Origin of the sequence: Corallococcus interemptor (genome assembly GCF_003668875.1) — a bacterium.
GTDB classification, from domain to species: domain Bacteria; phylum Myxococcota; class Myxococcia; order Myxococcales; family Myxococcaceae; genus Corallococcus; species Corallococcus interemptor.
The window spans coordinates 1-57,671 of the sequence record NZ_RAWM01000023.1 but is presented as its reverse complement, the minus strand read 5'-3'; the positions used below and the strand labels follow the sequence as shown (position 1 = coordinate 57,671).

The following is a 57,671-nucleotide window of genomic DNA, read 5'->3' as shown; positions in this document are numbered from 1 at the left end:
GCGACACGCAGGCGCCGGTCCTCATCACCCAGTCCTGGCTCCAGCGCACGCTGCCCTCCGGCACCACCGCGCGCACGCTGTTCGTGGACCAGCCGCTGGACGGCGCGCTGTCCTCCGCGCCCGCCGCGACGGTGGCGGCCGGGGACCTGGCGTGCCTCGTCTACACCTCCGGCTCCACCGGCCAGCCCAAGGGCGTGATGCTGGAGCACGGCGGCCTGGCGAACCTCGTCCGCTCGTTCGTGGAGTCCTACGCGCCCACGGCCACGGACCGGATGCTGCCGCTCACGTCGGTGGCCTCGGCCAGCTTCGTGGGCGAAATCCTCCCGCTCCTGTGCACGGGCGGCGCGCTGGTGCTGCCCACCGAGGATGAGATCCTCGACCAGGAGAAGCTGTTCCAGCTGATCACCCGCCACACCGTCACCATCGTGAGCACCGTGCCCGCGGTCATCGCCGGGCTCAACGCGCGCCTGGAGCAGCTGCCGCCGCTCAAGCTGGTGCTCTCCGGTGGAGAGGCGCTGGTGGCCAGCGACGTGGAGAAGCTGCTGGCCACCGTGCCGGTGGTGAACGGCTACGGCCTCACGGAGACCACCGTGTGCTCCACCTACCACCGCATGGAGGTGGAGGACCTGCAGGGCCACGCGTGGGTGCCCATTGGCCGGCCCGTCATCAACACGGACGTGTACGTGCTGGACGCGGAGAAGAACCTGCTGCCCGTGGGCGTCGCCGGTGAGCTGTACGTCGGCGGCCTGGGCGTGGCGCGCGGGTACTGGAAGCGGCCGGAGCTGACCACGGAGCGCTTCGTCGCGAACCCGTTCGCCTCCGACAAGGGCGAGCGCCTGTACCGCACGGGCGACCGCGCGCGCTGGCTGCCGGACGGCGTGCTCACGTTCCTGTCCCGCGCGGATGATCAGGTGAAGATCCGCGGCTTCCGCATCGAGCTGGGTGAGGTGGAGGCCGCCGTGCGCCGCCACCCGGCCGTGAAGGACGCGTTCCTGATGGCGCGCGAGGACTCGCCCGGCGACAAGCGCCTGGTGGCCTACGTGGTGCTGGGCGAGCCCGCGCCCACGCACTCGGACCTGAACACCTTCCTCGCGGAAGGACTGCCGCCGTACATGCTGCCGTCCGCGTACGTGCCGCTGTCCGCGCTGCCCCTGTCGCCCAACGGCAAGGTGGACGCGAAGGCGCTGCCCGCGCCGGAAGGGGCGCGCCTCGCCTCCGGCGTCGCCTACGCCCAGCCGCAGAGCGCGGTGGAGCGCAGCGTGGCGGCCATCTGGGCGGCGGTGCTCAAGGTGGAGCGCGTGGGCCTCAACGACAACTTCTTCGAGCTGGGTGGCAACTCGCTGCTCATCGCGCAGGCCCACCGGCGCCTGAAGGAAGAGCTGGGCGCGGACCTCGCGCTGGTGGACATGTTCAAGTTCACCACGGTGAGCGCGCTGGCCCAGCACCTCGCGAACAAGGGCGAGGACTCGGGCGCGGCCTCCCAGAAGATCAAGGACGAGGCGGAGCGCCGCCGCGCCGCCCAGGCGAAGCGTCAGCAGGCGCGCGGCCGCAAGTAACGAACGACTTTCAGGCACACCCCCCAGATTTCGAAGGACGGCTCCATGAGCACTGACACCCCCGAAGTGGATGGCATCGCGGTCATCGGCCTGGGTGGCCGGCTTCCCGGCGCGAAGACCATCGCCGAGTTCTGGAAGAACCTCACCGGCGGCGTGGAGAGCATCACGTTCTTCACCGACGAGGAGCTCATCGCGGAGGGCGCCGACCCCGCGATGGTCCGCGCACCCAACTACGTGAAGGCCCGCGGCACGCTGGGCGACACGGATCAGTTCGACGCGGCCTTCTTCGGGATGAACCCCCGCGAGGCCGCGCTGATGGATCCGCAGCACCGCGTCTTCCTGGAGTGCGCGTGGGAGGCCATGGAGAGCGCCGGCTACAGCCCGGAGCGCCAGCCCGGCCGCGTGGGCGTGTTCGGCGGCATGAGCATGAACACGTACCTGCTCTCCAACCTGTACTCGCACCTGGCGCACGTCGCGTCGGTGGAGAGCCTCCAGGCGTCCATCGGCAACGACAAGGACAGCCTCACGACGGAAGTGGCGTACCGGATGGACCTGAAGGGCCCGGCCGTCACGGTCCAGTCCTCGTCCTCCACGTCGCTCACATGCATCCACTACGCCTGCCAGAGCCTGCTGTCGTTCGAGTGCGACATGGCGCTGGCCGGCGGCGTGTCCATCCACTTCCCGGAGAAGGCGGGCTACCTGTACCACGAGGGTGGCACCACGGCGCCGGACGGCCACTGCCACACCTTCGACGCGGAGGCCGCGGGCTTCGTCGCCGGCCACGGCGCGGCGGTGGTCGCGCTCAAGCGCCTGTCGGACGCGCTCAAGGACGGCGACACCGTCTACGCGGTGGTGCGCGGCTCGGCGGTGAACAACGACGGCTCGCAGAAGGTCAGCTACATGGCCCCGGCCGTCGCGGGCCAGGCGGAGGTCATCGCGCTGGCGCAGGCCGTCGCGGGCGTGGATCCGGACTCCATCGGCTACGTGGAGGCGCACGGCACGGCGACCAAGGTCGGCGACCCCATCGAGGTCGCGGCGCTCACGCAGGCCTTCCGCCAGGGCACGGACAAGAAGAACTTCTGCGCGCTGGGCTCGGTGAAGAGCAACATCGGCCACCTGGACTCGGCGGCGGGCGCGGTGGGCTTCATCAAGGCGGCCCTCACGCTGCACCACAAGGTCATTCCGCCCAGCCTCAACTTCAAGACGCCCAACCCGGCGTGCGACTTCCCCAACAGCCCGTTCTACGTGAACACGGAGCTGCGTGACTTCCCCCGCGGTGAGACGCCGCGCCGCGCGGGCGTCACGTCGCTGGGCATGGGCGGCACCAACGCGCACGCCATCCTGGAGGAGGCGCCGGAGCTGCCCGCCACCGACAAGGCCCGCCTGCCCGCGCAGGTGGTGCTGCTGTCGGCGCGCACGGAGAACTCGCTGGAGGTCGCCACGGACCGGCTGGCCGCGCACCTGCGCGAGAACCCGGACGTGGACCTGGCGGACGTGGCGTACACGCTCCAGCTGGGCCGCAAGCGCTTCGGCAAGCGCCGCGCGGTGGTGGCGCGCACCACGGCGGAGCTGGCCTCCGCGCTGGCGGAGCGCACGCCGGGCCGCGTCTTCTCCGGCAGCGCGGAGAACAGCGGCCGTCCGGTGATGTTCATGTTCTCCGGACAGGGCTCGCAGTACGTGGACATGGGCCGCGAGCTGTATGAGACGGAGAGCGCCTTCCGCGCCCAGGTGGACACCTGCGCGGAGAAGCTCAAGCCGCACCTGGGCCTGGACCTGCGCACGGTGCTCTACCCGGCCGCGGAGTCGCGCGAGCTGGCGTCGGAGCGCCTGAAGCAGACGGGCCTCACCCAGCCCGCGCTGTTCGTCATCGAGTACGCGCTGGCGAAGCTCTGGGAGTCGTGGGGCGTGACGCCGCACGCGATGGTGGGCCACAGCATCGGTGAGTACGTGGCCGCGTGCCTCGCGGGCGTGTTCAGCCTGGATGACGCGCTGGCCCTGGTGGCCGCGCGCGGCCGGCTGATGCAGTCCCTGCCCGCGGGCTCCATGCTCGCGGTGTCCCTGCCGGAAGAGCACGTCACGCCCATGCTCCCCGAGGGCCTGTCCGTGGCGGCGGTGAACAGCCCGGCCACGTGCGTCGTCGCCGGCCCCACGCCGCTCATCGACGCGTTCGTGGAGACGCTGAAGCTCCAGGGCCTGGCGTCCTCGCGACTGCACACGTCGCACGCGTTCCACTCGGCGATGATGGACCCCATCCTGGACGCCTTCCGCGAGGCGGTGCGCAAGGTGGCCCGGAAGGCGCCGGCGAAGCCCTACCTGTCCAACGTCACCGGCACCTGGGTGACCGCCGAGCAGGCCACGAGCCCTGACTACTGGGCCAAGCACCTGCGCGGCGCGGTGCGCTTCGCGGACGGCGTGGGCGAGCTGCTGAAGGAGTCCGACGCCATCCTGCTGGAGGTCGGCCCGGGCAACACGCTCGTGACGCTGGCGCGGCAGCACCCGGACAAGGGCGCGAAGCACGCGCTGATCAACTCGCTGCGCCACCCCAAGGAGCAGGTCGCGGACCTGGACCACGTGCTGGGCACGCTGGGCCGGCTGTGGCTGGAGGGCGTGGAGGCGGACTGGGACGCGTTCCGGGGTGGTGAGAAGCGCCGCCGCATCGCGCTGCCCACGTCCCCCTTCGAGCGTCAGAAGCACTGGGTGGACCCGCGCAAGGAGACCGCCGCCGACGGCGAGCGCTCCGAGTGGGCCTCCGCGGATCAGAAGCAGCCCGTGGCCCGCTGGTTCTACCTGCCGTCGTGGCAGCGCGCGCTGCCGTCGCCGCAGGGCACCTGGAGTGAGAAGAAGGCCACCTGGTGGCTGCTGCTCCCGGATGACTCCAACGAGGGCCTGGGCGCGCGGCTCGCGCTCAAGCTGGGCGAGGCCGGCCAGGACGTGGTGCGCATCACCCCGGCCGCCGTCACCGCGAAGCACGACGAGCACCACTGGTCGCTCGCGCTGGGTGGCGAGGCCACGGTGCTGGAGGCGCTGACCGCGCAGGGCCGCGCTCCGGACCACGTGCTGCACCTGGGCACGCTGGGCCTGGGCGACGTGCACGGCGAGGCGGACTTCGAGTCCGCGCTGGGCAAGGGCTTCCTGGGGCTGTTGTCCCTGGCGCAGGCCCTGGGCCGTCAGCCCGGCACGCGTCCCGTGTCGCTGGTCGCGGTGACGAACCGCATGCAGGCGCTGGGCGACGAGGCTCCGAACCCGGAGCTGTCCACCGTGCTGGGCCCGGTGCGCGTGATTCCGCAGGAGTACGGCCACCTGTCCGCGAAGGCCGTGGACGTGCGCCTGCCGCACTCCGGCAGCTGGCAGGAGACGGCGCTGGTGGAGGCCCTGCTGTCCGAGGCCGCCACGCCCTCCAAGCTGGAGAACGTCATCGCGTACCGCGGCGGCGCCCGGTGGGTGCAGCACTTCGAGCACGTGCCGGCGGACGCGCCTCGCAGCGCACAACTGCCGCTGCGCGATGGGGGCGTGTACCTGCTCATCGGCGGGTTCGGCACGCTGGGCTTCTCCCACGCGAAGTCGCTGGCGAAGCGCGCGAAGGCGAAGCTCGTGCTCGCGGGCCGCACGGCGCTGCCGGAGCGCTCGCAGTGGGACGCGCACCTGTCCGCGCATGGCGAGGACGACGCCGTCTCCCGCCGCATCCGTCAGGTGCGCGAGCTGGAGGCGCTGGGCGCCCAGGTGCACACCGTCGCCGTGGACGCGGGCAACAAGGTCCAGGTGAAGGAGGCGGTGGACGCGGCGCTGACGCACTTCGGCGCGCTGCACGGCGTGGTGTTCGCGGCGGGTGACGTGGGCCAGGCGCTCTTCCGCGCCATCCCGGACACTCGCCCCGAGGACGTGCGCGACACGTTCCATGGCCGCGTGCGCGGGCTGTACGCGCTGGAGGAGGCGGTGCGCGGACGCGCGCTGGACTTCTGCGTGCTGTCGTCGTCGCTGGCGGCGGTGCTGGGCGGACTGGGCCTGGCGTCGTACTCGGCGGCCACGTCCTTCATGGACGCGTTCGCCACCAAGCAGGCGCAGACGTCGCCGGTGCCGTGGATGAGCGTGGGCTGGGACGCGTGGCAGTACGAGTCCCGCGCGGGCGGCGCGCAGAGCCCGTTCGGCGCGCTGGCCATCACGGCCTCCGAGGGCGAGGACGCCTTCGAGCAGCTCTTCCAGCTGGGCGCCGTGTCCCACGTGGCCGTGTCCACGAGCAACCTGCGCGCCCGCGCTCGCAAGTGGGCGCAGCCGGCCGCGGCTCAGGAGCAGGAACAGGCGAAGAAGCAGGACGTGGGCTCGGCCCTGGGCACCACGCCCCGGCCCACGCTCCAGAACGCCTATGTGCCGCCGCGCGACGCGCTGGAGGAGCAGATCGCCCAGCTGTGGCAGACGACGCTGGGCATCGACCAGGTCGGCGTGCACGACAACTTCTTCGAGCTGGGTGGCAACTCGCTCGTCGGCGTGAAGCTGATTGCCCGCGTGCGCGAGCAGTTCGGCGTCGCGCTGCCGGCCGTCACCCTCTACGAAGGCCCCACCGTGGGGGCGCTGGCCAGGCTGCTCAAGGCCGCCAGCGGCAGCGAGGACACGGAAGCCGCGCCCGAGGAGACCGAGGCGCTCAGCCGCGGGGAGCGCCGCCGTGCGCGCCGCGCGAATCGCCGGGGCGAAGGCGCCACCGACGAGGAGTAGCCGTCCCCTCCCCCACCTTTCGAAGCCCGAGCACACCCCATGTCCGCTGAATCGAACATCGACGCGCAGGCCATCGCCATCGTCGGCATGGCCGGACGTTTCCCCGGCGCTCCCGACCTGGACTCCTTCTGGAAGAACCTGCGCGACGGCGTGGAGTCCATCCAGCCCGTACCCGACGCGGAGCTGGAGAAGCTGGGCGTGGACCCCGTCCTGCGCAAGGACCCGCGCCACGTGAAGGCCAGCGCCGCGCTGGCCGGCATGGAGCTGTTCGACGCGGGCTTCTTCGGCTTCACGCCCCGCGAGGCGGAGCTGATGGATCCGCAGCACCGCGTCTTCCTGGAGTGCGCGTGGGAGGCGCTGGAGAAGGCGGGCCACACGCCCGAGGGCTTCGACGGCTCCATCGGCGTGTTCGCGGGCGCGGCCACGAACACGTACCTGGTGTTCCACCTGGTCCCCAACTTCGACCAGCTGAGCGGCATGGACCAGGTGCAGGTGGACGTGAACAACGGCGGCGACTTCCTGGCCACCCGCGTCGCGTACAAGCTCAACCTGCGCGGCCCCAGCTACTCCATCACCAGCGCGTGCTCCACGTCGCTCGTGGCCACGCACGCGGCCTGCCAGAGCCTCTTGAATGAAGAGTGCGACCTGGCCCTTGCCGGCGGCGTGTCCGTGCACGTGAAGCACCCGGAGGGCTACCCCTTCGTGCCCGGCGGCATCGTGTCCCCGGACGGCCACTGCCGCGCGTTCGACGCGAAGGCGGAGGGCACGGTGTTCGGCAGCGGCGTGGGCGTGGTGGTGCTCAAGCGGCTGGCGGACGCCATTGAAGACGGCGACCACATCCACGCCATCATCAAGGGCAGCGCCATCAACAACGACGGCGCGCTGAAGGTGGGCTTCACCGCCCCCAGCGTGGAGGGCCAGGCCACCGTCATCACCGAGGCCCTGGGCGCCGCGGGCGTGGCCCCGGAGACCATCGGCTACCTGGAGGCGCACGGCACCGGCACGAAGATGGGCGACCCCATCGAGGTGCGCGCGCTCAACAAGGCGTTCAAGTTCCGCTCGGCGGCGGCGAAGGCGAACCCTCCGAAGATTCCGGTGGGCTCGCTCAAGAGCAACATCGGCCACCTGGCCAACGCGGCCGGCGTGTCCAGCCTCATCAAGGCGGTGATGACGCTGGAGAACCGCCAGATTCCGCCCAGCCTCCACGTCACGGAGGTCAACCCGGAGATTCCGTTCTCGGGCGGTCCGTTCTTCGTCAACTCGAAGCTCACGGACTGGCAGGCGAACCCCAAGCACCCGCGCCGCGCGGGCGTGAGTTCCTTCGGCGTGGGCGGCACCAACGCGCACGTCGTGCTGGAGGAGGCTCCGGCCCTTCCGCCCTCCGGCGCGTCCCGGCCCGCGCAGCTGCTGGTGCTGTCCGCGAAGAGCGACGCGGCGCTGGACGCGGCGACGAAGAACCTGGCCGCGCACCTGAAGGCACACCCCGCGCAGGCGCTGGCGGACGTGGCCTTCACGCTCCAGGCGGGCCGTCAGGCCATGGCGAAGCGGCGCGTGCTGGTGTGCCGCGACCGCGACGACGCGCTCGCGGCGCTGGACGTGGAGGGCAGCCCGCGCCAGTGGACGCACACGCCGGACGTGCACGAGCGGCCGGTGGCCTTCCTGTTCCCCGGCCAGGGCTCGCAGTACGTGGGCATGGCGCGCGACCTGTATGCGTCCGAGCCCACCTTCAAGCGGCACCTGGACGCGTGCGCGGACAAGCTGACGTCGCACCTGGGCCTGGACCTGCGCACGGTGCTGTTCCCGGAGGCCTCCAAGGCGGAGGCCGCGACGCAGGCGCTGACGCGCACGGAGCTGACGCAGCCCGCGCTCTTCGCCGTGGAGTACGCGCTGGCGAAGCTGTGGATGGCCTGGGGCGTGAAGCCCTCCGCGATGCTGGGGCACAGCATCGGTGAGTACGTGGCCGCGTGCCTCGCGGGCGTGTTCACCCTGGACGACGCGCTGGCGCTGGTGGCCGCGCGCGGCAAGCTGATGCAGGGGCTGCCGTCGGGTTCCATGCTGTCCGCGAAGCTGGAGGAGTCCGCGCTCAAGCCGCTGCTCCCCGCGAACCTCAGCGTGGCGGCGGTGAACGCGCCGGGCTTCACCGTCGTGGCGGGCCCCACCGACGCGGTGGACGCGCTCCAGGCGAAGCTGGAGGCGCAGGGCGTGGAGGTGTCGCGGCTGCACACGTCGCACGCGTTCCACTCCGCGATGATGGACCCCATCCTCGCGGCCTTCACCGCGCGCGTGCGCCAGGTGAAGCTCAGCGCGCCTGGCCTGCCCTTCCTGTCCAACGTGACGGGCACCTGGATTGAGGCCGCGCAGGCGACGGATCCGGACTACTGGGCCACGCACCTGCGCCAGGCCGTGCGCTTCTCCGCGGGCCTCCAGGAGCTGTCCCGCAAGTGGCCGCAGGCGGCGCTCCTGGAAGTGGGCCCCGGTACGGTGCTCACCACGCTGGCGAAGCAGCAGCCGGGCGCGGAAGCGCGCGTGCTCATCGCCTCCACGCGGCATCCTCGCGAGCAGGCTCCGGACCTCCAGGTGCTGCTGGGCGCGCTGGGCCGGCTGTGGCTCAACGGCGTGACGGTGGACTGGAAGGGCTTCGCGTCCAACGAGCAGCGCCGCCGCGTGCCGCTGCCCACCTACCCCTTCCAGCGCGAGCGCTACTGGATTGACGCGAAGCCGCTGGGCGGCGGTGCCCGCGCGGACGCGCCCGCGTCGCTGACGAAGCGCCCGGACGTGGCGGACTGGTTCTACGCGCCGTCGTGGAAGCTGTCCCCGCTGCCCAAGGCGAAGGACGCGGCGGGCGCGGGCTGGCTGGTGCTCGCGGATGACACCGGCGTGGCGGAGGCCCTGGCGCCGAAGCTGGGGGGGGACATCTTCCGCGTCGTCCCCGGCGCGCGCTTCGAGCAGCGCCCGGATGGCTCGTTCACGGTGGATCCGGCGCGCCGCGAGGACTACTGCGCGGTGCTGGAGGCGCTGAAGAAGCAGGGCCGCGCGTTCTCCAACGTCGTGCACCTGTGGAGCCTGTCGAAGGAGCCCGCGTCACTGGACGTCGGCTTCCACAGCCAGCTGTTCCTCGCCCGTGCCCTGAGCGAGACGGGCCACCTGGAGCCGCTCACCTGGTCCGTGGTGACCAGCCGCTCCGCCCGCGTGGAGCAGGCGGATGCGCAGCTGCCGGAGCAGGCCCTGCTGGTGGGCCCCTCGCGCGTGCTGCCGCAGGAGTACCCGAACCTCTCCTGCCGCTTCGTGGACGTGGTGCCCGGCGACGCGGGCGCGGTCGTGGACCGGCTGGCCACGGAGCTGGGTGCCGAACCGCGTGACGCGGTGGTGGCCCTGCGTGGCCGTCAGCGCTGGGTGCAGACCTTCGAGCCCGTGCGCCTGGAGGCGGCCGGCGCCGAGGTCCTGCGCGACGGTGGTGCGTACCTCATCACCGACGGCCTCACCGGCATCGGCCACGCGCTGGCGTCCGAGCTGGCCACGGTGCACCACGCGAAGCTGACCCTGGTGGAGACGCCGGACTTCCCCAGCCGCGGCCAGTGGACGGCGTGGGTGGAGAAGCACGGCGTCGAGGACGCGGTGTCCCGCCGCATCCAGCGCGCGCTGGCCCTGGAGCGCACGGGCGTGGAGATGCTGGTGCTGCCCGCGGCCCTCACCGACGTGGAGTCCATGCGCGGCGTGGTGGACGCGGCGGTGGCGCGCTTCGGCCGCATCGACGGCGTCATCCACGCGGCGGGCGGCATGCAGGGCGCCACGCTGGGCACCATCGCGGAGACAGGCCCGGACGAGTGCGCCTGGCACTTCCGCCCGCAGGTGCACGGCGTGCGCGTGCTGGAGCAGGTGCTGCCGAAGGAAGGCCCCGCGTTCTGCCTCCTCGTGTCGTCGCTGTCGTCCGTGCTGGGCGGCCTGGGCCAGGTGGCGCAGGCCTCCGCCAGCGCCTTCATGGACGCCTTCGCGGAAAGCCGCACGGAGGGCTTCGCCTACCCGTGGCTGAGCGTGGACTGGGACGCGTGGCAGTTCGCGGACGCGCAGGCCATGGCGGAGCTGTCCCCCACGCTGGCCCAGTTCGCCATCCAGCCCGCCGAAGGCCTGGAGGCGCTGCGCCGCGCGCTGTCGCACGGCGAGGGCGGCCGGCTGGCCGTCTCCACCGGTGACCTGGCCGCGCGCCGCCGTCAGGGGCCTCGGGCCACGAAGGCGGAGAAGGGCAAGAAGGACGCAGCGAAGGGCAACAAGCACGCCCGTCCCTCCATCCTCACGCCCTACGCCGCGCCTCGCACGGAGCTGGAGAAGACCGTCGCGGGCATCTGGGAGCAGGTGCTGGGCATCGACGGCATCGGCATCAACGACAACTTCTTCGAGCTGGGCGGCCACTCGCTGCTGGCCACGCAGCTGCGCAACCACATCCACGCGGTGCTGAAGGTGGACCTGTCACTGCGCGGCCTCTTCGAGACGCCCACCGTCGCGGGCGTCGCCGGGCGCGTGGAGCAGGAGCTGGGCAAGCGCGCGGCCTCCACGGAGAAGCCCATCGCGGAGCGCCTGCGCACCGCGTTCCCCACCGAGCGCCCCGCGCTGCTCACCGAGTACCTGCGCCACCACATCTCCGAGGGCCTGCGCATCCCGCAGGACAAGCTGCCCGCGGACGGCAGCCTCAAGGGGTACGACCTGCACGCGCTGGGCGCGGAGCTGGAGTACGACCTGCGGCAGGACTTCAAGTTCCAGCTCTACCCGCACGAGGTGCAGGCGCACCCGTCCATCCCGGAGCTGTCGAAGTACCTGCTGGTGGAGATGGACCGCCTGCAGGACCCGCAGCGCTTCGCGGAGAACAAGCCGCTGTCCGCGTACCCGCTGAAGCCCTACCGCGCCGAGGTGTCCGGCGTGCAGCGCACCAACACGGCGAAGAAGAACCCGCCCATGGTGTTCGTGCACTCCAGCCCTCGCGCCGGCTCCACGCTGTTCCGCGTGATGCTCGCGGGACACCCGCGGCTGTTCTGCCCGCCGGAAGTGAACCTGCTCTTCTTCGAGAGCATGCGCGAGTGGCGCCAGAACATCGGCTTCGGCTCTGAGATGGAGTGGACCACGGGCGGCCTGCAGTGGGCGCTCATGGAGCTGGAGAAGCTGGACTCGCCCGCCGGCGCCGCGCTGGTGGACCGGCTGGTCGCGGATGACGTGTCCGCGCAGGACGTCTACCGCCGCCTCCAGGAGAAGTCCGCGCCCCGGCTGCTCGTGGACAAGACGCCCACGTACGCCATGGACGTGGAGACGCTGGAGCGCGCGGAGCGGATGTTCGAGGGCAACAAGTACATCTACCTCTACCGCCACCCGCTCCCGGTGATGGAGTCCATCCTCCGGATGCGCTTCGACCGCCTCTTCGCCGCCGGCCTCTTCGGCGACGCGGACGTGGACCCCTACGTGGTGGCGGAGACGGTGTGGGCCCTGTCCAACCGGAACCTGCTCAACTTCTTCGACGGCATCGGCCGTGAGCGCTGCCACTGGGTGCGCTACGAGGACCTGGTCGCGGACCCCACGAAGGTGATGACCGGCGTGGCCCACTTCCTGGGGCTCGAGTTCGACGAGCGCATGGTCCAGCCGTACGACGGCAAGAAGGACCGCATGATGGGCGGCCTGGGCGACCCGAACATCCTCCAGCACCAGGGCATCGAGAAGAAGATGGGCGAGTCCTGGAAGCGCATCAAGTGGCCCCGCCCCTTCGATGCCTCCACCCACGCGGTGATTGAGCGCCTGGGCTACTCCGTGGAGGGCGCCACGCCCACGCAGCCCCTGGTGCCCGCGCAGCCGGTGGCCACGCCCGCCGCGAAGCAGAAGGTCACGGCGGCCGAGGCGGAGAAGCTGCTGGAGAACATGGACCAGCTGTCGGACGAACAGGTGGCGGAGCTGCTCGCGATTCTGGAAGACGCGGGCGGCGGTGACGGTGGTGACAGCAGCAGCAGCGAGGACGCGGCCTGACCATGACGCCCGAAGAGAAGCGAGCACGCCTGGCGCAGCTGCTGAAGGACAAGTCGCGACCTGCCTCGAAGCAGGCGCCCCTGTCCTTCGCGCAGGAGCGGATGTGGTTCCTGGACAAGTGGAGCCCCGGCAGCGCGGCGTTCCACATGCCCACCGCGGTGCGCCTGACGGGCACCGTGGACACGGACGCACTCCAGCGCGCCCTGGCCCTGCTGGTGGAGCGGCACGACACGCTGCGCACCACCTTCCAGGAGCGCGAGGGCGGCGCCGCGCAGATCATCGCCGCCACGGGCGAGGTGCCGCTGGAGGTGATGGACCTCCAGGGGCTGCCGGTGACGGAGCGTGAGGCGGAGGCCCAGCGGCGCGTGGTGACGCTGGCGCAGCAGCCCTTCAGCCTGGAGCAGGGGCCGCTGTTGCGCGCCGTGCTGATGCTCCTGGGCAACGGCGAGCAGGTGCTGCTGATGGATCAGCACCACATCGTCTCCGACGGCTGGTCCATGGGCGTGCTCGTGCACGAGCTGGCCGTGCTGTATCGCGCCTGTCTGGAGGGGCAGCCCTCGCCGCTCAAGCCCCTGCCCCTGCAGTATTCCGACTGGGCGGCGTGGCAGAAGGAATGGCTCCAGGGCGCGGAATTGGAGCGCCAGCTCACCTACTGGAAGAACCGCCTCAACCCGAACGCGCTCCTGGAGCTGCCGCAGGACAAGCCGCGTCCGGCGCTGATGAGCTCCAAGGGCGAGCGGCAGGTGATGCACCTGTCCCCCGCCCTCACCCAGGCGCTCAAGGCGCTGGGCCAGCGCGAGGGCCGCACGCTCTTCGTCACGCTGCTGTCCGCCTTCAACGTCCTGCTGTCCCGCTACACCGGGCAGGACGACATCGTGGTGGGCACGCCCATCGCGGGCCGTCCTCGCGCGGAGGTCGAAGGGCTCATCGGCCTGTTCGTGAACATGCTGGCCTTGCGCTCGGACCTGTCCGGCAAGCCCACGTTCAACGAGCTGCTGCGCCGGGTGCACGAGTCCACGCTGGACGCGTACGCGCACCAGGACATCCCGTTCGAGCGGCTGGTGGACGCGCTCAAGCCGGAGCGGCACCTCAGCCACTCGCCCATCTTCCAGGTGATGTTCGTCCTGCAGAACGCGCCCATGCCGGCCCTGGAGGCCCCGGGCGTGGTGATGGAGGCGAAGCCGGTGGACACCGGCACGACGAAGTACGACCTGTCGCTCTTGCTGGTGGACCTGCCGCAGGGCCTGCGCGTCACCGCCGAGTACAGCACCGACCTCTTCGAGCGCTCCACGGCGGAGCGGCTCTTGGGCCACTACCTGACGCTGCTCGAAGGCATTGTCGCGCAGCCGGACGTGCCCATCTCCCGCCTGCCGCTGTTGCCCGATGCCGAGCGCCAGCGCGTGATGCACGGCTGGAACGACACGGCCGTAGCGCACCCGAAGGGCGCGACGCTGACCTCGCTCCTCGATGCGCAGGTGGCGAGCACGCCGGACGCCGTCGCCCTGGAGTTCGAGGGCAGCCGCCTCACCTACCGCGAGCTGGATGCCCGCGCGAACCAGCTGGCGCACGCGCTGCGCAAGCACGGCGTGGGCCCGGAAGTGCGCGTGGGCCTGTGCGTGGAGCGCTCGCTGGAGATGGTGGTGGGCATCCTGGGCACGCTGAAGGCGGGCGGCGCGTACGTTCCGCTGGACCCGGGCTACCCTCAGGAGCGCCTGGGCTGGATGCTGGAGGACGCGCGTCCCCCGGTGCTCCTGGTGCAGGACCGGCTGCTGGCGCGGCTGCCCGCGTCGGACGCGAAGGTGGTGAAGCTGGACACGGGCTGGGAGGAGATTGCCCGCGAGCCCACCACCGCGCCCGCGCCCACCGCCACGGCGGACTCGCTGGCGTACATCATCTTCACGTCCGGCAGCACGGGCCGCCCCAAGGGCGCGATGAATGCCCATGGCCCGGTGGTGAACCGCCTGTTGTGGATGCAGTCCGCGTACGGGCTCACGTCCCAGGACGTGGTGCTCCAGAAGACGCCGTTCAGCTTCGACGTGTCCGTCTGGGAGTTCTTCTGGCCGCTGATGACCGGCGCGAAGCTGGTGGTCGCGAAGCCCGGCGGGCACCAGGACCCGGCCTACCTCAAGGCGCTGATTTCCTCCGCGTCCGTGACGACGCTGCACTTCGTGCCCTCCATGCTCCAGGCCTTCCTGGACGAGCCGGGCGTGGCGGAGTGCACGTCGCTGAAGCGCGTGGTGTGCAGCGGTGAAGCGCTGCCGCTGGAGCTGAAGGAGCTGTGCCTGCGCACGCTGCCCGGCGCGGGGCTGCACAACCTCTACGGCCCCACCGAGGCCGCGGTGGACGTGACGTTCCACGCGTGCAAGGCGAACGACGGCCGCCGCTCCGTGCCCATTGGCCGGCCGGTGGACAACACGCAGATCCGCATCCTGGACGCGGAGCTGCAACCGGTGCCCCAGGGCGCGGCGGGCGAGCTGTACATCGGCGGCGTGCAGGTGGGGCGCGGCTACCTGGCGCGGCCCTCTCTCACCGCCGAGCGCTTCATCCCGGATCCGTACGCGACGGTGCCGGGCGCGCGCATGTACCGCACGGGCGACGTGGCGCGGTGGCTGCCGGACGGCGAGATCGAGTACCTGGGCCGCGCGGACTTCCAGGTGAAGATCCGCGGCCTGCGCATCGAGCTGGGCGAGATTGAGTCCTCGCTGGAGAAGCACCCCACGGTGCGCCAGGCGGTGGTGCTCGCGCGCGAGGACCGGCCGGGCCAGAAGCGGCTGGTGGCCTACGTCACCGGCAAGGACGCGAAGCCGGAGGGCGCGGCGCTGCGCACGTACCTGCTGGAGCGCCTGCCCGAGTACATGGTCCCGTCCAACATCGTGGTGCTGGAGCGCATGCCGCTCAGCCCCAACGGCAAGGCGGACCGGAAGGCACTGCCCGCGCCGGAGGCCGGTGGCGTGGATCCGTCCCGGCCCTTCGTGGCGCCGGGGACGGCCATCGAGCAGCAGATCGCCCAGGCGTGGAAGGACCTGCTCCACGTGGAGCGGGTGGGCCTGGACGACCCCTTCTTCGAACTGGGTGGCAACTCGCTGCTCGCGCTCCAGTTGCACCGCCGGTTGACGGCGGAGCTCGGCGTGACGCTGGCGCTCACGGACCTCTTCCAGTACCCCACCGTGCGGGCACTGGCGGCGCGGCTGTCGCGCCGGGAGGAGACGCCCTCGGAGGACGCGGCGCAGGCGGGCCGCTCCCGTGCCGAGGCGCGACGCACGGTCAACCGCCGCGCGGTGGCCTCGCGCGGGCGGGTGGATACGGATGGAGACGCGGATGAGTGACGCAGTGGGTGGTGGCGAGGAGCGCATCGCGATTGTCGGCCTGTCGGGCCGCTTCCCGGGTGCGCAGACGCTGGAGGGCTTCTGGGAGATGCTCCGCCGTGGTGGCGACGCGCGCCGTGTGCCCACGGACGCGGAGCTGGATGACGCGGGCGTTCCCCAGGCCCTGCGCGCCCACCCGCAGTGGGTGCGCTCCAGCTACGTGCTGGAGGGCGCGACGGAGTTCGACGCGGGCCTCTTCGGTTACAGCCCGCGCGAGGCGGAGCTGATGGACCCCCAGCAGCGCATCTTCATGGAGTGCGCGTGGGAGTCGCTGGACAACGCCGGCTATGACCCGGGCCGCTTCAAGGGCGCGGTGGCCGTCTACGCGAGCGTGAGCCTGAGCTCGTACCTGCTGCGCGCGCTGATGCGGCAGCCGGACCTGATGGACGCGGCCGGTTCGTTCGGCGTGATGCTGGCCAACGACAAGGACTACGTGGCCACGCGCGTGTCCCACCGGCTGGGCCTGCGCGGCCCCGCGGCGACGGTGCAGACGGCGTGCTCCAGCTCGCTGGTGGCGCTCCACCTGGCGTGCCAGAGCCTGCTGTCCGGTGAGAGCGACATGGCGCTCGCGGGCGGCTCGTCCGTGTCCTTCCCGCAGACGGCGGGCTACCTCTACCAGGAGGGGATGATCTTCTCGCCGGACGGCTACTGCCGCGCGTTCGACGCGAAGGCCAACGGCACCGTGCGCGGCGCGGGCGCGGCGGTGGTGGTGCTCAAGCGTCTGTCCGACGCGCTGAAGGACGGCGACACCATCCACGGCGTGCTGCTGGGCACGGCGGTGAACAACGACGGCGCGGGCAAGGTGGGCTTCACCGCGCCCAGCGTGGAAGGCCAGGCCGCGGTCATCGCGGAGGCACTGGCCATCGCCGGCGTCACGCCGGACGACATCCAGTACGTGGAGGCCCACGCGACGGGCACCCCGCTGGGCGACCCGATTGAAGTGGCCGCGCTCAACCAGGCCTTCGGCGGCAAGGAGACGGGCCAGAAGCGCGTGGCGCTGGGCTCGCTCAAGGCGGCCATCGGCCACCTGGACGCGGCGGCCGGCATCGCGGGCGTGGTGAAGACGGTGCTCGCCATGGAGCACGGCGAGATTCCCGCGAGCCCCCACTTCGAGAAGCCCAACCCGGTCATCGACTTCGACGCGGGCCCCTTCTTCGTGCCCTCGCAGCCCCGGCCGTGGACGTCCGCGAACGGGCCGCGCCGCGCGGGCGTGAGCGCCTTCGGCATTGGCGGCACCAACACGCACGTCATCCTGGAGGAGGCCCCGAAGGCGGCCGCCCCCGCGCCGTCCAAGCGCCCGTGGCACGTGCTGCCCCTGTCCGCCCGCACGCCCGCGGCGCTCGATGCGGCGACGGAGCGGCTGGCCGCGCACCTGGATGCGAACCCGAACGCGTCCCTGGCGGACGTGGCCTACACGCTCCAGGTGGGTCGTCACGTCCATGAGCACCGCCGCGCGGTGGTGGTGAAGGACGTCGCGGACGCGAAGGCGGCGCTGCGGGACGCTCGGCGGCTGCTGGGCGGCTCGGGCACCAACACGCGCCGGCCGGTGGTGTTCCTCTTCTCCGGCCAGGGTTCGCAGTACGTGGACATGGGCCGCGGCCTCTACGAGCAGGAGCCCGTCTTCCGCGCGGAGGTGGACGCGTGCGCGGAGAAGCTGAAGACGCACCTGGGCCTGGACCTGCGCACGGTGCTGTACCCGGCCGCGGACGCGCGCGAGAAGGCCACCGAGCAACTCAAGCAGACGTCGCTCACGCAGCCCGCGCTATTCGTCATCGAGTACGCGCTGGCGAAGCTGTGGGCGTCGTGGGGCGTGACGCCGCAGGCGATGGTCGGCCACAGCATCGGTGAGTACGTGGCCGCGTGCCTGTCGGGCGTGTTCAGCCTGGACGACGCGCTGGCGCTGGTGGCCACGCGTGGCCGGCTGATGCAGTCGCTGCCTTCCGGCTCCATGCTGTCCGTGCGGCTGACGCCGGAGGCGCTGGCGCCGCTGATGGACGCGCGCATCTCCGTGGCCGCCGTGAACGCGCCGGGCTTCACCGTCGTGGCGGGCCCTGCCGACGCGGTGGACGCGCTCCAGGCGAAGCTGGAGGCGCAGAAGGTGGAGGTGTCGCGGCTGCACACGTCGCACGCGTTCCACTCGCAGATGATGGACCCCATCGTGGAGGAGTTCCGCCAGGCGGTGGCGAAGGTCGCGCGCAAGGAGCCCAAGGACCTCTACCTGTCCAACGTCACCGGCACCTGGGTGACGCGCGAGGACGCGGTGAGCCCGGCGTACTGGGCGCGCCACCTGCGTGACGCCGTGCGCTTCCAGGACTCGGCGACGCTGCTGCTCAACGACCCCGAGCACGTCTTCCTGGAGGTCGGTCCCGGCAACGCGCTGGCCACGCTGGTGCGCCGCAACGCGCAGGAGGGCACCTTCCCGGCCATCCTCACGACGCTGCCCGCGCCGCGCGATGCGCAGCAGGACGCGCTCACGCACGCCATGGACGCGTTCGCGAAGCTGTGGCTCGCGGGCGCGAAGACGACCGCCGGACGCGTCTACAAGGGCGAGTCCCGCCGCCGCATCCCCCTGCCCGCCTACCCCTTCCAGCGCGAGCGCTACGACCTGCTCAAGGGTCCGCCGCCCGCGATGCCTCGCGCCGCTGTCGCCGCGAAGGCCGCGACGACGCAGGGCGTGGAGCTGACCGTCCCCGCCTGGTCGCGCACGCGCGCCTCGCCGCAGGTGCCGCCGCTCTCCGGCCAGCGCTGGCTGGTGCTGGAGGCGGACTCGCCGGTGGCCGCGCGAGTGTCGGAGCGCCTACGCCAGGCGGGCGCGGACGTGGTGTCGCTCGTCGCGGGACAGGGCGCGTCGGATCCGGTGACGAAGCGCTTCGCCGTGGACCCCGCGTCTCCGGATGCCCTGGGGGACGCGCTGGGTGAGCACCTGGAGCGCCTGCGCGGTGAGGACTGGACGCCCGCGCACGTCGCGTACCTGTGGCCGCTGGTGAAGGAGCCGCGCGACCTGGAGTCGGGGCTCACGACGTCGTTCCACGGGCTGCTCGCGCTCGCGAAGGCGGTGGGCCCGGGCGCTGCGAAGACGCCCGTGACGCTGGACGTGGTGACCACCGGCGCCCAGGACGTCACGGGCGAGGAGCCGCTCTTGCCCTGGCAGGCGGCCGCTGTCGGTGCCAGCCGCGTGCTGCCGCAGGAGTACCCCGGCCTCACCGTGCGCTCGGTCGACGTCACCTGGCCCGCGCCGGATGAGTCCGCGTCCGGCCCGTGGCTGGAGCGGCTGGTGACGGAGCTGGCCACCGGCAAGGACCCGGTGGTCGCGCTGCGCGGCACGTACCGCCACGTCGAGGCGTTCGAGACCCTCGACGTCCCGGCCTCCACGGAGCACGGCGGCCTCAAGGACGGCGGCGTCTACGTCATCGTCGGTGGCCTGGGCCGCGTGGGCCAGGCGCTCGCGGAGCAGCTGACGCAGGCGGTGAAGCCGAAGCTCGTGCTGCTGTCCCGCCGCACGCTGCCCGCCCCTGGCGAATGGGACGCGTGGCGCGCGGGTCATGACGCCCAGGACGCGACGTCCAAGGCCATCGACCGCATGCGCGCGCTGGAGAAGGCGGGCGCACAGGTGCTGGCGCTGCGCGCGGACGCGGGCGTGCCCGGTCAGCTGGACAAGGCGTTCCAGCTGGCGGAGGCGAAGTTCGGCCGCATCGACGGCGTCTTCTACGCCGCGGGCGACGGCGGCATGGCGACCCGCATCTCCGTGGGAGAGGCCTCGCCCGAGGCCACCACCCCGCTGCTGGCCGGCCGCTTCGGGGGCCTCACGCAGCTGGCGGAGGCGCTGGCCTCGCGGCGTCCGGACTTCGTCGTCGTGCAGTCCTCCCTCACCGTGGTGCTGGGCGGCATGGCCGTCAGCGCGGTGGCGGCGGCGCACGCCGGCATGGACGCCCTGGCGGTGCGACAGGCCCGCCTGGGCGGCACCCGCTGGTACACCGTGGACTGGGACGTGTGGGGCGTGGGCGAGGGCTTCCGGCCCGACGCCGTCATCCCTCCCACCGAGGGCTTCCGCCTCCTGCGCGCGCTCCTCACCCAGCCCACCGGTGGACGCTACCTCGCGTCGCTGGGCTCACTGGAGGCGCGGCGTCAGGCGGCACGCGATGGCGCGGCTCCGGCCCGCGCGGGTGGAAGCGGCAGCGGCAAGCACCCGCGTCCCCCGCTGGCCAACGCCTTCGTCGCTCCTCGCGACGAGACCGAGGAGAAGGTCGCCGCGCTCTGGCAGGACCTCTTGGGCGTGGAGTCGGTGGGCATCACCGACAACTTCTTCGAGCTGGGCGGCCACTCGCTGTTGGGCGTGCAGCTCTTGTCGCGCATCCGCGAGGCCTTCCAGGTCGAGCTGTCCATGCGCGCCCTCTTCGAGTCCCCCACCGTGGAGGTCATGACGGTGGCCATCGTGGAGGCGAGCGCCAGCCAGCTCGACCCGGAAGCCCTGGAAGCCATGCTCGCGGAGCTGGAGCAGAGCTGAAATCCCCCCTGGCAACGCCGGGCCCGCGCGCACTCCCGTAGTACGGTGCGCGGGCCCCTGACCCTCCTGCCCCCCAGGAGAAAGAGACGTGGAATGAGCCTCGCGCAACGCCTGACCATCACCCAGCCCATGCGGGTCTTCTGGATCACCTGGTTCGGGCAGCTCATCTCGATCCTCGGTTCCGGCCTCACGTCCTTCGGCGTGGGCGCGAAGGTCTTCCTCGACACGCGCTCCACCACGCAGTTCGCGCTGCTGTCCTTCTTCGCGCTCGCGCCCATGGTGGTGCTGTCCCCCATCGCGGGGACGCTCATCGACCGCTGGGACCGCCGCCGCGCCATGCTGCTGGCGGACCTGGGCAACGGCTTCACCACGCTGCTCATCTTCGCCATGTTGATGGCCAGCGACCGGGGGCTGTTCAAGCTGGAGACCTGGCACTTCTACCTGCCCGTCTCCCTGGGCTCGTGCTTCGGCGCCTTCCGCTGGCCGGCCTTCTTCGCCACGGTGACGCTCATCGTGCCCAAGCAGCACCTGGGCCGCGCCAACGCCATGGCGGAGGTGGCCAGCGGCGCCAGCCAGATCCTCTCCCCCATCATCGCGGGAGCGCTCATCGACAGCGTGGGACTGGTGGGCGTGCTGACGGTGGACGTCTGCAGCTTCTTCATCGCCGTCACCACCCTGCTGATGGTCCGCTTCCCCCGGCCCGTCGCCTCCGAGGCGGGCCAGCAGGGCAAGGGGTCGCTGCTCACGGAGATGAAGCAGGGCTGGAGCTTCATCAGCGCGCGCAAGGGGCTCTTGTCGCTGATGGCCTTCACCGGCGTGGCCGTGCTGTGCATGGACCTGGTGGTGCTGCTGATCACCCCCCTGGTGCTCGCCTTCACGGACATCTCCACGCTGGGCCGCATCGCGTCCATCGCGGGCGTGGGCGCGCTCGTGGGCGGCATCGGCATGGGCGTGTGGGGCGGCCCCAAGAACCCGCTGTACGGCATCCTCGGCTTCCATGCGTTTTCGGGCGTGGTGCTCTTCATGGCCGCGCCGTCGCCCAGCGTGCCGCTGGTCGCCGCCGCCGCCGCGCTCTACCTGTTCACCATGCCGCCCGTGATGGCGGGCATCCAGTCCATCTGGCAGCGCAAGATTCCCGCGGACCTCCAGGGCCGCGCCGCCGCCGTGAAGCGGATGATCATCCTCTGCGTGTCGCCGCTCGCGGCCCTCATCGCGGGGCCGCTCGCGGATGGCCTCTTCGAGCCGGCCATGCGCGAGGGGGGCGCGCTCGCCAGCACCATGGGCCGCCTGCTGGGCGTGGGCCCGGGGCGCGGCATCGCCGTCATCTTCATCGTCCTGGGCCTCCTGACGCTCACGAACGTCGCGGCCGGGTGGCTCAACCCGCGCCTGCGCAACCTGGACAAGGAGCTGCCGGACGCGCTGCCGGACACGCCGCCCGCCGCCACTGACGACACCGCCGCCCCCAACGCCCCCACCGCCGGAGCCTCCGCGTCATGAGTGCCTTCTCGATGGTCCTGCGCATGATGCGCATGCTGCCGCCCGCCATGGCCGTGGCCACCCCGGGCGTGGGCCCGTGGCTCGCCCGCCGCCGCTGGCCGCGCGAGGAGGGCACGCTCACCCTGCCCGGCGTGCACGGCAAGGTGGAGGTGGTGCGCGACACGTGGGGCGTGCCGCACATCTTCGCCAACGACGAGCACGACCTCTTCTTCGCCCAGGGCTACGTGCACGGGCAGGACCGGCTGTGGCAGCTGGAGATGGGCCGCCGGCTGGTGGACGGCCGGCTCGCGAGCCTGCTGGGCGCCATGGGCCTGGGCGCGGACCGGTTCCTGCGCACCATGGGCCTGCGCCACATGGCGGAGAAGTCCTGGGAGCAGGTGGACCCGGAGGCGCGCGCCATCGTGGAGGCGTACAGCGCGGGCATCAACGCGCGCATCGCCGCGGAGCCGCTGTCGTACGAGTTCACCGTGATGGGCACGGAGCCCACGCCCTGGACGCCCGTGGACACGCTCGCGCGCGGCAACCTGCTGGCGATGATGCTGGGCGGCAACCACCGCCTGGAGCTCTTCCGCGCGCGGCTCGTCGCCGCGGTGGGTGAGGAGGTGGCGAATGCCCTCCTGCCGCAGAACGCGCCGGAGACGCCGCTCATCGTCCCCAAGGAGGCGCGCCTGCCGGGCCTCAAGGACGTGAAGGCCATGTCCGGCCTGGACAGCGTGGACGCGGTGATGGGCGACCCCAACATCGTCTCCGGCAGCAACAACTGGGTGGTGCACGGGCAGCGCACGAAGAGCGGCCAGCCGCTGCTCGCCAACGACGTGCACATCCCGCTGGGAATGCCGTCCACCTGGTACGAGAACGGCCTGCACGGCGGCCGCTTCCAGCACGTGGGCTTCTCCCTGCCCGGCGTGCCCATGCTGATTGTCGGCCACAACGGGAAGGTGGCCTGGGGCATGTCCAACCTGGGGCCGGACACCCAGGACTTCTACATCGAGAAGCTGGACGACCCGAAGGCGCCCAGGAAGTACCTGTACCAGGACGTCTGGCACGACCTGGAGGTGCGCCGCGAGGAGATCCCGGTGAAGGGCGGCGCGCCCGTGGTGCTGGAGGTGAAGAGCACCCGCCACGGCCCGCTGATGAACGCGGTGATGGCGGAGGAGCTGAAGGACAGCGAGCCCCTGTCCCTCAAGTGGGCGCACCGTGAATGCCAGCCGCTCATCAACTCCGTGCTCCAGCTCAACCTGGCCACGGACTGGACGTCCTTCCGCGCCGCCATGAAGCGCTGGGAGGGGCCGGGCCAGAACTTCGTGTACGCGGACACGGCCGGCAACGTGGGCTTCCAGTCCACGGGCAAGATTCCCATCCGTCAGGGCCACCAGGGCCTGCTGCCCATGCCGGGCTGGACGGGCGACAACGAGTGGACGGGCTTCATCCCCTTCGAGGAGCTGCCCGCGTCCCTCAACCCGCCCGCGGGCTACGCGGCCACGGCGAACAACAAGATCACGTCCGACGACTACCCGCACCTCATCGCGCACAACTGGTTCCCGGGCTACCGCGCGAAACGCATCACTGACTTGCTGGAGGCCGGCACGCAGCACACCGTGGACTCCATGCGGGACATCCAGGCGCAGACGTACTCGCTGCCCGCGGAGGCGCTGCGCCCCTACTTCCTGGCGGCGGCCCTTCCGGCGGACGACATGCAGCGCCAGGCGGTGGAGGCGCTGAAGGCGTGGGACCTGCGCTTCGAGCCGGAGGCCGTGGGAGCCACGGTGTTCCAGGCCTGGTACATCGAGGTGCTGCGCAAGCTGCTCCAGCACAAGCTGGAGCCGTCGCTGGTGAAGGAATACCTGATGGGCCAGTACGAACGGCATGGCAGCCTGCACATGCCCTTCGTCATCGGCCTGATGTCCCAGCCGGACAGCGCCTGGTGGGACGACCCGAAGACGCCGGAGAAGGAGACGCGCGACGACATCCTCCGCGCGGCGCTGGGCGTGGCCACCGCGTGGCTGGTGAAGACGTACGGCCCGAAGCCGGAGGCCTGGGCCTGGGGCCAGGTGCACCAGCTGACGTACGCGCACCAGACGCTGGGCGGGCCCGCCATCCCCGGCCCCATCCGCCGCGTCTTCAACAGCGCGCCGGTGCCGGCCCGGGGTGACAACTACTCCGTGGACGGCGCGTCGTTCCTCTGGAGCCACCCCTTCAAGGTGGTCCACGGCACCGCGCTGCGGATGATCGTGGACCTGGCGGACCTGTCCCGCTCCGTGTCCATCCACGCGCCGGGACAGTCGGAGCACCTGTTCCACAAGCACCGCGATGACCTGATGGAGCTCAACCGCAAGGTGGAGTTCCACCCCATGCTCCACACGCGCGAGGCGGTGGAGAAGCACCGCGAGTCCACGCTGACGCTCGCGCCCGCGGTGGCCCTGGCCAAATAAAACAACCCGGACTTGAAGGCCGTCACTCCCCCCGGAGCGACGGGCCTCCAGGCCCGGGTTCAGTTGCTTCTCAGGCTCCAGCGGGAGCCGGCACTCGTATTCGCGTCGAGTTCCCCCTCAGAAACTCGACGCTTCCCCCTTCTATGTGCCAGCCCCTGCGGTCCCCCCCATTTCCCGCGCACGCCGCGGTGGGCTAAGAAGTCCCCCGACTCCCTGACTCACCGTGTCGCTGCTGCGCGGGCCCCCCTGCTTCCCGTGCTGCGATGAAGGAACAGTACCGGGACCCCCTGTTTCGATCTGTGAAGCGGCCCACAGGCCCGGTGTGAAGACGTTCACACCCGCCGGACTTGTCCGCCCGACCTGGATGGGAGGCTTCCCTACCTGCATCCGGGGATTGCGGGCAGAATGGGGTTCCCCTCATGTCCTACGCGCAGCTGCTGGCCGAAATCCCCATGTTTGAAAGCCTCGGCCGGGAGGACCTGGAGAACATGTCGTCGCTCCTCCAGCCCCGGCGCTTCGCGCGGGGGGAGGTCATCTTCCATCGGGGGGACGTGGGCACCGCGCTGTTCATCATCCGGCGCGGCCAGGTGGCCATCCGGCTCTCCTCCAGCGAGGGGCGCGAAATCACCCTGGCGCTGTTGGACCGGGGAGACGCCTTCGGAGAGCTGTCGCTCCTGGACGGCGAGATGCGCTCCACGGACGCCATGGCGCGCGAGGAGGCGCACCTGCTCACGCTCCAGCGCGACGACTTCCGGCGCTACCTGGAGACGCGGCCGCAGGTGAGCCTGGCGCTGCTCGCGAACATGAGCCGGCTGGTGCGGCGCACGACGCAGCTCGTTTACGACTCGGCCTTCCTGGACGCGCGCAGCCGCCTGGTGCGGGTGCTGCTGGAGCTGGCGAAGACGCAGGGGAAGCAGGGCCCCGAAGGGCTGGTCATCACCCCGAAGCTCACGCAGTCGGAGCTGGCCAACCTGTGCGGCGTCACCCGCGAGAGCGTCAACAAGTGGCTGCGCTACTACGTGCGCGAGGGGATGCTCAGCTTCGAGGGCGGGCAGATCATCCTCCTCCAGCCGGAGCGGCTGGGGCAGGACGCGGAGTAGCCCTCAGCCGCGCACGCGGAAGAGGGACAGCGGCTCCTCACGGCCCTTCACCTTCACGGGCTCCAGCGGCTCCAGCACGAAGGCGTTCGGATCCAAGAGGGCGCGCGTGGCGTCCGTCATCAGCACCTCGCCCGGGCGCGCGACGCCGCACACGCGGGACGCGACGTTGGTGGCGTCTCCCACGGTGGCGTACTGGAGGTAGTGCTCCGAGCCGATGTTGCCCGCCGCCACCGGGCCGGAGTTGAGCCCGATGTGGACTTCAATCTCCGGCACGCCCTCCGCCCTCCAGCGGGCGTTGAGGTCCGCCAGGGCGCGCTGCATCTCCACGGCCGCGCGCACAGCCCGGTCCGCGTCGTCCGGCCGGGCGAAGGGGGCGCCCCACACGGCCATCAGCGCGTCGCCGATGTACTTCTCCAGCGTGCCCTCGTGGCGGAAGACGACGTCCGCCATGACAGGGAAGTACGCGTTGAGCATGTCCACCACCTGCCGGGGCTTGAGGCGCGAGGACAGGGCGGTGAAGCCGGTGATGTCGGAGAAGAGGATGGTGACGTTCGCCTCGCGCACCTCCAGCGGCACGCCCCTCAGCGCCTTCAGCTGGCGCACGACGTCCGGCGGGAAGAAGCGCTGGTAGGCGTTGCGCAGCACCGCCTCCTCCTCCAGCCGCCGCGCCAGGTGCGCGTGGTCCAGGGCGATGGCGGCCTGGTTGGCGAAGGCGGTGAGGAACTCCAGGTCCTCGTCCGTGAAGAGGCCGCCCTGCGTGAGGCTGTCCAGGTACAGCACGCCCAGCACCGCGTCGCGCGTGCGCAGGGGCACGCACAGCGAGGCGCGGATGGCCTGCCGGAAGACGGAGTCCGCGCCCACGAGCCGCGCGTCGTCCTTCGCGTCGGTGAAGAGGGCCGCCACGCCGCGCGAGTGCACGTAGTCCACGATGTGCTGGCTGTAGAAGCGCTCCGGCAGCGCCCCGCCCCGCGCGCCCCGGGACACGCGCGGCACCAGCGTCCCCGTGTCCCGGTCCACCAGCAGCACCGCCGCCCGGTCCACCGCCCAGATTTGAAAGACGAGCTGGACGACGCGCTCCAGCAGCCCGTCCACCGGGCCCGGGGAGGAGAGAATCTGGCCCACCTTGAGGAGCACCTGGAGCTTGTCGCGGGTGCGGTCCGGCGAGCGCGTGTCGAGCAGCGCCTCCATGGGGCCCGCGGAGAAGCGCGTCTCCAAAGGCTGCGTGCGCAGCGGGCCCCAGCCGTCCGGCAGCGGCGTGTCCAGGGACACCAGCCGGAACCACACCTCGCCGCAGCGGAAGGACTGGCCGTGGCCCAGCTCCTGGCGCGACACGCGGTGCGGCCCCACGAAGCTGCCGTTCTTGCTGTCCAGGTCCACCAGCACCACGCGCCCGCCCGCGCGCTCCAGCCGCGCGTGGCGCCGGGACAGGCTGGGGTGTGGCACGCGGATGCCGTTCTCCTCCGTGCGGCCGATGGTGGTGGTGCCCTCCGGCAGCATCACCACCCGCTCATCCACCTGGCCTGGATTGAGGATGACGCGCATGCGTCAGGCGGGCCCCTTGGCGGTGAAGGCCCCGGGCCGGGGCGGAGCGGCGGGCGCTTCCAGGACGGCGGGGGCCACCTGTTCGGAGGTGCGGTCCGTGGAGGACTCGGACGGGGTGCCCAGGCGGGCCACCACCTCGCGCACCGCGAGCGGCTGGCCTCCGGGCCCGGGCAGGTGGCGGTCTGCGGCGAGCCGGCACTCGAAGGCGCCCTGGAGCCGCGTGGCCAGGGCTTCACTCACCAGCACCTGGTCGCGCGCGGCCACGGTGGCCAGCCGGGCCGCGGTGTTCACCACGTCCCCCAGCACCGTGTGGTCCAGGCGCCCGCGCCCGGCCGCGCCCACGTTGCCGGAGACGACGGGCCCCGTGTCCACGCCCATGCAGACGCCGTGGGCGTACGGGGACGCGTCTCCGCCGCTCCACGCCAGCCCCTGCAGCCGCTGCTTCACCGCGAGGCACGCGTCCAGCGCGCGCGACACGTGGCCCTCGCCCTGGAAGACGGCCATCACGGCGTCGCCCAGGAACTTGTCCACCACGCCGCCGCGCGACTCCAGCTCCGGGAGGATGACCTCGAAGTTGGCGTTGAGCCGGCGCAGCGCGGACTCGGGCGGATGCTCGCGGGTGACGGCGGTGAAGTCCGCGACGTCCAGGAAGGCCACCGTCGCGTCCAGCTGCTCGCCCGCGAGCCCGCCGGGGCCGCGCACCAGCGGCAGCATCCGGTCCACGATGCCGCCGCTCACGAACATGCGCAGCAGCGCGTTCTCCTCCGTGGAGCGCACCGCGCGGCGCAGCTCGGCGACATGCCGCACCGTCTTGGCCAGCGTGGACTCCAGGTCGTCCAGGTCCACCGGCTTCACGAGGAAGTCGAACGCGCCCCGGTTCATCGCCGTGCGCAGGTTGGGCAGGTCTCCGTAGGCGGAGACCATGACGACCTTCACCAGCGGATCCACTTCCCCCACGCGCGACAGGAAGGTGAGCCCGTCCATGCGTGGCATGTTCAGGTCGCACAGGACGGCGTGCGTGTCCGGGTTCTGGCGCAGGGCCTCCAGCGCCTCTTCACCATCGCGCGCGAAGACGAAGCGGTAGACGCCGTCGCGCACGTGCCGGCGGAAGCGCTGGCGCATGAGCAGCTCCACGTCCGGCTCGTCGTCCACCACCAGCACCGTGGCGGCCTGCGTGGCGCGGCCCGCGTCCACCAGCGCGACGAAGGCGGCGGCCTGCTCGCGCGCGGACGTGAAGCGCTGCTCCGGCTTCGGGTGCAGCGCGCGCTGGAAGAAGGCGTCCCCGGCCGCGCCCAGCTCCGGCACCAGCTGCGAGACGGGCACGGCGGGCGGATGGAAGGTGCCACGCAGGAGCGCGCCCACGGACTCGGGGCCATAGGGGAACTGGCCGGTGAGGGCGCGGTAGAGCACCACCGCGAGCGACCAGAGGTCCGCCCTCGCGTCCAGGTCCGGATCCGCGCGCAGCTGCTCCGGGCTCATGTAGCGCAGCGTGCCGGCGAGCCCTTCGGCCTGGACGGGCGCGCGGGACGGGTCGAGCGAGCGCGCGAGCCCGAAGTCGAGCACCTTCACCACCTCTTCCCCGTCCACGTGGGCGAGGAAGAGGTTGGCGGGCTTCAGGTCCCGGTGGACGAGCCCCGCCGCGTGCGCCGCCGCCAGGGCCCGGGCCACCGGCGTGACGAGCGCGGCCACCCGGGCCGGGGACAGGCGCCCCTGCTGGGTGAGGCGCGTCTCCAGGTCCTCGCCCTCCAGCAGCTCCATGACGATGTACGGCACGCCGCCGTCCACGCCGGAGTCATGCACCTGCACCACGTGCGGGTGGCGCAGCCGGGCCACGGCCTGGGCTTCCTGTTCAAAGTGGCGGTGGGCCTCCGGCGTGCGCGCGACGACGTCGGAGGCGATGAGCTTGAGGGCCACGTGCCGCTGGAGCTGCAGGTCGACGGCCCGCCAGATGGCGCCCATGCCACCGCCGCCAATCCTGCGCTCCAGCGCGTACCTGCCGCCCAGGGGGCGTCCGGTGTCCATCGGCCCTGTGTCTCCGTCCCGGGCACGGCATGGCGCGCGTGCCTCGCGAAGCCGGGGATGATGGCACACCTGGCCCCTCCCCGGGCGTGCCCATTCGGTGCCGCGCGCGAAGCCCCGGCGCCCGGCTGCACGGCGGGTGTGGGAGGAGGAGCGTCAGGCGCGGGTCAGCGCCTGGGCGAGCCGGGGCAGGACGTCCCCTGCCCTCGCCTCCACGCGCACATCCGCGAGCCCGTCACCCCGGCTCTCCCCGATGTTGAGGATGCCGATGGGAATGTGCCGCTCCGCGGCGCGGGTGACGAAGCGGTAGCCGGAGTAGACCGTCAGCGACGAGCCCACCACCAGCAGCGCGTCCCCCTCCTCCACGAGTGCGAACGCGTCCTGCACCAGCGGCGCCGCGACGTTGTCACCGAAGAACACCACGTCCGGCTTGAGCGTCCCGCCGCAGCGCGTGCACGCGGGGACGTGGAAGCCCTCCAGGGCCTCCTGGGACAGCTCCGCGTCGCCGTCCGGACGCAGCTCCACGACGGTGTGCGCGAAGTCCGGGTTGAGGCCCAGCATCCGCGCCTGGAGTGACGCGCGTGGCTCCTGGGCGCTACACGCAAGACAGCGCACCCGGGACAGCGCGCCGTGCAGTTCCAGCACGCGCTCACTGCCGGCCGCGTGGTGCAGGCCGTCCACGTTCTGGGTGATGAGCCCGGGCACCACGCCCGCCTTCTCCAGCGTGGCCAGGGCGAAGTGCGCGTCGTTGGGCCGGGCGGAGGTGAAGCGCGGCCAGCCCAGCAGGCTTCGCGCCCAGTAGCGCTGGCGCACCTCCGGCTTGTGGAGGAACTCGCGGTGCTGGATGGGGTTGCGCACCTTGTGGCGCGTCTCCGGGCCGCGATAGTCGGGGATGCCGGACTCGGTGCTGATTCCGGCGCCGGTGAGCACCACGACGCGGCGTCCGCGCAGCAGCGAGGCCAGGGCGTCCACGCCCGCTTCGAGCGGGAGCGCGGCGACAGGGGAGTCCGTGGTGAGGAGCGTCATTCCACCCCCCGTATAACGCGGCCCGTGCGCGCCTGCCCCGTGGCCTTGGCTGGGGCGCCTATCGGACGAGCGCATCCCTCGCGGGGTCCGCGGGCTTGGGCGTGGCCATGGCGGCCTTGAGGTCCCTGCGCGCGCCGGGGGGCAGCCTGGCGATCCAGCGGTCCATCGCCTGGCGCAGCTCCGGCACGGAGGACTCCTCGTCCGGCAGCGCGGCGGCCTCCTGGCGGGCCTCGGCGACCAGCCGCACCGCTCGGGCCGGGTCCTGCTTCGCGTCCCACAGGGCACGGCCCAGCATGTAGCGCGCGGCGGGGCGCTCCGCTGGACGGGGCCGGGCGCGCTCCCACCCCGTGACGGCCTTCTCCAGCGGGACCAGCGCCTCGCGCGGACGGCCGAGCACCATGTAGGTGCGTCCCAGGTCCACCAGGGCTCCCGTCCAGCCGCCGTTCACGTCGTCGGGCAGGGACGTCTGGAGCGCGGCGGCGCGCTGGAAGTACGGCAGCGCCTGGTCCGGTTGGTTGCGGTAGCTGAGCGTCTGGCCCATGCCCCGCAGCACCAGCGCCAGCGTGGGGTGGTCCGGGCCCAGGCTCTTCTCCACCTGCGCCAGCGCCGTGGCGAAGCGCTGCGTGGCCTCTTCCAGCCGGCCCATGTGCACCAGCAGCGTGCCGATGTTGTTGACGATGATGGCCACCGTGGAGCTGTCGCGCCCCTCCGTCGTCTCCGCGATGCGCAGCGCGCGCTCGTACAGGGGCAGCGCCTCTTCGCGCTTGCCCTGGTACTGCAGCGCCAGCGCCAGGCTGTTGAGCGCGTCCGCCACCTGCGGATGGTCCTGCCCCAGCGAGCGCTCCAGCAGCGCCAGCGCGCCCCGGGCCAGCCGCTCCGACTGCACGAAGTCACCCTGCTGCCAGCGCACGCTGGCCTGCTCCAGCCGGATGCGCGCCACGTCCGGATGCTCGGGCCCCAGCGCTCCTCGCACGGTGCCCAGCGCGCGCTCATAGAGGCCCAGGGCCTCCTCCGCGCGCCCCTGGGAGCGGCGCACGGTGCCCAGCTCCACGCGCACGTCCGCGACCTCCAGGGCCTCCGGACCGAAGCGCTTCTCCAGGAAGGACAGCGCGCGGGTGAGCTGCTCGTGCGCCTCCGGGTAGCGGCCCTGACGCGACAACAGCCGGCCCAGGTTCATCGCGAGCGCCCCGGCCAGCTCCCTGCTGCCGCCCAGACGCTCCACCGCGGCGCTGGCTCGCTCCGCGGCCTGCTGCCCTTGCGCGTAGTGATCCAACCGTTCGCCCGTCACGCGCACCGCCAGCGTCCACGCGCGAGCGGCGGCGTCGTCGTTGCGGCCAGCCTCCGCGGTCCACGCGGCCTGGAGCACCGTGGCCTCCGCGCCCCGGTAGTCCCCTGCCCCGTCCTTCAGCTCCGCGAGCAGCAGCAGCGCATCCGCGGCGCCGGACCAGTCCCCCGCGGCGCGAGCGGCCTGGGCCACCGGCTCCACGCGCGCCACGCCCTGCGAATAGCGGCCGGCGGCGCGCAGCGCCCGCGCGTCCACCAGCGCCTGGAGCAGCGCGACCGTGCGGTCCCTGGCGGCGGGGTCGTCCGGCGCGGAGTGGCCTCGCGACGTCAGCGCCTCCACGTCCGAACAGCCCGCCAGCGTCGTCAGCCCCTCCACCGCGCGGGGCGCCCGCTCCACCAGGTCCGGATCCGCCTGCGTGAACAGCTGCGTGAGCGCGGCCACGTCCGCGAGCCGCGCGTCCAGACAGCGCATGCGCAGCGCCATCACCGCTTCGCTCTGCTCGTGGCGCACGCGGGTGGCCTCGCACGCCGCCGTGCGTGTCGTCACCCACGCGGCGGTGTACGCATCCAATCCCCGGCGCACGTGCCGGAAGGCGTCGTGCGCGAAGCGGCGCCCGGTGCCGACGAAGGCCGCCTCCACCGCCTGCTGCCGGGGCGCGTCCCACACGCCGTCCATGGCGCGCGCGGCGCCCTCGCAGCCCGTGACGTCGCGGCCGTGGAGCACGTGCGTGAGCCCCACCGCGGACAGGAGCAGGAGTGATGCGCCCGCGACGCGCAGCCGCCGGGTCCGGCGCGCCGCCGGGTCCGACTCCAGCGCGGCGATGAGCGCCTCCATGGAGGCGTGGCGGTCCTCGGGCTTCACCGACAGGCCCTTCACCACCACCTTGCGCAGCCACTGCGGCACGCCCGAGTGCCGGGGCACGCTCTTCACGCGCCCCGCGTGCACCGCCTGGGACAGCTCCTCCACCGTGCTGCCCGCGAAGGGGCGCTCGCCGTAGAGGCCTTCGTAGAGCGCGACGCAGAAGCCGAACTGGTCGCTTCGTGCGTCGGTGCGCTCCTCGGGCGGAAACTGCTCCGGGGCCATGTACGCGGGCGTGCCGCCCTCCATGGCGCGCGGATGGTCGGGGCCTCCGGGGGTGAGGGCCGGGACCACGGCGCCGAACATGATGCGCGACAGGCCGAAGTCGGTGACGCGCACGCGGCCGTCCTGCCCGACGAGGATGTTCTCCGGCTTCACGTCGCCGTGCACCACGCCCACCGCGTGCGCCGCGGCGAGCCCCCGGGCCACGGCGAGGAACACCTCCACCACCTGGCGCCACGGGTGCGGACCGTCGTGCTCCCACTTGCGCAGCGTGTGCGCGTCCACCAGCTCCATGGCCAGGAAGACCTGCCGGCCGAAGGTGCCCACGTCGAAGACGGAGACGACGTGCGGATGGGAGACGCGGGCCATGGCCTTCGCCTCACGCAGCACCTGCGTGCGGCCCGCCTCCGCGCCCAGCCCCAGCGCCTCCACCTGGAGGAGCTTGAGCGCGACGCGGCGGTCCAGCTCCGGGTCATAGGCGGCGTACACGACGCTCATCCCGCCCACGCCCAGCATCTCCAGGATGAGGTAGCGCCCCACCGCCGTGCCGCGCGCCAGGGGCGGCGTGGGCAGGCGCAGGCGCGGCTTCTTCCCGCGCCACGGGTCCACGGCCAGCGTCGCCAGCTGGCTGTCGAGGACCTCCTCCTCCGGAACGGGCCCCTCCTCCACGGGCGGCTGCACCTTCAGCGCCTCGGACACCATGCGCCGGCAGGAGGGACACGTGTCCAGGTGCTCGTCGACGAGCGCGGCCCTGTCGGGAGGCAGCGTCCCGAGCAGGAGGTCCATGAACGTGGTTTCGTCCAGGCAGGCGAGGGGCATGGGAGGCACGAGGAGGCCAGCAGCACAGCAGGTGTCACGGCGGGCGTCGAGTCACCCGGGGGACGTTTCAACCGTTGAAGGGTCGCCTGCTCGCCGGGTGGGACGTCGGTTCACGAACGCAGGGAGTGCATTGTGTTGAGGCAGGGGCCCCTTTCTGCTCAGTGTCCGAGCATGCGGCGGTTGCGACGTCTCGGATGGGCCCTGATATCGCTGGCGCTGCACGCCCTCCTCTTCGGGCTGTTGTGGGCGCTGGACCCTCATCCGTCATCCAACGGACGCACGGCGCAGGTGCGCGCGAAGGCGGTCGAGGTGGAGATCATCACCTCCCCTTCCGTCACTCCGGTCCAGGAGCCCGCCACGCCACCGTCCGGCATCGCGACGCGTGAGCCGCCACCCCCTTCGAAACCACGCGCACCGGTGAAGGCCGCGCAGCCGGAGGCACCGCCAGCGACCGCGAACCGCGAACCGCCGGAGCCGCCTCCGCCTCCCGTCGCGAAGAGCGAGCCCGCTCCCGCCGAAGACGCTCCGCGCGCACCGGCGGAGGACGTTCCGCGCCTGGACATCGCGACCCGGGCTCCCACCGCGGACGCACCCCGTGCGCAGCCTCCGGGCACGCTGTCTCCGAACCTGCTCCCCTCCCCCGGCTCGAACCCGGGCGGGGTCATCATCACGACGCCGGAGAACTCCCGGGGCGGAGGCCGCACGCTGCGCCCTGGCGACCCCAGCCTGTCCGCCGAGTCCCGCGCCGCCGAGGAGCGCGCGCTCGTGTCGGAGCGCGTGCAGGGCATCATCGACGAACGCCGCGCGAGGGACCGCGTGGAGACCGGCCGCGTGCACCCCTACTTCGGGCAGCTGCGCGCGCAGCTGGAGAAGCAGATGGAAGCCCCGCCCCTCTTCGACATGCCCAGCTTCCCCAAGCAGCTCCTGTACTCGTACGCGGAGAAGGCCCGGCAGTTCGGCGCCAGCGGCAGCCCCGGGAGCATGCCCGGACTTCGCAGCGCCCCCAAGCCGGGCGAGCTCGTCGCGAAGCGCGCCCGCGACGAGCCCGGCTACAACCGCCTGCGCGCCCAGTCCCAGGCGGGCGAGGAGCTCCAGGACTTCGCCCACGGCGTCAGCACGATGAAGCTCACCGTCACGCTGGAGCTGAACCAGGGCCCGGACGGCCTGCTGCGCGAGGTGAAGCTCATCAGCCGCAGCGGCAACCGCGCCTACGACGACTACGTGCTCCAGTCCGTCCCGCCCGCGCTGGGCAAGTCCGCCGCGCCGCCCCCGGACGCCATGGGCGTGCACACCGACGGCATCCGCAGCGTGTGGGCCGTGGAGGGCCGCGTCGTCTACACGCGAAAGGCCAGCGACATGAAGAAGGCCACGGACAACGTCTACCTCGCCGCGCTCGCCGCCGCGGGGCTCCTCGCCGGCAACTTCGATGAGACCACCGGCGAGGTCTACGTCATCGACGTGCGCAACCCGCACTTCGAATGCCGCTCGCGCCTGCTGCGCGTCTACTGACTCACGGCGTGAACGCCGAAGGCCACCGCACACCGCCGCCCAGCGGCAAGAGCGCTTCCGCCACGTCGAGCAGCGCCCCATCCATCCAACGCCGCCCCACCAGCTGGGCCCCCACCGGCAGGCCCGACGCCGTGCGCCCGATGGGGAGCACCACCACGGGGCTCCCCGTCGCGTTGAACAGACAGGTGAACCCGCCAAGTGCCTCCAGGTAGTCGCGAGGCACGCCGTCCACGTCCACGGGAGCCCCGAACTTCGTGTGCACCGGCGCGGCCGTCATCGCCACCGGCACGAGCCACGCGTCCCAGCCGGACAGGAAGTCCTCCAGCTGGCCGATGTGCCCATCCCGCCGGCTGAGCGCCGTGCCGTAGCCCGTCATGTCCACGCGCGAGCCCTGCAGGATGGCCTTCGCCAGCAGGTCGCGCTCGAGAGGACGGAACTGCTGCTGGTAGCCCTCGCGCAATGGCGGCGGCAGGGGCGCGCCCACCTCGCCTCCATTCAGCAGCCCCCACACCTCCACCAGGTCCGCGAAGTCCTGCCCCGAGGGCACCGCCTGCTCCACCACGGCGCCCTGCTCGCGCGCGGCGGCGGCGAAGCGCTGGAACACCTCGCGCGTCTCGCGGTCGGCCTGGAAGGGGCCCAGCGTGTCCGCCCACGCCAGCCGCAGGCCCTCGAGCGCCCGGGGCTTCGCGGGCCCCACCGGCGCGACGGGCGGCACCTCCGGAGCGCGCGGATCCGCGCCCTCGATGAGGGACAGGAGGAGCCGCAGGTCCGCCACCGACCGCGCCAGGGGCCCCGCGCACGCCATGTGGCGCACGTGGCGCGGCCCGCCCGGCATATCCGGGATGTGGCCGAAGGTGGAGACGCGGTGCTCCGTGGGCTTGATGCCCACGATGCCGCAGTAGTGCGCCGGCTGCCGGATGGAGCCACCAATGTCGCTGCCCATTTCGAACGGGGTGAGCCCCGCCGCCACCGCCGCCGCCGCGCCCCCGCTGGAGCCGCCCGGCGTGCGCCCCAGGTCGTGCGGGTTGTTCGTCCGGCCCCAGAGCGGCCCGTCCGTCTGCAGGTCCCCCGACAACGGCGGCAGGTTCGTCTTGCCGAAGAGGATGGCCCCCGCCGCCTTGAGCCGGGCCACCACGGTCGCGTCCTCCGCGGGCACATACTCCGCGAAGGCCGGGTGGGCGGACGTCGTGCGCAGGCCCCCGGTGCTGAACGCGTCCTTCACCGTGAAGGGCACGCCGTGCAGCGGGCCCCACAGCTCTCCCCGGGCCAGCGCCGCGTCCGCCGCTTCCGCCCGCTTCCGGGCCTGGGCCTCGTCCCACGTCACCACGGCATTGAGCGCGGGGTTGTGCTCGCGGGCACGGGTGAGGAAGGCGTCCAGCGCCTCCACCGCGCTGACGCGACGCTCCCGGAGGGCCGCGGCCAGCTCCGTCGTCGTGAGTGACACGAGCGCTCGCGCGCCCCCGGTGACTTCAGGCCCCTGATGCGGGATCGATGAACTCATGCGCGCGGCTTCCCCCGGACGGCGGCGCCGGAGACACGGGCCTGGCCGTCCCCCGCGTTCTACCAGCTCCTCAGCGCGCCCTGGCCTGGGGCGCGGGCGTCACCACGTAGGCGGAGCGGGCGGCGTCCACCTTCACCCGGGGTGGGCGCCGGGACTCCTCGAAAAAGCGGTATCCCGGCTCCAGGCCGCGCCAGAAGGCCTTCCGGGCCTCCGGGACGCCGGACAGGGCCTCCAGCGCCGCGAGCCCGGCCGCGTCCAGCCGCCTGGGGAAGAGGTGCACCGGCACGTCACGGCCCATGCGGGCGCGGGCCTCGGACACCATCACGTACAGCTCCTCGATGGGGCCGTCCTCGATGGCCAGGCAGCCGATGCTCACGCAGTCGCCGTGGATGTAGATGTCGCCCCCGGGCTGCGCGGCGCCCTGCTTCCGGTCGAGCGCGTTCGGGTAGCTCACCCGCATGGACAGGTGGTACGCGCTCTTCGGGTTGAAGAGGTCCACCGTGTAGAAGCCCTCCGGGACCTGCAGGTCGCCCTGGGCCCGCTTGGGGCCCACCTCGCCGGAGGCGGCGCAGACGGGGAAGGTCCGCACCTTCACCAGCGGCTGGCCCGGCCGGCCCGCCCAGACCTCCAGCTCCCGCTCCACCTTGAAGGCCCGGAGGTAGAGCTCCTCCGGGGGCCAGGCCAGCCCCGCCTTCTGGAAGGTCTGGACCAGGGCCTGGGTCTGGCGCTCGCGGGCCGCCGCGACCCGGTCCTCGGCGTGCGCCCCCAGCGAGGCCAGCAGGACACCCCACACGAGAAAGACCTTCATGGGCGGAATGCTCCTTGGGTGAAAACCGGTTGGACGCCTGCCGACGTCAATCCGGTCCCCGGGCAGGGGTGGCCGGCGAACAGGATACCGGCCCGGGGGCACCCCTGGCCCCCTGCTTCCCAAGCTGCTAGCAAGCGGTCTGTGGGCCTTCTGGATGACGTTCAGCGTAACGGCGATGGAAACCAGGGGCTGCCCGGTGTTCTCATCTCCAACGTGCACGATGGCGAGCAGGGGCCGCCGGTGCGCGCAGCGACTGAAGCTCCCCGCCCCGTGCCGTTCCGGCCTTTTGCCTAAGAATGAATGACTCCCTCGAGACCCTCCTCGCCGACGGCATCATCGACGCCGTCATCGGCCAGCTGAAGACGGGGAAGGAGGCGGAGGTGTGGCTGGTCCAGCACGCCGGCCAGGTCGTCGCAGCGAAGCTGTACAAGGAGCGCCACGAGCGCAACTTCCGCAACAACGCCGGCTACAAGGAAGGCCGTGAGGTGCGCAACTCGCGCACGCGGCGCGCCATGGAGAAGGGCAGCCGCTTCGGGCAGGCCGCCGCGGAAGAGGCGTGGAAGAGCGCCGAGGCGGACTCGCTGTACAAGCTGCACGCGCAAGGCGTACGCGTGCCCACGCCGGTGATGTTCTACGAGGGCATCCTCCTGATGGAGCTGGTGCTGGACGCGGAAGGCCAGCCCGCGCCCCGGCTCGTGGAGGCCCCGCCCCAGACGCCCGAGGAGGCCGAGGCCCTCTACCTGGACCTGCGGGGACAGGTGATTCGGACCCTGTGCGCGGACCTCATCCACGGGGACCTGTCGCCCTACAACATCCTGATGAGCGGCAACGGGCCGACCATCATCGACTTTCCGCAGACGGTGGCGGCGGCGCGCAACAGCCAGGCGGAGTTCTACTTCCGCCGCGACCTGGACAACGTGCGCGAGTTCCTGACGGGTATTTCGACCCGGCTGGCGGGCCGCGCGGGTGACACGGGCGAAATCTGGAACGCGTACGTGCGGCGTGAGCTGACGCCGGAGTACGTGCCGTCGGGCGCGTTCCGCGAGGCGCCGAGGGGTCAGCGGGGCGCGGGCCGGCAGGCCTTCCGGCAGGAGCGGTTCCTCCAGCAGGAGGAGGCCCGGCTCACCGAGGCCCGTCCGGCTCCGGCGCCCGTGGCGGCGGTGGAGGAGGAAGGCATCAGCGCGGAGGAGGCGGAGCTGCGCGCGCTGGAGGCGCTGGTGCTGCGCCAGGGTGGCGGCGAGCGCGGGCGGCCCATCGTCACGCAGAGCTCGAGGGACGGGCGCCGGCGCGGTGGGTTCGGTGGCAAGCCGCCGCCGCGCACCGGCAACGCGCCCCGGCCCGGGAATGGTGCTCCGCAGCAGAACGCGGGAGCGCGTCCGGCCCAGGGCGGTGGCAACAACCGGCCCAACGGCAACAACGGGCGGCCGCAGCAGAACGGCCCGCGCACCGGCGCTCCGGCGCAGGGCGCGAGTGCCCCGGCGGCCCAGGGCGATGCGCGCATGAACGGCCGGCCGCAGCAGAACGGGCCGCGCAACGGCACCCCGCGCAACGAGCCGCGCCGCGATGGACGTCCGCCGCGCCAGCCCAACGGCGAGGCGCGCATGAACGGCCAGCCGCACGGCGACGCCCCGCAGCAGCAGAACGGGGCGCAGCGCATGAATGGCCAGCCGCACGGCGACGCCCCGCAGCGGCTCAACGGCCAGTCCCACGGCGACAGTGGCCAGCCCCCTCGGCAGAACGGGGCGCAGCGGTTCAACGGACAGCCCCACGGCGACAGTGGCGAGGCCTCGCAGCGGCAGAACAGGCCGCCGCGCATGAACGGCCAGGCCCAGGGTGAGAACGGCCAGCGTCCGCAGCGGCAGCCGCGCATGGACGGCCAGTCGCAAGGCGAGAACGGCCAGCGCCCACAGCGGCAGCCGCGCATGGACGGCCAGGCCCAGGGCGAGAACGGCCAGCGTCCGCAGCGGCAGCCACGCATGGACGGCCAGTCGCAAGGCGAGAACACCCAGCGCCCACAGCGGCAGCTACGCATGGACGGCCAGGCCCAGGGCGAGAACGGCCAGCGTCCGCAGCGGCAGCCACGCATGGACGGCCAGTCGCAAGGCGAGAACACCCAGCGCCCACAGCGGCAGCTACGCATGGACGGCCAGTCGCAAGGCGAGAACGGCCAGCGTCCGCAGCGGCAGAACGGGCCACGCATGAACGGCCAGTCCCGAGGCGGCGAGCCGGCCATGAACGGGCAGCCGCGCATGAACGGCCAGCCCCGTGGCGGCGACCCGGCCATGAACGGCCAGCCCCGTGGCGGCGACGCGGACGTGAGCGGCCAGGCGCCGCAGCAGAACAGCCGCATCCCGCGCAACGAGTGGCGCGCGAACGGCCGTCCGCAGCAGAACGGCGGCCCCCGCCAGGACGGACCGGGAGCCCCGGCGCGCATGAACGGCCGGCCTCCGCGCAACATCCAGGATGACGCTCCCCAGCAGAACGGAGAGCCGCGCCAGAATGGCCGGGGGCCGGGTCCTCGCGAGGCGCGTGGCAACCTGCCCAACAACGGTCCCCGGATGCCCCGTCAGGGCCCGGAGCGCGGCGCGGGACGTTCGTCCCGGGGTTCCGCGCCCCAGGTGAGCTACGTGGCCCGTCCGCCCCCGGCCTCGTCCTCGAATCCCGAGACGGGCTCCTCCTAGCCTTCAGTCAGGGGAGCGCCCTGGCAGGCCTCCCCGCCATCGGCGCACCGCGAAAACCTGTCCGACTGTCGGACAGGTTTGAGCCGCGCCAGGCAGGAGGCGCGGCGCCCTACTCCGCCTGCACCGGCGGTTCCTTCGCCAGCTCCTCGCGGAAGAAGCGGCTGCCCTTCGCGAGCGTCTCCATGTACGGCCGCACGTCCTCGCGGGCCTCCGGGCTCAGCGCCGCGAACGGCGTCACGTGCGCGTCCGGCACGTAGCGGAACGTCAGGTTGATGCGCCGCGTGCGGAAGTCCGGCAGCTCCGGCGGCATCACGTGGCCCGCGCGCGTGTCCACCCGTTGCACGCGGTGGAACGTCTGCTCCTTCCACTGCGCGCCACCGAAGAGCTGCAGCGCCCCGTCATCCAGCCACTGCTCCAGCACCACCGCGTCGCGCTCACCGGGCCGCGTGGACGTGACGAACTGGATGAGCGCGCGCTCGCCCAGGGACAGCGACGCCACCGGGCCCGGCTCGAAGTCCTTGTGCTCGCCCACGCGCGCGGTGTCCACCCAGCGCCCGTCCTCCAACCGGCTGCCGTAGAAGTTCACCAGGCAGGTGTTGAGGTGCCAGCCCTGCGGCATGTCCGGGCCCCGGAACATCCGCCGCGCCAGCGCCTCCACCTTCTCAATCTGCCGCTGCAGCACCGCCGGGAAGGGCTCCGCCTTCACGCAGCGGTTCTTCACGCCCTTCGGCGGCCGGTAGTAGTCCAGACACGCGAACTGCCAGTTGCCCAGCCAGTACACGGGCCGCAAGAGCCGCCGCTGCTGCTGTCCCTCCGGCGGCGGGAAGTGCTTCGAATAGCGCTCCTCCCACAACGGGTGCAGCGTGCCCAGCCACGCCAGGATTTCGGCGCGGTCCGCGTGGTTCAGGAAGCTCGCGTTGTAGTGGTGGCCCGGGGTGCGCTGCGCGGCCTTGCGCGCCAGCGGGGAACCCGGGCCCCTGCGGGGAGGCAAGGCCATGCGCTCAGGTCCTCACGCCTCTTGGGCGGCCACGTCGAACGCCAGTTCGATCATCTCGTCGAACGTCGTCTGACGGTCCTCCGGAGACAGGTGCTCGCCGGTGAGGATGTGGTCCGAAACGGTGAGCAGCGCCAGCGCCCGCGCGCCGAACTCCGCCGCCACGCCGTACAGGCCGGCGATCTCCATCTCCACCGCCAGGATGCCCATCTTCGCCAGCGTCGCGTTGAGCGCTTCCTGCGGGTGGTAGAAGAGGTCGGACGTGAAGACGTTGCCCACGCGCACCGGCTTGCCGCGCTTCTCCGCCGCCTCCACCGCGCGGCGGGCCAGCGTGAAGTCCGCCACCGCCGGGAAGTCATGGCCCATGGCGCGCATGCGGTTCACGTTGGAGTCCGTGCCCGCGCCCATCGCCACGATGACGTCGCGCAGCTTCACGTCCGTGCGCAGCGCGCCGCAGCTGCCCACGCGGATGAGCACCTTCGCGCCGTAGGTCTTCACCAGCTCCGTCGCGTAGATGGAGATGGAGGGCACGCCCATGCCGTGGCCCATCACGGACAGCCGCTTGCCCCGGAAGGTCCCGGTGAAGCCCAGCATGTTGCGCACCGCCGTGACGGGGCGCGCGTTCTCCAGGAAGCGCTCGGAGATGTAGCGCGCCCGGAGGGGGTCACCCGGCATGAGGACCACTTCGGCGAAGTCACCGGGAGACGCGGAGATGTGCGGAGTTGCCATGGAACGCGAAGCCTTTCAGCGCCCGGTCGACAGACCGGACGGAACACCCGTGGGAACGGCCACCGGCGTCGGTGCCGGCGCGGCGGGAGTGCACGGGTTGGGCAGCTTGCCCGAAGCCGCGGGCGCCGTGTTCACCAAAGCGGGGGCCTGCGTCGCGGGAGGCAGCCGGCGCGGCGGCAGCTGCACCGGCGGAGGAATCGGGCAGTGCGTGCACGGGCCCTTCAGCGGAATCACCAGCCGCCGGCCAATGCTCAGGAACGTGTTGCGCATCCGGTTGGCCTTCTTGATGGCCACCACGCTGGAGTTGTGACGCATCGCGATGCCGCCCAGCGTGTCGCCGTTGCGCACCTTGTACATCATCAGGTTCTGGTCCGGCTGGAGCGCCAGCAGCGGCGCCACCCGGCGGCCCAGCTCCTGCGCGCGGCCGTTGAAGAAGCGCACGTGGAAGTGGTCGCGGTGCCGGCGCGCGTGCTTGATGAGCGAGTTGAAGCCCGCGTTGAACAGCGAATCCAGCCACACCTTGTCCTCTCCAATGGACAGCGCGTAGTCGTACAGGACCTTCATCACGCGCTTGTCCACGAGGATCATCTGCACGTCGGTGTTCACCACCAGCGAGCGCACCAGGGCCCAGTTCATGGCCACGTCGATGTAGCGCTCCCGCTCGCGCTCACGCACCGGCTCCGCGGTCGGGTAGTAGAAGCCGAAGTCCACGTCGCGGCCGTTCTGGTGGCTCTTGTGAGGGCGCAGGTAGCCGCCGTCCTTGGTGGACAGGCGGTTGACGCGCAGCGGGGGCACGTTCGGGTACTGCGCGCGCACCGCGCGGATGGCGGCGGCCACGTAGTCGACGGTCTCCTTCGTGCCGTAGGCAATCTCCGGAGACACCACCAGCCAATCCTTGTCATCCGGCACGCGCACGCTGTTGAGCTGCCGGCCGCTCTCCACGAAGCCGATGGACATGGAGCCCAGCGTGGCCGGGTCCTTCTTCCACGCCTCGGTGAGCGCCTCGTCGGACAGGTCGGCGGTGTACAGCGGGCCGGACGGCGCGGCGGGCGCGAGCGGCGCCTGCATCTCGCCCTCCTCGCTCACGCCTTCGTCGTCGGTGGCCGCGGTGGCCTCGTCGTCCTCCTCCTCCGCGTCCACCGGGCAGGGGTTCTCACGCACGGCGGCGTCGGTGACGACGGCGGCCACCTCCGAGGGGGACGGCATCGCGGCGGGCGCACCGGACGGAGTCACCACGGGTGCGGCCGAGGCCTGCTCGGGCGCCGTCGCGGACGGGGCCTCGGCGGGAGTCTGCGCGGGCGGTGGCGGGGACGACGCCTGGACCGGGGCCGGAGCCGGCGCGGGCGCCGGGACGGGGGTGACGACACGCGCGGCACAGCCGGCGCAGAACAGGAGGATCAGAAGTGAGGAACGCACCGGGGGCGAGGATGACCCGAGACGCGGATGACTCCAAGCATCCATCCCGGATTTCACCGCCTGCGCGCCTGCCCCCCGAGCGCGCGTGAAGGCAGCTCTGGCCTTGATTGACAGAAATGAAGTCTTTCACGTCTATTGCCATCTCCACCGCTTTCATCACCGCAGTGCGCCCTCCCCATGATGCGAGTGTTTCGCCCGGCCGTTCCCACGGCGGCGCGCCCTCACGGCGCGTACGCGCCGCGTGACGGCTGGCATTCCACCGGGTCCATCCCCCGGCTCCACACCCTCCCCGCTCCAGCGCCCGCGCCGCTCGCACCGGCGGGGAGCATCGCGCTCCTGCTGACCGTGGCGGGCGACGCGCTGCACCTCCAACTGGCTGAAGCGCTCGCGCCCCCCTCCGCCTCCGCGAGGGACGTGCTCGACGCGCGCCGGAAGGCCGGCCGCGAAGGCTCCGCGTGGCCCGAGCACGTCGCGGAGCTCTGCTACGCGGGCGAACCGTGGATGACCGGGCTCGTGCTGGATGCGAGGGCGGACCTCACGTGGCGGGTGCAGGACTTTCCCGGCGCCGCGCTGGAGCCCGGGAAGCTCTCCCTGCGCACCCATTGCGCGCGCGCGGGCTTCTCGCTGGAGGCGAGCGTCGTGCTGACGCCGCCCGCGATGAACGACTTCGAGTCGCTCGCCCAGCAGGAGTTCCCACCGCTCGCGCCCTCCGCCCGGCAGCCGTGGCTGCGGTGGGAGCAGGGACGTTAAGACATGCTCATCCGTCTCATCCCACGGTTGCTGCTGGCCTGGTTCACGGTGTCGTTCGTCTGCCAGTTCCTCCCCATGCGCCTGCAGGGGCTCTTCCGCGCCCTCGACGTGTTCGGGCTCATCCCCCGGTGGATGTTCTTCTCGCCATCGTTCTCCGCGTCGGACTACCACCTGCTCTACCGCGAGGCGCTGTGTGACGGGACGCTGACGCAGTGGCGCGAGATTCCGCTGGCGGAGCGCCGCTCGCTGCTGGGCGCGGTCTGGAACCCGGAGCGGCGTCACCGCAAGGCGGTGGCCACCGCGGTGGCCAGGCTGGTGCAGCAGGCCGAGTCCAGGCGAGGTCCCTTGACGCAGGCCCATGGCTACGCGGCCATCCTCGCGCTCATCACGTCGCGCGGCGGCACCCCGCTCACGCGCGCGTTCCAGTTCGCCATCGCCGAGTCCTTTGGCTACGAGGCCCGGACGCCGTCGCGCATGGTGCTCGTCTCGGAGCTGCACGCGCGATGATTCCCTTCACGGAGACCCCCGACCTGGCGCTGTACGCCGTCCGCGTGCTGATGGCGCTGGGCATCCTCATCACCACGGGCGAGCTGCTGGCCAACTGGCGGGACCACGCCGACGGCGGCTTCTCCGGCTGGCCGCTGCTGCGCCAGCTGCTGGAGCAGTTCAAGGGCGGCCCCGTCCTGCGTTTCGCCGTGTCGCTGGTGTCCCACGCCCGCTTCCTGGGCTGGCTGGGGCTGAGAGCGCTCTGCGCGGCGGCGCTGCTCGTGCCCGCGCTGCCGGCGCCGCTGGTGCTCGCGGCCCTGGCGCTGCTCTTCGTGACGGACCTGCTCGTCTCCATGCGCCTGCAGTTCGGCAAGGACGGCTCGGACCGCATGGTGCGGCTGCTCAACGTGGCGCTGCTGCTGGTGGCGCTGGCGCCGGGGAACCCGCGCGTGCGGGACGCGGGGCTGGCCTTCATCGCGCTCCAGGGCTGCCTGGCCTACTTCACCACGGGCGTCTGGAAGGCCCTGGGGCCGCAGTGGCGCGACGGCCAGGCCGTGTTCCTCGTCTTCAACACCCGCGCCCACGGCACGCGCCCCGTGGCCGCGATGCTGGCGCGCCAGCCGTGGCTCACGCGCCTCTTGAGCTGGTCCGTCGTCGGCGTGGAGGCCCTGTTCCCGCTGGCCCTCGTGGGTGGCCCCACCGTGGCGCTCGTCTTCCTCGCATGGGGCGTGGTGTTCCACGCGACCAACTCGCTGGTGATGGGCCTCAACCCCTTCTTCTTCGCGTTCGTCGCGACCTACCCCGCCATCCTCTTCTGCGCCGCGCACGGCGTGCTGCTCCCCTGAGTCACGGATCCGCCGCCCCCGCCTCCAGGAGCGCGGCGGCCTTCCGGGGTGACAGGATTTCAAAGGGCAGGCGACGCCCGCCGCCCATCGACAGCACGCGCTGGTCCTTGCTCACCAGCCACGCCGCACCGGCGCGCGCCGTCAGCTCCAGGAACTTCTGATCATCCCGGTCGCGGCACGGCGGCAGCTCCACCGGTGAGCCCTCGCCGTCCGCGACGCGCACGAGCGCGCCGTACGCGTCACGCACCGCCTGCTGCGCGTCCGCCGCCAGCTTGAACGAGGGATAGGCGAGCACCAGCGCCAGCTCCTTCAACGTGTGCCGGTCCGCCCACGCCGTCAGCGCGCCCGAGCGCAGCGCCTGCTTCAATGGCCGGGTGAAGGCGTCATCAAAAACGAACACATCCAGCACCACGTTGGTGTCCAGCACCACGGAACGAGCGGCAGGCATAGCGGAAGGCGTCTTCACGTTGCAGGAACTTTCCGTCACCAACACCGCTGACACAACCCTGTCGTTTCACGCGTCAATCACAATGCACGGCGCGTCCCTGGCACAAACCAGGAATCATGGACAAAGATGCTTTCCGCTGAACCCCTCCCCCTGGCCGGCCCCCGCCGGCGAAAGGTCTGTCCATGAAGCCCTCGTCCCGTTCCCTGTGTCTGAGTTTGCTGAGCGCCGCTGCCCTGCTGGGTGGCTGTGGAGGCGAGGAGGCTCCCACGCAAGCGGGTGAAGGCGTCGTCGTTCCGCCGGTCCAGACGGACGTCGCCGGCAACGGGCTGAGCGCGAGCGCGGCGTACTGCGATGACGTGACGACGTGGGACCCGGCCTGGGTGGCGTTCGAGAACGAGGTGCTCACGCTCGTCAACCAGCGCCGCGCGGCGGGCGCCACCTGTGGCGGCGTGGTGAAGCCGGCGGTGGGCGCGCTCGTCAACAACGACCTGCTGCGCTGTGCGGCGCGCAAGCACTCCAAGGACATGGGCACGAACAACTTCTTCAGCCACACGGGCTCCAACGGCTCCACGCCGTGGCAGCGCATGGCGTCCGCGGGCTACAGCTACCGGACGGCGGCGGAGAACATCGCCGCGGGCTACAGCACGCCGACGGCGGTGGTGAACGGCTGGATGGCCAGCACCGGCCACTGCAACAACATCATGAACGGCGCGCTGAAGCAGACGGGCATCGGCTACTACAACGCGCCGTCCAGCTCGTACCGCGCGTACTGGACGCAGGACTTCGGCACGCCGTAGTCCGCGCACCCGGGCGGAGGGCTATGCTTCGCGCACCATGTCCTCCCCCTTCGCCGAGCACTTCCCCGCCCTGCGGTCCGGCTTCAGCTATCTGGACAACGCGGCGGGGGCGCAGGTGCCCACGCACTGCATCGACGCCATCCACCAGTTCCTCTCGGGTGGAAGCTGCAACGTGGGCCAGCCCTACCCCGCGTCCCGCGTGGCCACCGCGCTCAAGGCCCGGGCGCGTGAGGAGACGGCGGAGTTCCTCCACTGCCGGCCCGACGAGGTGATGCTCGGGCCCAGCGCCACCGCCCTCACCTTCCAGGTGGGCCGGGCCGTCTCACGCCTCTTCAAACCAGGCGACGAGGTGGTCATCTCCGAGCTGGAGCACGAATCCAACGCGGCCCCGTGGCGCGCGCTGGAGGCGCAGGGTGTGAAGGTGAGCACCTGGCGCGCGAGCTGGCCGGAGGGGCGGCTGGAGGCGTCCGAGCTGAAGAAGCTCGTCACGCCGCGCACGCGGCTGGTGGCGGTGTCCGCGGCGGCGAACTCCGTGGGAGCGACGCCGGACGTGGCCGCCGCGGCGGAGGTGGCGCACGGCGTGGGCGCGTGGCTGTTCGTGGACGCGGTGCACTCCAGTCCGCATCACCTTCCGGACGTGCGGGCATGGGGCGCGGACTTCGCGGTGTTCTCGCCGTACAAGGTCTTCGGTCCGCACCTGGGCTGTCTGTACGTGCGGAGAGAGCTGCTGGCGGGCCTGCCCGCGGACAAGCTGTGGTTCATGCCGGATGACGGTCCGCAGAAGTTCGAGCCGGGCACGGCGAACCACGAAGGCTGGGCGGGATGGCTGGGTTCCCTGCGCTACCTGCGCGACGTGCTGGGCGGTGGCCAGCCGGGGCGCGAGGGATTGACGCGGGCCTTCCAGCGCATCACGCAGCTGGAGCAGCCGCTCTTGGAGGCAGCGCTGGAGCAGCTGTCCCGGCACCCGCGCGTGCGACTGTACGGACCGAAGACGTCCGCCGGCCGCGTCGCCACGTTCTGCTTCAACGTCACCGGCGTAGCGCCCCGCGCGGTGGCGGAGCACCTGGCGGAACAGGGCGTGGGCGTCGCGGCGGGGCACTACTACGCGACGATGGCGGCGGAGGCGCTGGGGCTCATGCCCGACGGCGCGGTGCGCGCGTCCCTGCTGCACTACAACACGGCGGAGGACGTGGGACGGCTGCTCGCGGCGCTGGATTCGCTCCCCTGATGCCGGGAGGCATCGTCCATCGCGAGCTGACGCTGAGTATCGGCTTCGACGCGCAGGGCGTCACCTTGCGTCCGCTGCTCGCGAAGCCTGTCTTCATCGCGTGGCCGGAGATGGACTTCGTCTGTCTCACGCCCGCGATGGAGCGGCATCCTGAAGGCTGGCGCGAGAAGACCTGGTCCTTCCTGCCAAAGAACTTCCGCTCCACCCTCCAGACGTCGGGACATCTGTACGTCGAGCTGGTCGTGAAGGACCGGCGTCCCCTCCTGGCCCGGACCGAAGGCGCCTGGACCCGCTCATGGCTGGCGAGCCGACTGAGGCCCATGGCCGATGCCACGGACGCGCTAAAGGTGGATCAATCCCTGGTCGGCCTGGATGTCTACAAGCACCGGTTGAACGCGCCGCTGGATGAACTGCTGGACCTGCTGGCGAGACATTGCCGGTTCGACCTTGTGGTCCACGACTTTTGAGCGGCCCACCCAACCATCCGCGACGTCAAAATCCATACAACAAACACCCCCAAACAACCCCACCTCAAATCAAAACCAAATCCCCACACAAACCCAATCCACGCCAAACACCACAGCCATCCTACGGCTTGACTTTGCGACTCTCAAGAAAGACCTCAACAACATCTTCAGGCGCCTCCCTCATCCCAGCCTTCCACTGACAAACCAACTCATCCTGACTCAAACCGAGTGCCTCAAGGTCAATGTCGCCCTCGCGGAACGGAAGTGTCTTGAGCCTCTCCACCATCGCAGCAACCTGCCTCTCCCTGTACTGCGACATAAACAACTCAAACTCCGCCCGCGCACCTCGCCCCTCCCCACGCACCCATGTCGAAAATTTTTTCCAAGTGACATCAACCCCACTCCGCCCAATCCCAGCAACAGCATCAAAACAATCCGTAGCCGCTGCCTTCCTCAACTCAATCTGCGAGGCCAGGTGAAGAAAAGTTGCAGGCACACGCTCCACCTCAGGCCCCACAATCTCAAGTCGTCGACCAGCACCAACCTCCAACCACTCGCGAATGACTTGGTTGACATGCCCATCGCCAAACCCATAACCAACACAAACAAGACAATCAACACGACCAACATAATCCCTGAAGCGTTCAAGGAGGTGCACGGGAAGAACCTGACTCCCACGCCTGTCGAATTTAAATGCGCCCGCCAACAGGGAACGTCGCAAAAACTGCATTTCGCCCTGATCATCCGCGTACGCGATCTCGTTCACAACTTTCTGCGGAACACCTGGATATAGAGGATGAACATAAACCAACTCCTCATTCGCTGCCTGGAGCATCTTCATCACCCCAGAAACACCTGGACCAAGCGGCAGCAGCCTCAGCAAATCCTCCCCATCATTAAACGTAATAACGTCCAGCGCCCCATGTATCTTCAACAAATTAATACCTGAAACACCCGACTCAAAAAAAACCCATCTCGCCCTTCCTAAGTTGCTCGGCGGAAATAAACTCCGCTTTCAACTCCCCTATTTTCACACCGTTCACGTCACGCCTCGGCAAGACAACATGCCCCGACGTAAATCCACAACTCAACGGAACACCAAAAGCAGCAGCAAGACACTCGATAACGAGATCGTGGTTTAGCGAAAAAACCCACAGAGGCTCTGTTCCGCCAGCGAGCCGCGCGATCCCTTCAAGGTAGCCGAGATGCAACTCAACATACTTGGCGTTCCCCACATGTCTATTGTAAAGCATTCTATACACAACACCAACAAGCCATGAATACACGCCGTGGTAATCATCCCGCTCCGGCGAGTTTCTCCTGAACTGCGTCTCCAAATGTCCTAGAATGCTTTCGTAATGCTGATTAGGCAGAACCAAGACCCGGCACAAATCTTCGATAACGACATCTGAATATCCCGCCCCGTTGCTTCGCCAATGCGCATTGATTTCACGAAGCTTGTCGGGAGTGATCGACGCTCTAAGTTCCGACGTGAGCTCCGAGACGAGTGGCATGCCAACTTCGTAGGAAGCACCCGCACCCAAGAACAGCCCCATTCGCTTCGCGCGCATAGCAATCCCAAGAGCATGCCGCCTTGCCAGGATGACATGGCAGCTCCCGCAACTGTCCGATCTGGCGACCGCAAGTCAACTTAGTGTCTAACAAACACTAAGCCAAGAATCCCCCCCTCGATACGCGTACTCCTGCATACGGAGCAAAGGTCGCTTGCACGGCTGACGAGACCCGACTAACGCACCTGAGAGAGAGTGGGGCAGACAACAATGACTACTGCTACTGCCCATGGTCACTTCCTGTCGAACCGAGGCTGCCCCCCTGGTCAGCCGTCTTACAGTTCAGTCCGGCGGAGGCTCGTCGGGCGGGAATGGCGGAGGAAGCAGTGGCGGGCCGGGCGCCAACACCTGGTCCACCGCCACGACGCTCCCCCCGGAAGCTGGAGCCGCCGGATCCGCTGGTGGCAACGCCGGACTCGTCATCCTGAGGTACGACGGCGACTGCGTGCTCTAGCCCCGCGTCACTCTTGAGCGGTCTTGGGCGCTGCGCTCCGGGAACTGCCGGCGCGCAGCGCCATCACCGCCGCGATGACCTCGCCGGCGCCGAGCAGGAACAGGCCGACACCGCCGAGCGTCAGGCCCCAGTCAGCCAGGGTCCACTCCTCGGTGGTGAACGAGCTGGCCGTCCAGGAACCCAGCCGCATCGTCCCCAGGCCCACCAGCAGGCCCAGGACGATGGAGGCCGTGTTGTGACGCCGGGTGAGGTTGAAGAAGAGCGTCCCCGCTCCCACGACCAGGGCCAGTCCCCCCAGCACCACGAGGATGATGACCATGCCGAACAGCGCCCCCAGGGCGCTATCAACGCCATCCGCCCGGGCCTGGGACGCGAACAGGACGCCGGCCGTGCCGAGCATCCAGGGAAGGTGAACCTTCAACGCGGAGTGCAATCGCATCCGCGAAACCCTACCACCTCACGCCTCCACGGGCGGAGGGGGATGCTTCGCCGTCAGCGTTGCCCCTGCGGACGCCACGCTCACCAGCGCGACCGCCAGCCATTGCAGGGGCGTGAGCTGCTCGCGCAGGACCAGCCAGCCCACCAGCGTGGCCACCCCGGGCTCCAGGCTCATCAGGATGCCGAAGGTGCGGCTGGAGAGCTGGCCCAGCGCCATCATCTCCAGCGTGTACGGCAGCGCGCTGGACAACAGCGCCACGCCCAGGCCCGCCGCGAAGAGGCCCGGCGTCATGCGCTCCAGGTGCCCCTCGCGCAGCATGAAGGGCAGCACCGTCAACATCGCCACCACCATGCCCGCCGCCACGCCCTGCCCCTCCGGCACCCGGCGCGACAGCCTCCCGCCCATCAGGATGTAGAGGGCCCAGCAGCCACCCGCCGTCAGCGCCAGCATCACGCCCAGCGGATCCAGCGAGCCCGGCTTCGCCGTCCACGGGGTGATCAACACGATGCCCGTCGCCGCGAAGAGCACCCACCAAAAGTCCAAGGCCTTGCGTGAACCCACCACCGCGAGCACGAAGGGCCCTACGAACTCCAGCGTCACCGCGAGCCCCAGCGGGATGCGCGAGATGGACAGGTAGTACGTGAGGTTCATCACGCCCAGCGCCACGCCATACGGCACGATGGCCGCCCACTGCGCCCGCGTGTAGCGCAGGAGGGACGGGCGGAAGAACGCCAGCAACATCACCGACGCGAGCACCAGCCGCAGCCCCGCGGCCCCAACCGCGCCCAGCACGGGGAAGAGCCCCTTCGCGAGCGCGGCGCCCCCCTGCACGCTCACCACGGAGATGAGGACCGCGGGAATGGGAGGCAGGGGGGCACGGCGTCCGGCGACTTCGCTCATGGCGCCGCAATGTAGCCAGGGTGCCTCACGGATTCACGGGCTCACTCCACGCCCCTGTCCGCGGCAGCGCACGGCGGGCGAGGAAGCGGGAGACATTCCACTCCGAAAACGAGTCCCGCTGCTCCAGCCGCATGCGGTGCTGCTTCAGGACGGGCGCCACCCGCCACTGGTGCTCCTGCGGAAGGTGGGCGCCCGCCTGGACCAGCCCGGGCACGGCGTCCGCGGACATGTCGTAGAACATCTCGGTGTCCAAAGAACCGGTGCGCGCATACCGCTCCAGGTTGTGGCGGATGATGAACGCCTCCGGGTTGAGGAAGTTGAGCACCAGCACCGAGCCCAGCGCCGTGGCGAACGCACCCACCGCGAAGCGCTCCGGCTTCCACCACAGCGTCACCGCGCGCCAGGCCAGCACCGCGCCCAGCGCCCACATGAAGACGTGCGTGTGCACGCGCAGCAGCGTGTAGCCGAAGGCGTCCTCGTACAGCGACAGGCGCCGCATCGCGGACGCGAGGATGATCAACGTCAGCGCCACCATCAGCGACGTGCTCGCGCGGAAGACGGTCTGCGCCATGCGCGTCTCCCGCCGCGTCCAGTGCGCCAGGGCCATGACCAGCACCAGCGTCAGCGAGGCGACGACCACCAGTTCGAAGAAGCCGCGCCGCGCGTACTCCGCGAAGGTGTAGCCGGCCGCGGGCGACGACGCGTCACCGATGAACAGGTACGACACCTGGAAGGCCGCGAAGACGAAGAACAGCGCGTTCACGGCGAAGATGAGCGTGAGCGCCTCCACGAATCCCAGACGCGGCGAAGCGGACACCACCTCCGCGTCCCCCAGCTCCTTCGGGGCGCGGCGGCGCAGCGCATGACCCAGCACACCCGCGGCGACGCACGCGCTGAACGCCACGGCGAGGCCGCGCACCACCATCAACTCCATGTCCAGGTTGAACGACAACAGCCGGCCCACGGTGGAGGAGAAGATGCCGTCCGCGGACTCCAGCAGCACCCCGAACACGAACAGCACCGGCAGCGCCAGCAGCAGGCCTCGCGTCAGCGCCCCCAACAGGCGCGAGTGCGCCTTGAGGCCACGCACGTCCACGCTGTCCCGCACGAGCACCGGCGGGTAGAGCAGGCTCTGCGCGGCGGAGCCGAAGAAGACGAGGACATAGTCGATGAGGCCCAGGCGCTGCACGCGGCCCGCGGCCCAGAAGTGCGACAGCATCATCAGGAGCACGGCCGCGGTCACCACGTTGAGCATCAGCAGCCACGAACTGTCCCGCACCGCCACGAAGGCGCTGACCAGTCCCAGCGGCGCCAGCAGCCACGCATTGGGGCGCGCGCGCTGCCAGCCCTCCCGTCCGCCCAGCCACACGAGCGCGCCTACCAGGGCGGCCACCACCAGCGGAAAGCCCAGGCCCCATCGCGCCGTCTCGAGCAGGACCTCCGCGAGCACGCCCACGGCCAGCGACGCCGCCAGCATCCGGCGTGGGGCGCGCACCCACGGCAGGACCGACCCGCCCGGGACGGTGGCGGCAGGAGCGGGAGAAGGAGGAAGCGGGGACATGGGAACGGACGGGGTCATGGCGTCGGCACCTCTCGGGCGGGTCAGCACCCGGAACGCGCACAGGATGCACACGCCCGGAGGCACGGCTGGGGGCCTCGGGGGCGAGCGGTCGCGGGGGCACGCCGAACGGCGCCGGCCCTCGCGTGGCCGGTCGGCCCCACCCAGGGTCCGTGGAGTCAGCGCCCTGCGTGAAGGTGCGAGCCGCGCCGCGTCGCCGGACACTCCCAGGCGGTCCGGGCAGCCTCGAAACAAGGTCGATGTTAGGTTGCCGCCCCGATGTCACCCCTGACGCGGCTCCCCTTCCGCTTCCGTCCCCGTCCGGCCCTCGCCCTGTGGGGCCTGGTGCTCGCGCTCGCGGGATGTGACGGCACGTCCCCCCAAACCCCGCCGGCTCAAGACGCCGGAGGCTGCGTCCAGGGCAACTGCCCGCAGCCCGACAGCGGCACGGCGCCCCTGCCGTCCGGCGCGCACGTGCGCATCGCGGCGTACAACGTGCACCGCCTCTTCGACACCGTCTGCGACACGGGCTCCTGCGGCGGCTCCAACTACGAGGAGCTTCCCACCGAGGCGGAGTTCCAGGCGCAGGTGGCCCAGCTGGGCCCGGCCATCAACGCGCTCCAGGCGGACATCGTGATGCTGGAGGAGGTCGAGACGCAGCAGTCGCTGGACGGACTGCTGGCCCGGGTCCCCGCATACGGCTACTCGATGCTCGGAGAGACCTACTCCCCGGCCTCGGTGGACGTGGCGGTGCTGTCCGTGTTCCCCATCATCGAGACGCGCAGCCACCGCAACCAGTACATCATCAAGCCGGACGGTTCCTTCACGCGCTTCTCGCGCGACCTGCTCGAAGTGCACCTGGACGTGGACGGCCGGCGGGTCATCGTCTTCGCGGCGCACTTCCGCTCCAAGGTGAATGACGATCCGGACCGCCGCATGGCGGAGGCCAACGCCTCGCGGATCATCCTCGTCGAATCCGCGAAGGAGTTCCCGGACGCGCTGGTGGTGCTCGGCGGGGACCTCAACGACGTGCCCGGCTCGGACCCCATCAACGCCATGGATGAATCGCTGCTGCGCGTCGGCAGGGACCGGCCGGACAGCGCCACCTGGACGTACTTCTATTCGGGCAGGGGTCAGGCCATCGACCACCTCTACCTCGCGCCCAACGACGGCGGCGCGTACGTCCCGGGCTCCTTCCGCGTGGCCCGAGACCCCAACGGCGGCTACGGCGGCTCCGACCACGGGGCGGTGTACGCGGACTTCGTGCTCGCCGCGCCCTGAACCGCGTTTGCGACGGCGAGCTCCGCACACTGCCCCGCCCTGGCAGCGCGGTGCCTGTGGACCACCGCACGTGGAAGGGCTGGCATTGACTCGGCAATGACAGCCAGGGAGGGAGCTTCCTCGGCGGCCGGTTTCCAGCCCGGCCGCCCTCCCTACCTTCAGCGCCATGAAAGCAAGCTCATGGCGCATGCGTGCGGCACGCCCTTCCCGGGCGCTTCGGCATCCTGTCCCCGGGGGCAGGCCATGATTGAGGTGCGCACCTTCGAAGGCGACGCGTCCGAGGCCTCCTGGTTCCTCAACCGCGTCTGGCAATCCACCTATGGAAAGACGGCGCCGCTGCCCGTCTGGGACAAGCGCTTCTGCGACTGGAGGCTGTTCCGGGACGGCCAGGCGCCGCGCGACTACCTGCTGGCGGCGTACGAGGGAAGGCACCTGGTGGGCACCCTCTTCGCGGAGCCCGCGAGGCTGCGCCTGGGACGCGTGGAGGTGGACGGCAGCTATGGACTGCGGGCCACCGTCACGAACTCCCATCGGGGACAGGGCATTGGCGCGAAGCTCGCGAAGGAGCTGCTCCGGCGGCACCAGGACCGGGCCGCGCGGCTCACCCTGGGCTTCACGACGACGGAGCCCCGTCCCCCGGGCTTCTGGCGGCGCGCGTGGAACACCCGGCTGTTCGGCGGGCTGGGGCTGTGGATGTATGCCTTTGATGCGAAGGCGCTCGCCGGCTGGTCCTTCACGGACAACGAGCGGCGGCTCTTCACCCTGGCGCATCCCCTCCTGCGGCACCGCTTCCGGGAAGCGGACGGCCAGGGCATCCGTCCCTACCAGCCCGCGGACCTGGGCCGCTGCATGACGCTGGTCCGCGGCATGCTGCGCCCGGTGACGCTGGGCTACACGTACACGACCGAGCAGCTGGCGGCCCAGCTCCAGTACCGGGACGTGCCGCGCACCTTCGTGCTGGAGCAGGACGGCGAGGTGCGCGGGCTCGTCAGCTCACACAGCCTGTTGATGACGGGCGTGGGGGAGCTGACCGCGGAGGTCGTGGACCTGATGGCGTTCGACGCCGCGGTGTCCTCGGAGGACCGGCAGCGGCTGCTCCAGGTGGCCATGCAGGACATGGAGCGCCGGGGTGTGGCGTTCGCGGGCATGCTGCGAGGGCCCGGCACCTCGGCGTGTCTGTTGTTGCGCTCGGGCTGGGTGCCGCTGCCCCGGCGCGCGCAGGTGACGTGCCTGATGCCCACGTGCGACCTGGACCTGCCCGCGGACCCGTGCGTCTTCACGCACCTGCGCTGACGCGCGCGCCCTGGACCTTGCGGAAGAGCAGCACGGCCCCGCTGGCCACGGTCCGCACACCGCCGCCCGCGCAGACGCACAGCGCGGGCAGGACGAGCAGCAGGTACTGCGGCCACTTGGTGTTCCACAGCAGCAGGAACACCAGCCCCACGACGGCGGCCACCGCCCACACGGGCCGCTCGCGCCACGTCCGGGGCAGGCCCAGCACCGCCAGCGGCAGCAGCGCCCGGCCGTTGAAGTGCGTGAGGTAGATGCCGGGGTCGGAGTTGGACAGCCAGGTGTCCGTGAGGAACGCGAGCGGCTGATACCAGGGCAGCCCGGCGCGGCGCACGTGCTCGTTGTGGGAGTAGTTCCAGTGGAAGGTGATGGACTCCCACAGCGACGCGAACGGCGAAGCCCACAGCGCGGGGTTCACCAGGATGAACGCGGCCGCCGTGGACACGACGATGGCGGCCCACGGACGCCACTGCGTGCGCGCCCCCATCACCAGGAAGGGCAGGAACGTGAGCCCGCCCACCAGGCCATACGGATACTTCCCCGCCGCCGCAATCCCCAGCAGCACGCCGGACACCGCCGTCCATCCCGGCGCGAAGCCCCTGCGCCGGGCGCGCTCGAAGGCGAGCAGCGCGAGCACCGCGAGCAGCCCCGGCACCGCCTCCAGGTACGCCTGGGACGTGTACTTCGTGTGGTACGGGTCCCACGCGAGCAGCAGCGCCCCCAGCGGATCCACGAGGGCGACGAGCCCCACCTGGAGCACCCCGGCCACCGCCGACAGGCCTCGCGTCACGTTGAACGTGGGGCGCGCTGCGTCCGGGATGGGCCGGCCCATGGGGACGTCCGACCAGTCCGGCTCGGACGCGCCCGAGACGCGCACGGCCTCGGCGAAGAGCAGCTTCACCAGCGGCGGATGTTCGAAGTTCTCGCGGAGCCTGCCCACGTCGCCCCATCTGCCTTCGTCGAGCATGTGGGCGTAGGTGAAGGCGATGGGCAGGTAGGTCGCCTCATCGAAGTCCTGGCCCAGCCGCTCCACCGCGCGGGAGCGCTGCCAGGTGGCGACCACGATGGCGACGAATGCGACGAGGAGGGCCAGCAGGCGAGTGCGGGACACGCGCGCACGGATATCACAGACGTGCGGCCCGCCGGGCAGCCGGGGCATGGCCCTGGTGGCGCGCGCCCCGGCGCCCCAACTTCACGACATGAGAACCGCTCGCATCCTCACCGTCGCCGCCCTGCTCGCGGGCGGATCCGCTGTCGCGAAGAAGGCCGAGACCCTGGAGCTGCGGACCCACGACACGACCGTGCGTGCGAGCGTCACCGCGCAAGGTCTCCAGGGGCCGGAAATGAAGCTCCAGCTCTCCGACAATGCCTTGAAGGGCCAGGCCTTCCAGCGCCCCGTGGACCTGAAGCTGTCGGAGCGGCGCATCGAAGGCACCGTGGACAAGAAGCCCGTGGAGCTCACCGTGGACGAGCGCCCCGACGTCGTGGAGATGATGGGCACCTTCGCGGGCCAGCCCTCGTCGCTGACGCTGAGCCCGGACGCGCTGACGGGGTCGGTGGGGCCGTGCGGCTACAACCTCATCATCGAGCGCGACCGCAAGCACTACCGGGGGACGCGCGCCTGCGGCGACCAGCGGGAGAACGACGTCTTCGTCGCCATCCCGAAGTCGCTGGAGAAGGAGCCCGCGCCCGGGCGCATGGCGGCGCTGAGCGTGCTGCTCTCCCAGCCTTGAGGTGGGGCTCGGCGATGGCGCGCACGGCGCGGGTGTAGTGAAGTCCCAGGCGTGTCCACCCTTCCCTCCGGCGTCGCGCCCGAGCGCACCATCGGGCCCCTCCAACTGCTGGCCCTGGGCGTCAACGGCATCGTGGGCGTCGGCATCTTCTTCGCGCCCGCGGAGGTCGCGGCGCAGGCGCCCGGCCTGGGCGCGGTGTGGGCCTTCGCGCTGACGGGGCTGGCGCTGGTGCCGGTGGCGTTCGCGTTCGCGGTGCTCGGCCGGCGGTTCGACTCGGATGGCGGGCCCGTGGTGTTCGCGAGGGCGGCGTTCGGAGAACGGGTGTCGTTCCTCGTCGGCTGGGTGGCCTACGTCAGCGCCTTCCTGAGCACGTCCGCGGTGATGGCGGGCCTGGCGCGGGCGGTGGCGCCATCGGTGGGCCTGGGAGGCCCGGTGGGCGAGCGGCTGCTGGCCTCCGCGCTGGTGACGGGACTGGCGGCGCTGGTGGCGTCAGGCATCCGCGTGTCGGCGAGGACGTGGACGGCGCTCACGGTGCTCAAGCTCGTGCCGCTGGCGTTGCTGCTCGGGGCGTTCTTCCTCCTCCCGGACCAGGACGTGCCGCCGCCGCTGCCCGCCACGGGGGCGTCGTGGCTGAAGGCGGGGCTGACGGTGATGTTCGCCTACCAGGGCTTCGAGATCGTGCCGGTCATCGCGGGGCAGGTGCGCGCGTCGGAGCGCACGGTGCCCATGGCGACGGTGGGCTCGCTGGTGCTGGCGATGCTGTTCTACGTGGGGCTCGTGTGGGCGTGCGTCGCGGCGCTGCCGGACCTGGCGAGGGCGGCGGCGCCGCTGGCGCAGGCGGCGGGGGTGTGGGG

Annotated in this window: 36 protein-coding genes (1 of these 36 running past the window's edge); 20 read left to right on the top strand and 16 right to left on the bottom strand. The window is 71.3% G+C overall.

From position 1 onward, the window contains the following. The 8 genes from D7X96_RS11520 to D7X96_RS11485 all read left to right on the top strand — a co-directional run. Positions 1-1,556 carry the final stretch of a non-ribosomal peptide synthetase gene (locus D7X96_RS11520; RefSeq protein ID WP_121769716.1) on the top strand. The gene continues 3,889 nt to the left of window position 1, outside the view, so the window shows 1,556 of its 5,445 coding nt (coding positions 3,890-5,445); its start codon lies off the left edge, out of view; it ends in the stop codon at positions 1,554-1,556. A 45-nt stretch (positions 1,557-1,601) separates the two neighbouring features. Beyond that, positions 1,602-6,263 (top strand): type I polyketide synthase, encoded by a 4,662-nt coding sequence (locus D7X96_RS41450; protein WP_121769715.1) that lies wholly within the window; start codon positions 1,602-1,604, stop codon positions 6,261-6,263. Positions 6,264-6,302: 39 nt separating this feature from the next. After that, positions 6,303-12,263, top strand: a complete 5,961-nt coding sequence (locus D7X96_RS11510) for a type I polyketide synthase (RefSeq protein ID WP_121769714.1) — start codon at positions 6,303-6,305, stop codon at positions 12,261-12,263. A gap of 2 nt (positions 12,264-12,265) precedes the next feature. Then, positions 12,266-15,589 (top strand): non-ribosomal peptide synthetase, encoded by a 3,324-nt coding sequence (locus D7X96_RS11505; protein WP_121769713.1) that lies wholly within the window; start codon positions 12,266-12,268, stop codon positions 15,587-15,589. After that, on the top strand, positions 15,582-20,132 hold the full coding sequence (locus D7X96_RS11500) for a type I polyketide synthase (RefSeq protein ID WP_158626573.1): 4,551 nt from the start codon (positions 15,582-15,584) through the stop codon (positions 20,130-20,132). Before D7X96_RS11505 ends, D7X96_RS11500 begins: the two co-directional genes overlap by 8 nt. A gap of 93 nt (positions 20,133-20,225) precedes the next feature. Beyond that, on the top strand, positions 20,226-21,629 hold the full coding sequence (locus D7X96_RS11495) for an MFS transporter (protein WP_121769711.1): 1,404 nt from the start codon (positions 20,226-20,228) through the stop codon (positions 21,627-21,629). Further along, on the top strand, positions 21,626-24,061 hold the full coding sequence (locus tag D7X96_RS11490; RefSeq protein ID WP_121769710.1) for a penicillin acylase family protein: 2,436 nt from the start codon (positions 21,626-21,628) through the stop codon (positions 24,059-24,061). Before D7X96_RS11495 ends, D7X96_RS11490 begins: the two co-directional genes overlap by 4 nt. Positions 24,062-24,480: 419 nt before the next feature. Beyond that, positions 24,481-25,161 (top strand): Crp/Fnr family transcriptional regulator, encoded by a 681-nt coding sequence (locus D7X96_RS11485; protein ID WP_014398530.1) that lies wholly within the window; start codon positions 24,481-24,483, stop codon positions 25,159-25,161. Positions 25,162-25,164: 3 nt separating this feature from the next. On the opposite strand, the gene D7X96_RS11480 is transcribed toward D7X96_RS11485, so the two are convergent. The 4 genes from D7X96_RS11480 to D7X96_RS41445 form a co-directional block, all read right to left on the bottom strand. Continuing rightward, the gene (locus D7X96_RS11480; RefSeq protein WP_120550722.1) at positions 25,165-26,703 is read right to left on the bottom strand and encodes an adenylate/guanylate cyclase domain-containing protein; all 1,539 of its coding nucleotides are present in this window, start codon (positions 26,701-26,703) and stop codon (positions 25,165-25,167) included. A 3-nt stretch (positions 26,704-26,706) separates the two neighbouring features. Beyond that, positions 26,707-28,725: a protein kinase domain-containing protein gene (locus D7X96_RS11475; RefSeq protein WP_121769709.1), complete on the bottom strand. Its 2,019-nt coding sequence runs from the start codon at positions 28,723-28,725 to the stop codon at positions 26,707-26,709. Between the two features lie 153 nt (positions 28,726-28,878). After that, on the bottom strand, positions 28,879-29,748 hold the full coding sequence (locus D7X96_RS11470; protein ID WP_121769708.1) for an NAD-dependent protein deacetylase: 870 nt from the start codon (positions 29,746-29,748) through the stop codon (positions 28,879-28,881). Positions 29,749-29,806: 58 nt separating this feature from the next. After that, a complete protein-coding gene (locus D7X96_RS41445) occupies positions 29,807-32,932 on the bottom strand; it encodes a serine/threonine-protein kinase (protein WP_120550719.1) in 3,126 nt (1,041 codons plus the stop codon). A gap of 180 nt (positions 32,933-33,112) precedes the next feature. Here D7X96_RS41445 and D7X96_RS40870 point away from each other — a divergent pair, with 180 nt between their 5' ends. After that, complete coding sequence (locus D7X96_RS40870; RefSeq protein ID WP_244219535.1) at positions 33,113-34,441, top strand: hypothetical protein; 1,329 nt, start codon at positions 33,113-33,115, stop codon at positions 34,439-34,441. 1 nt (position 34,442) lies between these two features. Here the strand turns inward: D7X96_RS40870 and D7X96_RS11455 are convergent, their stop codons facing one another. Together D7X96_RS11455 and D7X96_RS41440 are read right to left on the bottom strand one after the other, a co-directional pair. Further along, entirely contained in the window at positions 34,443-35,942 is a 1,500-nt protein-coding gene (locus tag D7X96_RS11455) for an amidase (protein ID WP_121769707.1), read from the bottom strand. Between the two features lie 70 nt (positions 35,943-36,012). Continuing rightward, on the bottom strand, positions 36,013-36,750 hold the full coding sequence (locus D7X96_RS41440; RefSeq protein ID WP_120550717.1) for a L,D-transpeptidase family protein: 738 nt from the start codon (positions 36,748-36,750) through the stop codon (positions 36,013-36,015). A gap of 296 nt (positions 36,751-37,046) precedes the next feature. On the opposite strand from D7X96_RS41440, the gene D7X96_RS41435 reads away from it, so the two are divergent. Then, the gene (locus tag D7X96_RS41435; RefSeq protein ID WP_121769706.1) at positions 37,047-39,431 is read left to right on the top strand and encodes an RIO1 family regulatory kinase/ATPase domain-containing protein; all 2,385 of its coding nucleotides are present in this window, start codon (positions 37,047-37,049) and stop codon (positions 39,429-39,431) included. Between the two features lie 109 nt (positions 39,432-39,540). Here D7X96_RS41435 and D7X96_RS11440 read toward each other — a convergent pair whose 3' ends face one another. From D7X96_RS11440 to D7X96_RS11430, 3 genes are read right to left on the bottom strand one after another with little or no spacing between them, the layout of a single operon-like run. Then, positions 39,541-40,428, bottom strand: a complete 888-nt coding sequence (locus D7X96_RS11440) for an alpha-ketoglutarate-dependent dioxygenase AlkB (protein ID WP_120550715.1) — start codon at positions 40,426-40,428, stop codon at positions 39,541-39,543. 12 nt (positions 40,429-40,440) lie between these two features. Then, positions 40,441-41,154 (bottom strand): purine-nucleoside phosphorylase, encoded by a 714-nt coding sequence (deoD, locus tag D7X96_RS11435; RefSeq protein WP_120550714.1) that lies wholly within the window; start codon positions 41,152-41,154, stop codon positions 40,441-40,443. Positions 41,155-41,169: 15 nt separating this feature from the next. Next, positions 41,170-42,570 carry a LysM peptidoglycan-binding domain-containing protein gene (locus D7X96_RS11430; protein WP_121769705.1) on the bottom strand — a complete coding sequence of 467 codons (1,401 nt, stop codon included), beginning with the start codon at positions 42,568-42,570 and terminating at the stop codon, positions 41,170-41,172. 177 nt (positions 42,571-42,747) lie between these two features. Between D7X96_RS11430 and D7X96_RS11425 the strand changes: the two genes are divergently transcribed. From D7X96_RS11425 to D7X96_RS11415, 3 genes are read left to right on the top strand one after another with little or no spacing between them, the layout of a single operon-like run. After that, positions 42,748-43,320: a hypothetical protein gene (locus D7X96_RS11425; protein WP_147468284.1), complete on the top strand. Its 573-nt coding sequence runs from the start codon at positions 42,748-42,750 to the stop codon at positions 43,318-43,320. A 3-nt stretch (positions 43,321-43,323) separates the two neighbouring features. Beyond that, on the top strand, positions 43,324-43,827 hold the full coding sequence (locus D7X96_RS11420) for a hypothetical protein (protein WP_120550711.1): 504 nt from the start codon (positions 43,324-43,326) through the stop codon (positions 43,825-43,827). Then, positions 43,824-44,651, top strand: a complete 828-nt coding sequence (locus D7X96_RS11415) for an HTTM domain-containing protein (RefSeq protein WP_120550710.1) — start codon at positions 43,824-43,826, stop codon at positions 44,649-44,651. Before D7X96_RS11420 ends, D7X96_RS11415 begins: the two co-directional genes overlap by 4 nt. A 1-nt stretch (position 44,652) precedes the next feature. On the opposite strand, the gene D7X96_RS11410 is transcribed toward D7X96_RS11415, so the two are convergent. Then, on the bottom strand, positions 44,653-45,099 hold the full coding sequence (locus D7X96_RS11410; RefSeq protein WP_121769703.1) for a putative toxin-antitoxin system toxin component, PIN family: 447 nt from the start codon (positions 45,097-45,099) through the stop codon (positions 44,653-44,655). A gap of 182 nt (positions 45,100-45,281) precedes the next feature. Between D7X96_RS11410 and D7X96_RS11405 the strand changes: the two genes are divergently transcribed. Genes D7X96_RS11405 through D7X96_RS11395 form a run of 3 tightly spaced genes read left to right on the top strand, consistent with a single transcriptional unit; the run spans position 45,282 to position 47,591 of the window. Continuing rightward, the gene (locus tag D7X96_RS11405) at positions 45,282-45,896 is read left to right on the top strand and encodes a CAP domain-containing protein (protein ID WP_121724412.1); all 615 of its coding nucleotides are present in this window, start codon (positions 45,282-45,284) and stop codon (positions 45,894-45,896) included. A 37-nt stretch (positions 45,897-45,933) separates the two neighbouring features. Continuing rightward, entirely contained in the window at positions 45,934-47,124 is a 1,191-nt protein-coding gene (locus D7X96_RS11400; protein ID WP_120550708.1) for a cysteine desulfurase-like protein, read from the top strand. Further along, on the top strand, positions 47,124-47,591 hold the full coding sequence (locus tag D7X96_RS11395) for a hypothetical protein (protein WP_121769702.1): 468 nt from the start codon (positions 47,124-47,126) through the stop codon (positions 47,589-47,591). Before D7X96_RS11400 ends, D7X96_RS11395 begins: the two co-directional genes overlap by 1 nt. Positions 47,592-47,712: 121 nt before the next feature. On the opposite strand, the gene D7X96_RS39530 is transcribed toward D7X96_RS11395, so the two are convergent. The 5 genes from D7X96_RS39530 to D7X96_RS11375 all read right to left on the bottom strand — a co-directional run bounded on the left by D7X96_RS39530 (position 47,713) and on the right by D7X96_RS11375 (position 52,534). Beyond that, positions 47,713-48,432 (bottom strand): hypothetical protein, encoded by a 720-nt coding sequence (locus tag D7X96_RS39530; protein ID WP_147468283.1) that lies wholly within the window; start codon positions 48,430-48,432, stop codon positions 47,713-47,715. A gap of 118 nt (positions 48,433-48,550) precedes the next feature. Further along, the gene (locus tag D7X96_RS39525; protein WP_147468282.1) at positions 48,551-49,147 is read right to left on the bottom strand and encodes a hypothetical protein; all 597 of its coding nucleotides are present in this window, start codon (positions 49,145-49,147) and stop codon (positions 48,551-48,553) included. Positions 49,148-49,623: 476 nt separating this feature from the next. Beyond that, the gene (locus D7X96_RS11385; protein WP_121769700.1) at positions 49,624-50,016 is read right to left on the bottom strand and encodes a hypothetical protein; all 393 of its coding nucleotides are present in this window, start codon (positions 50,014-50,016) and stop codon (positions 49,624-49,626) included. 57 nt (positions 50,017-50,073) lie between these two features. Beyond that, positions 50,074-50,955, bottom strand: coding sequence for an EamA family transporter (locus tag D7X96_RS11380; protein WP_121769699.1), 882 nt, complete (start codon positions 50,953-50,955; stop codon positions 50,074-50,076). A gap of 25 nt (positions 50,956-50,980) precedes the next feature. Then, entirely contained in the window at positions 50,981-52,534 is a 1,554-nt protein-coding gene (locus D7X96_RS11375; protein ID WP_147468281.1) for a DUF4153 domain-containing protein, read from the bottom strand. Between the two features lie 258 nt (positions 52,535-52,792). Between D7X96_RS11375 and D7X96_RS11370 the strand changes: the two genes are divergently transcribed. Next, on the top strand, positions 52,793-53,794 hold the full coding sequence (locus D7X96_RS11370) for an endonuclease/exonuclease/phosphatase family protein (protein WP_121724415.1): 1,002 nt from the start codon (positions 52,793-52,795) through the stop codon (positions 53,792-53,794). Positions 53,795-54,037: 243 nt separating this feature from the next. Continuing rightward, complete coding sequence (locus D7X96_RS11365; RefSeq protein ID WP_120550724.1) at positions 54,038-55,087, top strand: GNAT family N-acetyltransferase; 1,050 nt, start codon at positions 54,038-54,040, stop codon at positions 55,085-55,087. Here the strand turns inward: D7X96_RS11365 and D7X96_RS11360 are convergent. Further along, complete coding sequence (locus D7X96_RS11360; RefSeq protein ID WP_147468280.1) at positions 55,071-56,195, bottom strand: glycosyltransferase family protein; 1,125 nt, start codon at positions 56,193-56,195, stop codon at positions 55,071-55,073. The genes D7X96_RS11365 and D7X96_RS11360 overlap by 17 nt on opposite strands. A gap of 88 nt (positions 56,196-56,283) precedes the next feature. Here D7X96_RS11360 and D7X96_RS11355 point away from each other — a divergent pair, with 88 nt between their 5' ends. Together D7X96_RS11355 and D7X96_RS11350 are read left to right on the top strand one after the other, a co-directional pair. Further along, positions 56,284-56,817, top strand: coding sequence for a hypothetical protein (locus tag D7X96_RS11355; RefSeq protein WP_121724417.1), 534 nt, complete (start codon positions 56,284-56,286; stop codon positions 56,815-56,817). Between the two features lie 90 nt (positions 56,818-56,907). Continuing rightward, positions 56,908-57,671, top strand: a 764-nt coding sequence (locus D7X96_RS11350; RefSeq protein WP_147442865.1) for an APC family permease, incomplete at its 3' end; no start/stop codon positions are given.

Bases quoted from the DNA above. Each gene is read 5' to 3' on its own strand.
- D7X96_RS41450 (WP_121769715.1), top strand. From the start codon at position 1,602: ATGAGCACTGACACCCCCGAAGTGGATGGCATCGCGGTCATCGGCCTG.
- D7X96_RS11510 (WP_121769714.1), top strand. From the start codon at position 6,303: ATGTCCGCTGAATCGAACATCGACGCGCAGGCCATCGCCATCGTCGGC.
- D7X96_RS11505 (WP_121769713.1), top strand. From the start codon at position 12,266: ATGACGCCCGAAGAGAAGCGAGCACGCCTGGCGCAGCTGCTGAAGGAC.
- D7X96_RS11500 (WP_158626573.1), top strand. From the start codon at position 15,582: ATGAGTGACGCAGTGGGTGGTGGCGAGGAGCGCATCGCGATTGTCGGC.
- D7X96_RS11495 (WP_121769711.1), top strand. From the start codon at position 20,226: ATGAGCCTCGCGCAACGCCTGACCATCACCCAGCCCATGCGGGTCTTC.
- D7X96_RS11490 (WP_121769710.1), top strand. From the start codon at position 21,626: ATGAGTGCCTTCTCGATGGTCCTGCGCATGATGCGCATGCTGCCGCCC.
- D7X96_RS11485 (WP_014398530.1), top strand. From the start codon at position 24,481: ATGTCCTACGCGCAGCTGCTGGCCGAAATCCCCATGTTTGAAAGCCTC.
- D7X96_RS11480 (WP_120550722.1), bottom strand. From the start codon at position 26,703: ATGCGCGTCATCCTCAATCCAGGCCAGGTGGATGAGCGGGTGGTGATG.
- D7X96_RS11475 (WP_121769709.1), bottom strand. From the start codon at position 28,725: ATGGACACCGGACGCCCCCTGGGCGGCAGGTACGCGCTGGAGCGCAGG.
- D7X96_RS11470 (WP_121769708.1), bottom strand. From the start codon at position 29,748: ATGACGCTCCTCACCACGGACTCCCCTGTCGCCGCGCTCCCGCTCGAA.
- D7X96_RS41445 (WP_120550719.1), bottom strand. From the start codon at position 32,932: ATGCCCCTCGCCTGCCTGGACGAAACCACGTTCATGGACCTCCTGCTC.
- D7X96_RS11455 (WP_121769707.1), bottom strand. From the start codon at position 35,942: ATGAGTTCATCGATCCCGCATCAGGGGCCTGAAGTCACCGGGGGCGCG.
- D7X96_RS41440 (WP_120550717.1), bottom strand. From the start codon at position 36,750: ATGAAGGTCTTTCTCGTGTGGGGTGTCCTGCTGGCCTCGCTGGGGGCG.
- D7X96_RS41435 (WP_121769706.1), top strand. From the start codon at position 37,047: ATGAATGACTCCCTCGAGACCCTCCTCGCCGACGGCATCATCGACGCC.
- D7X96_RS11440 (WP_120550715.1), bottom strand. From the start codon at position 40,428: ATGGCCTTGCCTCCCCGCAGGGGCCCGGGTTCCCCGCTGGCGCGCAAG.
- deoD (WP_120550714.1), bottom strand. From the start codon at position 41,154: ATGGCAACTCCGCACATCTCCGCGTCTCCCGGTGACTTCGCCGAAGTG.
- D7X96_RS11425 (WP_147468284.1), top strand. From the start codon at position 42,748: ATGATGCGAGTGTTTCGCCCGGCCGTTCCCACGGCGGCGCGCCCTCAC.
- D7X96_RS11420 (WP_120550711.1), top strand. From the start codon at position 43,324: ATGCTCATCCGTCTCATCCCACGGTTGCTGCTGGCCTGGTTCACGGTG.
- D7X96_RS11415 (WP_120550710.1), top strand. From the start codon at position 43,824: ATGATTCCCTTCACGGAGACCCCCGACCTGGCGCTGTACGCCGTCCGC.
- D7X96_RS11410 (WP_121769703.1), bottom strand. From the start codon at position 45,099: ATGCCTGCCGCTCGTTCCGTGGTGCTGGACACCAACGTGGTGCTGGAT.
- D7X96_RS11405 (WP_121724412.1), top strand. From the start codon at position 45,282: ATGAAGCCCTCGTCCCGTTCCCTGTGTCTGAGTTTGCTGAGCGCCGCT.
- D7X96_RS11400 (WP_120550708.1), top strand. From the start codon at position 45,934: ATGTCCTCCCCCTTCGCCGAGCACTTCCCCGCCCTGCGGTCCGGCTTC.
- D7X96_RS11395 (WP_121769702.1), top strand. From the start codon at position 47,124: ATGCCGGGAGGCATCGTCCATCGCGAGCTGACGCTGAGTATCGGCTTC.
- D7X96_RS39530 (WP_147468283.1), bottom strand. From the start codon at position 48,432: ATGAAGATGCTCCAGGCAGCGAATGAGGAGTTGGTTTATGTTCATCCT.
- D7X96_RS39525 (WP_147468282.1), bottom strand. From the start codon at position 49,147: ATGGGGCTGTTCTTGGGTGCGGGTGCTTCCTACGAAGTTGGCATGCCA.
- D7X96_RS11385 (WP_121769700.1), bottom strand. From the start codon at position 50,016: ATGCTCGGCACGGCCGGCGTCCTGTTCGCGTCCCAGGCCCGGGCGGAT.
- D7X96_RS11380 (WP_121769699.1), bottom strand. From the start codon at position 50,955: ATGAGCGAAGTCGCCGGACGCCGTGCCCCCCTGCCTCCCATTCCCGCG.
- D7X96_RS11375 (WP_147468281.1), bottom strand. From the start codon at position 52,534: ATGACCCCGTCCGTTCCCATGTCCCCGCTTCCTCCTTCTCCCGCTCCT.
- D7X96_RS11370 (WP_121724415.1), top strand. From the start codon at position 52,793: ATGTCACCCCTGACGCGGCTCCCCTTCCGCTTCCGTCCCCGTCCGGCC.
- D7X96_RS11365 (WP_120550724.1), top strand. From the start codon at position 54,038: ATGATTGAGGTGCGCACCTTCGAAGGCGACGCGTCCGAGGCCTCCTGG.
- D7X96_RS11355 (WP_121724417.1), top strand. From the start codon at position 56,284: ATGAGAACCGCTCGCATCCTCACCGTCGCCGCCCTGCTCGCGGGCGGA.